49 protein-coding genes, 4 tRNA genes and 1 pseudogene (1 of these 54 only partly in view) are annotated in these 53,734 nt (G+C 68.1%); 22 read left to right on the forward strand and 32 right to left on the reverse strand.

The window, feature by feature from the left end; translation table 11 throughout:
- On the reverse strand, positions 1 to 639 hold the 5' portion of the coding sequence (locus BU204_RS01385; protein WP_198942723.1) for a metallophosphoesterase. 1,116 nt of this gene lie to the left of the window's left edge; 639 of the gene's 1,755 nt are visible here — the first part of the coding sequence; the start codon lies at positions 637 to 639; its stop codon lies beyond the left edge, outside the window.
- Positions 640 to 669: 30 nt separating this feature from the next.
- On the opposite strand from BU204_RS01385, the gene BU204_RS01390 reads away from it, so the two are divergent.
- Complete coding sequence (locus BU204_RS01390; protein WP_233159004.1) at positions 670 to 1,113, forward strand: cupin domain-containing protein; 444 nt, start codon at positions 670 to 672, stop codon at positions 1,111 to 1,113.
- Positions 1,114 to 1,135: 22 nt separating this feature from the next.
- On the opposite strand, the gene BU204_RS01395 is transcribed toward BU204_RS01390, so the two are convergent.
- The 6 genes from BU204_RS01395 to BU204_RS01420 are packed head-to-tail and all read right to left on the reverse strand — an operon-like array spanning position 1,136 to position 4,754.
- Positions 1,136 to 1,651 (reverse strand): DUF4262 domain-containing protein, encoded by a 516-nt coding sequence (locus BU204_RS01395; RefSeq protein ID WP_075123631.1) that lies wholly within the window; start codon positions 1,649 to 1,651, stop codon positions 1,136 to 1,138.
- Positions 1,648 to 2,220 (reverse strand): hypothetical protein, encoded by a 573-nt coding sequence (locus tag BU204_RS01400; protein ID WP_075123632.1) that lies wholly within the window; start codon positions 2,218 to 2,220, stop codon positions 1,648 to 1,650. Before BU204_RS01400 ends, BU204_RS01395 begins: the two co-directional genes overlap by 4 nt.
- An 18-nt stretch (positions 2,221 to 2,238) precedes the next feature.
- Positions 2,239 to 2,991 (reverse strand): YebC/PmpR family DNA-binding transcriptional regulator, encoded by a 753-nt coding sequence (locus tag BU204_RS01405; protein WP_075123633.1) that lies wholly within the window; start codon positions 2,989 to 2,991, stop codon positions 2,239 to 2,241.
- Positions 2,988 to 3,620, reverse strand: a complete 633-nt coding sequence (pdxT, locus tag BU204_RS01410; protein WP_075123634.1) for a pyridoxal 5'-phosphate synthase glutaminase subunit PdxT — start codon at positions 3,618 to 3,620, stop codon at positions 2,988 to 2,990. Before pdxT ends, BU204_RS01405 begins: the two co-directional genes overlap by 4 nt.
- A 28-nt stretch (positions 3,621 to 3,648) precedes the next feature.
- Positions 3,649 to 4,065 (reverse strand): AzlD domain-containing protein, encoded by a 417-nt coding sequence (locus BU204_RS01415; protein WP_143229232.1) that lies wholly within the window; start codon positions 4,063 to 4,065, stop codon positions 3,649 to 3,651.
- Positions 4,062 to 4,754 (reverse strand): AzlC family ABC transporter permease, encoded by a 693-nt coding sequence (locus tag BU204_RS01420; RefSeq protein WP_075123635.1) that lies wholly within the window; start codon positions 4,752 to 4,754, stop codon positions 4,062 to 4,064. The genes BU204_RS01415 and BU204_RS01420 overlap by 4 nt, the downstream gene beginning before the upstream one ends.
- A 78-nt stretch (positions 4,755 to 4,832) precedes the next feature.
- On the opposite strand from BU204_RS01420, the gene BU204_RS01425 reads away from it, so the two are divergent.
- The gene (locus BU204_RS01425; protein ID WP_075123636.1) at positions 4,833 to 5,384 is read left to right on the forward strand and encodes a helix-turn-helix domain-containing protein; all 552 of its coding nucleotides are present in this window, start codon (positions 4,833 to 4,835) and stop codon (positions 5,382 to 5,384) included.
- A gap of 4 nt (positions 5,385 to 5,388) precedes the next feature.
- Here the strand turns inward: BU204_RS01425 and pdxS are convergent, their stop codons facing one another.
- Positions 5,389 to 6,294, reverse strand: coding sequence for a pyridoxal 5'-phosphate synthase lyase subunit PdxS (gene pdxS, locus BU204_RS01430; RefSeq protein WP_075123637.1), 906 nt, complete (start codon positions 6,292 to 6,294; stop codon positions 5,389 to 5,391).
- A gap of 234 nt (positions 6,295 to 6,528) precedes the next feature.
- Between pdxS and BU204_RS01435 the strand changes: the two genes are divergently transcribed.
- Positions 6,529 to 8,652 carry an elongation factor G-like protein EF-G2 gene (locus BU204_RS01435; RefSeq protein ID WP_075123638.1) on the forward strand — a complete coding sequence of 708 codons (2,124 nt, stop codon included), beginning with the start codon at positions 6,529 to 6,531 and terminating at the stop codon, positions 8,650 to 8,652.
- Positions 8,653 to 8,658: 6 nt separating this feature from the next.
- On the opposite strand, the gene BU204_RS01440 is transcribed toward BU204_RS01435, so the two are convergent.
- From BU204_RS01440 to BU204_RS01460, 5 genes are read right to left on the reverse strand one after another with little or no spacing between them, the layout of a single operon-like run.
- The gene (locus BU204_RS01440) at positions 8,659 to 9,732 is read right to left on the reverse strand and encodes an NUDIX hydrolase (protein WP_233159005.1); all 1,074 of its coding nucleotides are present in this window, start codon (positions 9,730 to 9,732) and stop codon (positions 8,659 to 8,661) included.
- On the reverse strand, positions 9,729 to 10,868 hold the full coding sequence (locus BU204_RS01445) for a glycosyltransferase family 4 protein (RefSeq protein WP_075123639.1): 1,140 nt from the start codon (positions 10,866 to 10,868) through the stop codon (positions 9,729 to 9,731). Before BU204_RS01445 ends, BU204_RS01440 begins: the two co-directional genes overlap by 4 nt.
- Positions 10,865 to 11,800, reverse strand: coding sequence for a phosphatidylinositol mannoside acyltransferase (locus BU204_RS01450; protein ID WP_075123640.1), 936 nt, complete (start codon positions 11,798 to 11,800; stop codon positions 10,865 to 10,867). Before BU204_RS01450 ends, BU204_RS01445 begins: the two co-directional genes overlap by 4 nt.
- The gene (pgsA, locus tag BU204_RS01455) at positions 11,797 to 12,423 is read right to left on the reverse strand and encodes a phosphatidylinositol phosphate synthase (protein WP_075123641.1); all 627 of its coding nucleotides are present in this window, start codon (positions 12,421 to 12,423) and stop codon (positions 11,797 to 11,799) included. Before pgsA ends, BU204_RS01450 begins: the two co-directional genes overlap by 4 nt.
- Positions 12,424 to 12,467: 44 nt before the next feature.
- Positions 12,468 to 12,962 carry a MarR family winged helix-turn-helix transcriptional regulator gene (locus tag BU204_RS01460; RefSeq protein WP_075123642.1) on the reverse strand — a complete coding sequence of 165 codons (495 nt, stop codon included), beginning with the start codon at positions 12,960 to 12,962 and terminating at the stop codon, positions 12,468 to 12,470.
- A 100-nt stretch (positions 12,963 to 13,062) separates the two neighbouring features.
- Here BU204_RS01460 and BU204_RS01465 point away from each other — a divergent pair, with 100 nt between their 5' ends.
- On the forward strand, positions 13,063 to 13,632 hold the full coding sequence (locus BU204_RS01465; protein WP_075123643.1) for a YceI family protein: 570 nt from the start codon (positions 13,063 to 13,065) through the stop codon (positions 13,630 to 13,632).
- A gap of 51 nt (positions 13,633 to 13,683) precedes the next feature.
- Here BU204_RS01465 and BU204_RS01470 read toward each other — a convergent pair whose 3' ends face one another.
- From BU204_RS01470 to BU204_RS01480, 3 genes are all read right to left on the reverse strand, one after another.
- The gene (locus BU204_RS01470; protein ID WP_075123644.1) at positions 13,684 to 14,241 is read right to left on the reverse strand and encodes an HIT family protein; all 558 of its coding nucleotides are present in this window, start codon (positions 14,239 to 14,241) and stop codon (positions 13,684 to 13,686) included.
- Positions 14,242 to 14,251: 10 nt separating this feature from the next.
- Positions 14,252 to 16,282, reverse strand: a complete 2,031-nt coding sequence (gene thrS, locus BU204_RS01475) for a threonine--tRNA ligase (RefSeq protein WP_075123645.1) — start codon at positions 16,280 to 16,282, stop codon at positions 14,252 to 14,254.
- A 75-nt stretch (positions 16,283 to 16,357) separates the two neighbouring features.
- Complete coding sequence (locus BU204_RS01480; RefSeq protein ID WP_198942724.1) at positions 16,358 to 17,017, reverse strand: DUF305 domain-containing protein; 660 nt, start codon at positions 17,015 to 17,017, stop codon at positions 16,358 to 16,360.
- Positions 17,018 to 17,130: 113 nt separating this feature from the next.
- Here BU204_RS01480 and BU204_RS01485 point away from each other — a divergent pair, with 113 nt between their 5' ends.
- From BU204_RS01485 to BU204_RS01510, 6 genes are all read left to right on the forward strand, one after another.
- The gene (locus tag BU204_RS01485; protein WP_143229233.1) at positions 17,131 to 18,588 is read left to right on the forward strand and encodes an LVIVD repeat-containing protein; all 1,458 of its coding nucleotides are present in this window, start codon (positions 17,131 to 17,133) and stop codon (positions 18,586 to 18,588) included.
- Between the two features lie 122 nt (positions 18,589 to 18,710).
- Positions 18,711 to 18,782 (forward strand) — tRNA-Val (locus BU204_RS01490).
- 500 nt (positions 18,783 to 19,282) lie between these two features.
- On the forward strand, positions 19,283 to 19,708 hold the full coding sequence (locus BU204_RS01495) for an SsgA family sporulation/cell division regulator (protein WP_075123646.1): 426 nt from the start codon (positions 19,283 to 19,285) through the stop codon (positions 19,706 to 19,708).
- A gap of 102 nt (positions 19,709 to 19,810) precedes the next feature.
- Positions 19,811 to 19,883 (forward strand) — tRNA-Gly (locus BU204_RS01500).
- Between the two features lie 82 nt (positions 19,884 to 19,965).
- Positions 19,966 to 20,037, forward strand: a tRNA-Cys gene (locus BU204_RS01505).
- 1 nt (position 20,038) lies between these two features.
- Positions 20,039 to 20,113, forward strand: a tRNA-Val gene (locus BU204_RS01510).
- A gap of 302 nt (positions 20,114 to 20,415) precedes the next feature.
- Here BU204_RS01510 and BU204_RS01515 read toward each other — a convergent pair.
- Complete coding sequence (locus BU204_RS01515; protein WP_143229234.1) at positions 20,416 to 20,760, reverse strand: site-specific integrase; 345 nt, start codon at positions 20,758 to 20,760, stop codon at positions 20,416 to 20,418.
- Between the two features lie 278 nt (positions 20,761 to 21,038).
- Here BU204_RS01515 and BU204_RS01525 point away from each other — a divergent pair, with 278 nt between their 5' ends.
- The gene (locus tag BU204_RS01525) at positions 21,039 to 22,082 is read left to right on the forward strand and encodes an ImmA/IrrE family metallo-endopeptidase (protein ID WP_143229235.1); all 1,044 of its coding nucleotides are present in this window, start codon (positions 21,039 to 21,041) and stop codon (positions 22,080 to 22,082) included.
- A gap of 279 nt (positions 22,083 to 22,361) precedes the next feature.
- On the opposite strand, the gene BU204_RS01535 is transcribed toward BU204_RS01525, so the two are convergent.
- The gene (locus BU204_RS01535; protein WP_233159014.1) at positions 22,362 to 22,637 is read right to left on the reverse strand and encodes a hypothetical protein; all 276 of its coding nucleotides are present in this window, start codon (positions 22,635 to 22,637) and stop codon (positions 22,362 to 22,364) included.
- Positions 22,607 to 23,092 (reverse strand): hypothetical protein, encoded by a 486-nt coding sequence (locus tag BU204_RS42135; protein WP_332888562.1) that lies wholly within the window; start codon positions 23,090 to 23,092, stop codon positions 22,607 to 22,609. Before BU204_RS42135 ends, BU204_RS01535 begins: the two co-directional genes overlap by 31 nt.
- Before the next feature lie 499 nt (positions 23,093 to 23,591).
- Between BU204_RS42135 and asnB the strand changes: the two genes are divergently transcribed.
- The 4 genes from asnB to BU204_RS01560 all read left to right on the forward strand — a co-directional run bounded on the left by asnB (position 23,592) and on the right by BU204_RS01560 (position 29,360).
- Positions 23,592 to 25,772, forward strand: coding sequence for an asparagine synthase (glutamine-hydrolyzing) (gene asnB / locus BU204_RS01545; RefSeq protein WP_075123651.1), 2,181 nt, complete (start codon positions 23,592 to 23,594; stop codon positions 25,770 to 25,772).
- A gap of 10 nt (positions 25,773 to 25,782) precedes the next feature.
- Positions 25,783 to 26,829 carry a diiron oxygenase gene (locus tag BU204_RS01550; protein ID WP_158073379.1) on the forward strand — a complete coding sequence of 349 codons (1,047 nt, stop codon included), beginning with the start codon at positions 25,783 to 25,785 and terminating at the stop codon, positions 26,827 to 26,829.
- Positions 26,826 to 28,109 carry an MFS transporter gene (locus tag BU204_RS01555; protein WP_198942725.1) on the forward strand — a complete coding sequence of 428 codons (1,284 nt, stop codon included), beginning with the start codon at positions 26,826 to 26,828 and terminating at the stop codon, positions 28,107 to 28,109. The genes BU204_RS01550 and BU204_RS01555 overlap by 4 nt, the downstream gene beginning before the upstream one ends.
- 198 nt (positions 28,110 to 28,307) lie before the next feature.
- Positions 28,308 to 29,360 (forward strand): pyruvate kinase, encoded by a 1,053-nt coding sequence (locus tag BU204_RS01560; RefSeq protein WP_075123654.1) that lies wholly within the window; start codon positions 28,308 to 28,310, stop codon positions 29,358 to 29,360.
- A gap of 10 nt (positions 29,361 to 29,370) precedes the next feature.
- Here the strand turns inward: BU204_RS01560 and BU204_RS01565 are convergent, their stop codons facing one another.
- From BU204_RS01565 to BU204_RS01595, 7 genes are all read right to left on the reverse strand, one after another.
- On the reverse strand, positions 29,371 to 29,931 hold the full coding sequence (locus BU204_RS01565; RefSeq protein ID WP_083660904.1) for a GNAT family N-acetyltransferase: 561 nt from the start codon (positions 29,929 to 29,931) through the stop codon (positions 29,371 to 29,373).
- A 1-nt stretch (position 29,932) separates the two neighbouring features.
- Complete coding sequence (locus tag BU204_RS01570; protein ID WP_075123655.1) at positions 29,933 to 30,847, reverse strand: ArsR/SmtB family transcription factor; 915 nt, start codon at positions 30,845 to 30,847, stop codon at positions 29,933 to 29,935.
- Complete coding sequence (locus BU204_RS01575) at positions 30,844 to 31,131, reverse strand: PqqD family protein (RefSeq protein ID WP_075123656.1); 288 nt, start codon at positions 31,129 to 31,131, stop codon at positions 30,844 to 30,846. Before BU204_RS01575 ends, BU204_RS01570 begins: the two co-directional genes overlap by 4 nt.
- Entirely contained in the window at positions 31,128 to 31,946 is an 819-nt protein-coding gene (locus tag BU204_RS01580; RefSeq protein WP_075123657.1) for a nucleotidyltransferase domain-containing protein, read from the reverse strand. The genes BU204_RS01575 and BU204_RS01580 overlap by 4 nt, the downstream gene beginning before the upstream one ends.
- An 85-nt stretch (positions 31,947 to 32,031) precedes the next feature.
- Positions 32,032 to 32,799, reverse strand: coding sequence for a hypothetical protein (locus BU204_RS01585; protein ID WP_075123658.1), 768 nt, complete (start codon positions 32,797 to 32,799; stop codon positions 32,032 to 32,034).
- The gene (locus BU204_RS01590) at positions 32,796 to 33,854 is read right to left on the reverse strand and encodes a pyruvate kinase (RefSeq protein ID WP_075123659.1); all 1,059 of its coding nucleotides are present in this window, start codon (positions 33,852 to 33,854) and stop codon (positions 32,796 to 32,798) included. The genes BU204_RS01585 and BU204_RS01590 overlap by 4 nt, the downstream gene beginning before the upstream one ends.
- Before the next feature lie 12 nt (positions 33,855 to 33,866).
- Positions 33,867 to 35,024 (reverse strand): phosphotransferase family protein, encoded by a 1,158-nt coding sequence (locus tag BU204_RS01595; protein ID WP_083660905.1) that lies wholly within the window; start codon positions 35,022 to 35,024, stop codon positions 33,867 to 33,869.
- Between the two features lie 86 nt (positions 35,025 to 35,110).
- Here BU204_RS01595 and BU204_RS01600 point away from each other — a divergent pair, with 86 nt between their 5' ends.
- Genes BU204_RS01600 through fabD form a run of 5 tightly spaced genes read left to right on the forward strand, consistent with a single transcriptional unit; the run spans position 35,111 to position 47,792 of the window.
- A complete protein-coding gene (locus BU204_RS01600) occupies positions 35,111 to 39,673 on the forward strand; it encodes a beta-ketoacyl synthase N-terminal-like domain-containing protein (protein WP_075123661.1) in 4,563 nt (1,520 codons plus the stop codon).
- Entirely contained in the window at positions 39,670 to 40,755 is a 1,086-nt protein-coding gene (locus tag BU204_RS01605; protein ID WP_083660906.1) for an acyl carrier protein, read from the forward strand. The genes BU204_RS01600 and BU204_RS01605 overlap by 4 nt, the downstream gene beginning before the upstream one ends.
- Positions 40,752 to 45,278 (forward strand): beta-ketoacyl synthase N-terminal-like domain-containing protein, encoded by a 4,527-nt coding sequence (locus BU204_RS01610; RefSeq protein WP_143229237.1) that lies wholly within the window; start codon positions 40,752 to 40,754, stop codon positions 45,276 to 45,278. The genes BU204_RS01605 and BU204_RS01610 overlap by 4 nt, the downstream gene beginning before the upstream one ends.
- Positions 45,275 to 46,924 carry an FAD-dependent monooxygenase gene (locus BU204_RS01615; RefSeq protein WP_075123664.1) on the forward strand — a complete coding sequence of 550 codons (1,650 nt, stop codon included), beginning with the start codon at positions 45,275 to 45,277 and terminating at the stop codon, positions 46,922 to 46,924. Before BU204_RS01610 ends, BU204_RS01615 begins: the two co-directional genes overlap by 4 nt.
- A 31-nt stretch (positions 46,925 to 46,955) precedes the next feature.
- Complete coding sequence (fabD, locus tag BU204_RS01620) at positions 46,956 to 47,792, forward strand: ACP S-malonyltransferase (RefSeq protein ID WP_158073380.1); 837 nt, start codon at positions 46,956 to 46,958, stop codon at positions 47,790 to 47,792.
- Here the strand turns inward: fabD and BU204_RS01625 are convergent.
- Complete coding sequence (locus BU204_RS01625) at positions 47,755 to 48,759, reverse strand: LysR family transcriptional regulator (protein ID WP_075123666.1); 1,005 nt, start codon at positions 48,757 to 48,759, stop codon at positions 47,755 to 47,757. The two genes, fabD and BU204_RS01625, sit on opposite strands and share 38 nt — an antisense overlap.
- A 291-nt stretch (positions 48,760 to 49,050) precedes the next feature.
- Here BU204_RS01625 and BU204_RS42375 point away from each other — a divergent pair.
- Together BU204_RS42375 and BU204_RS38795 are read left to right on the forward strand one after the other, a co-directional pair.
- Positions 49,051 to 49,292 (forward strand): annotated as a pseudogene (locus BU204_RS42375) (transposase); the annotation flags it as partial.
- Between the two features lie 98 nt (positions 49,293 to 49,390).
- Entirely contained in the window at positions 49,391 to 49,681 is a 291-nt protein-coding gene (locus BU204_RS38795) for a hypothetical protein (protein ID WP_143229239.1), read from the forward strand.
- 72 nt (positions 49,682 to 49,753) lie between these two features.
- Here BU204_RS38795 and BU204_RS01635 read toward each other — a convergent pair whose 3' ends face one another.
- The 5 genes from BU204_RS01635 to BU204_RS01655 form a co-directional block, all read right to left on the reverse strand.
- Entirely contained in the window at positions 49,754 to 50,590 is an 837-nt protein-coding gene (locus tag BU204_RS01635) for an aldo/keto reductase (protein ID WP_198942727.1), read from the reverse strand.
- 37 nt (positions 50,591 to 50,627) lie between these two features.
- Complete coding sequence (locus BU204_RS01640) at positions 50,628 to 51,647, reverse strand: hypothetical protein (protein WP_075123668.1); 1,020 nt, start codon at positions 51,645 to 51,647, stop codon at positions 50,628 to 50,630.
- A gap of 124 nt (positions 51,648 to 51,771) precedes the next feature.
- The gene (locus BU204_RS42210) at positions 51,772 to 51,996 is read right to left on the reverse strand and encodes a hypothetical protein (RefSeq protein ID WP_408607975.1); all 225 of its coding nucleotides are present in this window, start codon (positions 51,994 to 51,996) and stop codon (positions 51,772 to 51,774) included.
- A complete protein-coding gene (locus tag BU204_RS42215; RefSeq protein WP_408607976.1) occupies positions 51,990 to 52,115 on the reverse strand; it encodes a hypothetical protein in 126 nt (41 codons plus the stop codon). Before BU204_RS42215 ends, BU204_RS42210 begins: the two co-directional genes overlap by 7 nt.
- Positions 52,115 to 53,293 carry an AI-2E family transporter gene (locus tag BU204_RS01655; RefSeq protein ID WP_075123669.1) on the reverse strand — a complete coding sequence of 393 codons (1,179 nt, stop codon included), beginning with the start codon at positions 53,291 to 53,293 and terminating at the stop codon, positions 52,115 to 52,117. Before BU204_RS01655 ends, BU204_RS42215 begins: the two co-directional genes overlap by 1 nt.
- Between the last annotated feature and the right edge of the window lie 441 nt (positions 53,294 to 53,734).

Here is a 53,734-nt window from a genome sequence, read left to right on the forward strand (position 1 = left end):
CTGCGGGGCGTCGACGTAGTCGTCGAACTGGGTGTCGACGGCGAACAGCCACCAGCGCGCCGGCAGCTCGATCGCGAAGTAGCTGCGGGTCTGCTCGGTGGCCCAGCCGCCGATCGACCGACCCTGGGCGAAGACCCGCAGGAACGAGGTGAGCCCGTCGTACCAGTCGTGGTTGCCGGGCAGGGCGAACAGCCGCGGCGCCTCCGGTGGAGCCACCGGCAGCGCCGCGCGGTACAGGCCCTTGCTGCGGTCCTCGTAGGCCTCGGTCGTGGCAGCGGGGTAGACCTGGTCGCCGCCCATGACCAGCAGCCGTCCCCGCGGCAGGGTCTGGCCGACGTCGAGCCGGGGCGCGGCGATCAGCGAGGCGACCGAGTAGGTGGCGTCGAACCCGTCCCCGAGGTCGGCCACGTAGTCGAACCAGAGCTCGTCACCGGGGATCGTGTGGGTGGTCGCCGGCAGGGTGCCCTGCAGCTCGCGCTTGTCGGCGTAGGCCCCGAACACACCGGCCATCAGCGAGCGGGCGCCGGTGGACACCAGCACCCCCGGGTCGAGCCAGCGGACGGCGCGCTGCGGCCGGAAGCCCAGCTCCTCCTCGGACATGGCTTCTGGCCGGGGACGACCCTGTGGCGGCTGAGGCATGGGGGAAAGCCTGGTGCATGATGTCCCACCGTGTCGACCGACCTGACCCCCTCGCGGATCATCGAGCTGCTCGGGTTGGAGCCGCTGCCGATCGAGGGTGGGCTGTTCACCCAGAGCTGGCGGGACGAGCGGTGCTCGGCGATCTACTACCTGCTGGCCGCGCCGGAGTTCTCGGCGTTCCATCGGCTGGACCGCGTGGAGATCTTCGCGTACCACGCGGGGGCGCCGGTGCGGATGCTGCTGCTGGAGGACGGGCGGATCGTGGAGCGGGTGCTGGGGCCGGATCTGGCCGCCGGGCAGCGGCCGCAGGTGGTGGTGCCGGGCGGGGTGTGGCAGGCGGCGGAGACGCTGGGGGCGTGGTCGCTGCTGGGGACGGTCGTGGTTCCGGCCTATACCGACTCGTGCGTCGAGTTCGCGGTCGCGGATGAGCTGGTGGGTGAGTACGGGGAGCGGGTTCGGGGGTTGTGTCGTTGAGGTGCGGTTGGGGAGGCGGTGCTCAGGGGCCGTTGACGCCTGGGGTCCAGCTTTCGGGGCGGCCGCTCACGGTCAGTACCGGTTGCCAGGTGGCGAAGCCGGGTGGCGCCTCTGGTTGCCAGGGCCAGACCACCTCGGGGGTGGGGACGATGAGTTGGACGGCTCGGAAGTCGCCGGTGGGGTAGAGCAGGAAGGCGCTGCCGAAGTAGGGGTAGTAGTGGCCCTTGGCGACGCGCTCGAAGGTGATCGGCACCCGGTCGAAGAAGTCGTGGTAGCGGACGCCGGGGATGAAGCGCTTGCCGGCCGCGGCGCGCTGCACGTAGGTGTCGATGAGGCGGGCGCCAACGCCGGGTGGAAGGCCTACCGCGATGGCCTCGGGGATCTTGAAGCGGCGCCAGGCGCCGACGGAGATCGTGAACGGGGCCTCGCCGGACTGGCCGGCGGCGACCTCGACGATGGCGTTGCCGCGGGTGTCGGACTCGGCGATGAAGCGGTCGCGGAGCTCGCGTTCGTCGTCGGTGAGGTTCTCCAGGGTCATCCGGCCTCCGCGACCGCTCGGGTGCGGACCGGGCGCACGATGCCGTAGAGGAGGTAGCCGGCCGCGACCACGGCGACCAGGAACAGGGCGACCGTGGTCGCGAAGTCAGGGGACTGGGGGTCGAGGAAGCCTCGGTAGAGGCCTACGTCGGCGACCAGGAAGTAGATCAGGTAGAGCAGGGGTGGCAGCACCCAGCTCAGCGGGTACCACCAGCGCACGACGACCGCCGCGCGGCCGACGAGGACCCAGTCGGCCAGTGCGGCCAGCGGGGTGAGCAGGTGCTCGAACAGCGAGCTGACCGAGTACAGGTCGCCCTCGATGACCGTGAGGTAGGTGAGGCAGACCAGCAGGAGCAGCACGGTCGTCGCGCCCCGCAGCCAGCCGGAGACCCGCGCGGCCCTGGCGCCGGCCAGCGCCAGGGCCAGGTAGACCACCCCGGCGAACAGGCTGGCCTGCTGGCTCAGGGCGGGCCACGGGTCGTTCAGGGTGGCGACGGCGAAGCCAAGCCCGACGAACGCGCAGACGGCGACGACGAGCCGGCTCGCCACCGCGACCGGGACGCCATCCATCACCCGTCGACCTTCGACCTACGCATCGACCTCGGCCATGATGTCGTCGGAGACGTCGAAGTTCGCGAAGACGTTCTGCACGTCGTCGCTGTCCTCCAGGGCGTCGATCAAGCGGAACACCTTGCGCGCGCCCTCGGCGTCCAGCGGCACGCTCACCGAGGGCAGGAAGCTCGCCTCCGCCGACTCGTAGTCGTAGCCGGCCTCCTGCAGCGCGGAGCGCACGGCCACCAGGTCGGTCGCCTCGCTCACCACCTCGAAGCTCTCGCCGAGGTCGTTGACCTCCTCGGCACCCGCCTCGAGCACGGCCATCAGCACGTCGTCCTCGGACAGCCCGTTCTTGGGCAGGAGCACGACCCCCTTGCGGTTGAACAGGTACGCCACCGAGCCGGGGTCGGCCATCGAGCCGCCGTTGCGGGTCATCGCGGTGCGGACCTCGCTCGCGGCGCGGTTGCGGTTGTCGGTCAGGCACTCGATCAGGACCGCGACGCCGTTGGGCCCGTAGCCCTCGTACATGATCGTCTGCCAGTCGGCGCCGCCGGCCTCCTCGCCGCCGCCGCGCTTGCGGGCGCGCTCGATGTTGTCCTGCGGCACGGAGTTCTTCTTGGCCTTCTGGATGGCGTCGAACAGCGTGGGGTTGCCGTCGGGGTCACCGCCGCCGGTGCGCGCGGCGACCTCGATGTTCTTGATCAGCTTGGCGAACAGCTTGCCCCGCTTGGCATCCAGTGCGGCCTTCTTGTGCTTCGTAGTCGCCCACTTTGAGTGGCCGCTCATCGCTCCTCCGTCACCATTTCCACGAACAGTCTGTGTACGCGCGTGTCCCCCGTGAGCTCCGGGTGGAACGCCGTGGCCAGCACGCGCCCCTGCCGGACGGCGACGATCCTACCGGCGGCCTCGTCCCCACCTGGGACGTCCGGGGTGCCCGGGACCCTGGCGAGCACCTCGACCTCCGGCGACGCGGACTCGACCCACGGCGCGCGGATGAACACGGCGTGCACGGGACCGCCGTCCACCCCCGCGACGGGCAGGTCCTCCTCGAAGGAGTCGACCTGCCGACCGAAGGCGTTGCGCCGCACGATCACGTCGAGCCCGCCGAGCTGGTGCTGGTCCTCGCGCCCGTCGAGCACCTTGCTGGCCAGCAGGATCATCCCGGCGCAGGACCCGTAGGCCGGCATGCCGCCGGCGATCCGCTCGCGCAGCGGCTCGAGCAGCCCGAACATCGCCAGCAGCCGGGAGATCGTGGTCGACTCGCCCCCGGGCACCACCAACCCGTCGACCTCGGCCAGCTCGCTCTCCCGGCGCACCGGTTCGGCTCGCGCGCCGGAGGTCCGCAATGCCGACAGGTGCTCGCGCACGTCCCCCTGCAGCGCGAGCACCCCGATCAGCGGTTCCCCGCCAGACACCTGTTGACCTCCTCGAATCCGATTCAGCCTACGGCACGCCCAGCGCCCGCAGGCCCGCCGTCACCACGGCCGCGGCCACGACGACGACAACGAACGGCGCCTTGCGCCAGGCCAGCACGCCGCCGGTGACCACGCCTGCCGGCAGCGCCACGCCGGCGAACGAGGGACCGTCGGTGAGGGCGGCCGTGGCGATCAACGCGACCAGCAACACGGTCGCCGCGGTCGACATCGCCTCGGTCACCCGGGGCGGCAGACCCACCTCCGCGTCTTCCGCTGCGACTCCGCCGCCGACCTCCGGCTCCCCGCCCCGCGCGACGGGCGAGCGAGCCTCCGGGCGAGCGGCACGGCGGGCGGCCGCCCGAGCCATGCGGGCGCGCAGCAGCGGTCCGGCGATCCGGAACGCGTAGGTCCCCACCGCGAGCACGAGGATGGCGGTGACCGTCATGCCGTCGCCTCCGCGCGCCCCCTGGGCGCCGGCACCAGCACGACCAGCCCCACCAGCGCCAGCAGGACCGGCACCCCCGCCGGCAGCAGCGGCGTCGCGGCCAGCGCGACGACCGCCCCGAGCAGCGCCGCGTTGCGCGTCCTGGCCTCGCGCAGCGAGGGCAGGACCAGGGCGAGCAGTGCCGCCGGGAACGCCGCGTCCAGGCCCAGGGCGTCCGGGTCGCCGAGCACCTGCCCGGCCAGCGCACCGGCCAGCGTGCCGACGTTCCACGTCACGAACAGCAGGGCCCCGGTCGCCCAGAACACAGCCCTGGCCGCCCGCGGGTCCCGCTGCGCCATCGCGAACGCCACCGACTCGTCGATCATCAGATGGCTCCCGACCAGCCGCGCGGGCAGCGAGGTCCCCATGATCGGACCGATCGCCAGACCGAACGGCAGGTGCCGGGCGTTGAGTACCAGCGCCCCGAGCACGGCCGCGAGCAGCCCGCCGCCCGCGGCGACCACCCCGACGACCATGAACTGCGCGCCGCCCGCGAAGACCAGCACCGACAGCATCGAGGGCATCCATAAGGGCAGCCCGGCGGCCACGGCGATGGCGCCGAAGGACATCCCCACGACGGCGGCGGCGGGCGCCAGCGCGAGGAGGTCCCGGCGCTGCCCGGGAGCGACGGTTCGCCATATCGAACGCATGGTCCTATATGATGAACATAGATCTGCGGTTCGTCAAGACGAACGACCGGTCGGTATAACGAACAAAAGGAGTTGCGCATGGCCGGCGCGCCCTTGGAGGTCATCGCGCACTCGCTGCGCCGCGAACGGGAACGGGTGGGCCTGTCCCTGTCCGAGCTCGCCAAGCGCGCCGGCATCGCGAAGTCCACGCTCTCCCAGCTCGAGAGCGCCAGCGGCAACCCCAGCGTCGAGACGCTGTGGGCGCTGTCGGTCGCCCTGGACGTGCCGTTCAGCCGGCTGGTCGAGCCGGCCCGGCCGCGGGTGCAGATCATCCGCGCCGGGGACGGCCCGACCGTCGCCTCCGAGCGCGCGCACTGGGTGGCCACCCTGCTCGCCTCCTGCCCGCCCAGTGCCCGGCGGGACCTCTACCTGATCAGCGCCGAGCCCGGGCGGGCCAAGCAGTCCGAGCCGCACATGCCCGGGGTGATCGAGCACGTCGTGGTCTGCTCGGGCCGGGCCCGGGTCGGCCTGACCGAGGAGCCGGTCGAGGTCGGCCCGGGTGACTACGTCGCCTACCCCGGGGACGTCGAGCACGTCTTCGAGGCCCTCGAGCCCGGCACCGTCGCGGTGATGGTGTCCGAGCACTGGTGAGGGCTCACCAGCCGCGTTCGGCCAACCGGTGCGGCTCGGGGATCTCGTCGACGTTGATGCCGACCATGGCCTCGCCCAGCCCGCGGGACACCTTCGCCACCATGTCCGGGTCGTCGTGGAAGGTGGTCGCCTTGACGATGGCGTCGGCGCGCCGGGCCGGGTCGCCGGACTTGAAGATGCCGGACCCGACGAACACGCCCTCGGCGCCCAGCTGCATCATCATCGCCGCGTCCGCCGGCGTCGCGATGCCGCCCGCGGTGAACAGCACGACCGGCAGCTTGCCCAGCGTGGCGACCTCGCGCACCAGCTCGTAGGGCGCCTGCAGCTCCTTGGCCGCGACGTACAGCTCGTCCTCGGGCAGGGTGGTGAGCCGCTTGATCTCCGCCCGGATGCGTCGCATGTGGGTCGTCGCGTTGGACACGTCGCCGGTGCCGGCCTCACCCTTGGAGCGGATCATGGCCGCGCCCTCGGTGATCCGCCGCAGCGCCTCGCCGAGGTTGGTGGCCCCACACACGAACGGCACGGTGAACTGCCACTTGTCGATGTGGTTGGCGTAGTCGGCCGGGGTCAGCACCTCGGACTCGTCGATGTAGTCCACGCCGAGCGCCTGCAGGACCTGGGCCTCGACGAAGTGCCCGATCCTGGCCTTGGCCATGACCGGGATCGACACGGCCTCGATGATCCCGTCGATCAGGTCCGGGTCGCTCATCCTCGCCACGCCGCCCTGCGAGCGGATGTCGGCCGGCACCCGCTCGAGGGCCATGACCGCGACCGCACCCGCGTCCTCGGCGATCTTGGCCTGCTCGGCGGTGACCACGTCCATGATCACGCCGCCCTTGAGCATCTCCGCCATACCCCGCTTGACGCGGGCGGTACCGGTCTCCGGCTGAGTGGTCGAAACGTCGGTCACCGATCTTCCCTTTCCGCTGTTGGTCGTCCCCGAAAGCCAGTGTAGGAGGCACGTGGCACTCTCCCAGGTGCCAATTTCGCGGTATCTCGCCAGGCCACTTTCCGACTGGTGACGGTTCTGTCACCCAGCGCTCACGGCCCCATCGACGACAGGTTGTCGATGCTGGTAAACAGGTGTGAGATCGGACACGTTCACTCCCGCGGACAGCGCAGTCGCATGGAAAGGGTGAGTGGCATGGGGAGCAAGCACACGGACAACGGTGACGGCGGAGCCGCGGTCGCTGTGGACGACCCCGCCAGGGTGCGGAACATCGTTCTGGTCGGACCGTCCGGCTCGGGGAAGACCACGCTCACCGAGGCGCTCCTCGCCGCCGCGGGAGTGATCAGCAGGGCCGGCACGGTCACCGAGGGCACCACCGTCTGCGACCACGACCCCGCCGCGCAGCGCCAACAGCGCTCGGTCGGCCTGTCGGTGGCGCCGCTGGTGCACAACGACGTCAAGATCAACCTCATCGACACCCCGGGCTACGCCGACTTCGTCGGCGAGGTGCGCGCCGGGCTGCGAGCCGCCGACGCGGCGCTGTTCGTGGTGTGCGCCGCCGAGGGCGTCGATCCCGCGACGACCGCGCTCTGGGCGGAGTGCGCCGCGGTCCGCATGCCCCGAGCCGTCGTCATCGCCCGGCTCGACCACCAGCGAGCCGACCCGGCGGCGGAGATGACCGCCTGCCAGGAGGCGTTCGGCTCCGGCGTGCTGCCGCTCTACCTGCCCTCCGCCGGCCGGCCGGGCCTGCTCGGCCTGCTCAGCCGCCGGTTCTTCGACTACTCCGAGGGCTACCCACCCAGGGTCGGCGAGCCGACCGAGGAGGACCTCGACCTCATCGACGACGCCCGCAACGAGCTCATCGAGGGCATCATCGCCGAGAGCGAGGACGAGACCCTCATGGACCGCTACCTCGAGGGCGAGGAGATCGACCAGGCCACGCTGATCAACGACCTGGAGACCGCGGTCGCCCGCGGCTCCTTCCACCCGGTCATCCCGGTCTGCGCCAGCACCGGGGTCGGTCTCGCCGAGCTGCTCGAGGCACTCACCCGTGCGTTCCCCTCCCCGCTCGAGCACGCCGTGCCGGACGTGACCGACGTGCACGGCAGCGGGTCGAAGTCGCTGACCGCGGACCCCAGCGGACCGCTGGTCGCCGAGGTGGTCCGCACGGCCATCGACTCCTACGTCGGCCGGGTGTCCCTCATCCGGGTGTTCTCCGGGACGTTGCGGCCGGAGCGACCGGTGCACATCTCCGGCCACGGCATGTCCGACCGCGGCCACGAGGACCACGACGTCGACGAGCGGGTGGCCCACATCTACTCCCCGCTCGGGTCCAACCTGCGGGAGGTGCCGCACTGCGTGGCTGGCGACATCTGCGCGCTGACCAAGCTGGGCTCGGCCGAGACCGGCGACACGGTCTCCAGCCCGGACAAACCGCTGCTGATGCGCCCGTGGACGATGCCGGAGCCGCTGCTCCCGGTCGCGGTCGTGGCCAAGACCCGCAGCGACGAGGACGCCCTGTCGCGCAACCTCGCCCGCCTCGTCGCCGGCGACCCGACGCTGCGCCTCGAGCGCAACGCCGAGACCCACCAGCTGGTGCTCTGGTGCATGGGTGAGGCGCACGCCGACGTGGTGCTGGCCCGGCTGCGGGCCGGCGGCGCCGACGTCGACACCGAGCCCGTGAAGCTCGCGCTGCGTGAGACCTTCGCCGGGCGGGCGCGAGGCAAGGGCCGGCACGTCAAGCAGTCCGGCGGCCATGGCCAGTACGCCGTGTGCGACATCGACGTCGAGCCGCTGCCGGTCGGCTCGGGCTTCGAGTTCGTCGACAAGGTCGTCGGGGGCGCGGTGCCCTCGCAGTTCATCGGCTCGGTCGAGAAGGGCGTGCGCGCCCAGCTGGAGAAGGGGCTTTCCGCCGGCTACCCCGTCGTCGACATCCGGGTGACGCTGTTCGACGGCAAGGCGCACAGCGTCGACTCCTCGGACGCCGCGTTCCAGACCGCCGGCGCGCTCGCGTTGAAGGACGCCGCGGCCAACGGCCGGATCTCCCTGCTCGAGCCGGTCGACACGGTGACCGTGCGGCTGCCCGACGAGCACCTCGGCACCGTCCTGGGCGACCTGTCCGGTCGGCGTGGGCGCGTACTGGGCACGGAAGCCGACGACGTGCCCGGCTACAGCCTCGTCCACGCCGAGGTGCCGGCCACCGCCCTGCTCCGCTACGCGATCGACCTGCGTTCGATGACCTCGGGCTCGGCCACGTTCACCCGGAGCTTCAGCCGCTACGACCCGCTGCCCGAGGCGCTCGCCGCCCAGGTCACCTGACCCGGCTCAGCGGACGGAGCGCACCGTGCCGTCCCAGGTCGAGCGGATCACCTCGGGAAGGAGCGTGGGGAGCTGCACCGGGTACACCGTCTCCTCGGTGTGCCGCAGCTCCTCCGCGCTCCACCAGCGGTGCCCGTCGACCGTGTTGTTCTCGGTGTCGGTGAACCCGGAGGTGTCGATCCGGATCTCGATCTCCCCGTTCCCGTTCCCGTCCCCGTCCCCGTCTGCGTCACCGTCACCGTCACCGGTCCCGCCGTCCCGGCCGGACAGATCGGCGAGGAAGAACCACTCCTCGCCGTCGTAGGTGCGCCCGTCGAAGCTGAACACCACCCGCCGCCGCCACATCGGTCCGACCAGGTCCTCCTCCGCCAGCCGGATTCCGGTCTCCTCGGCCAGCTCGCGCAGCGCGGCCGACCGCAGGTCCTCGCCCTGCTCGACGCCGCCGCCGACGGTGAACCACCACCGGGAGTCGGGGCGGCCGGGGTCGTGCCCGTTGAACAGCAGCACCCGCCGCTCCTTGTCCAGCAGCAGCACCCTGGCCGAGGGCCGGGGCAGCGGAGCGGCACCGGGGTCGCCGGCCAGCGACGGCTCGACGATCTCGAAGTACTCCGGCTGCGGGGCCGTGCCGGCGAGCTTGAGCCAGCGGACCGGCCGGCGGCGGCGCTGCCCGAGGGTGTCCCGCACGGCGTCGTTGTGCACGCGCCGGGCGATCACCACGCGCTGCTCGGCGTCGAGCAGCTCGGCCGCGAGGGCCAGCGGCAGCCGGCCCCGGTCGACCGCGGCGAGCTCCAGCGACAGCGCGTTCTCCACCTCCTCGCGGTCGGCCCGCGGGGCGGCCTCGGCCCGCTCGGCCACCGCACGCAGCTTGTCGGCGCCGACGTCGTTCGGCGTGGTGGCCGCGGCCACCGCGCGTGCCACCACCGCCCGCCTGGCCAGCGCGGCGTCCAGCGCGGCCCAGGCAGCGTCGGTCCGCACGTGCAACCGGTCGAGCCGGTTGGCGGTGGCGGCCAACCACAGCCCCAGTACCAGGGCCAGCACGACGCCGACCACCAGCAACGTGATCAGGAGACCAGTGCTCACGATGCCTCACCAGATTCGACAACGTGCCGCGGGTCCGCGGCGATCGCCTGTTCGTACACCCGAAGGACCTGGCCGGCCACCACCGGCCAGTCGAACGCCGTGACGCGGTGGCGCGCCGCCTCGGCGAGCGCGGCCCGCCGGCGCTCGTCGGTCAGCAGCTCGCGCAGCACCGACGCCAACCCGAGCGGGTCACCCACCGGGAACAGCGCCCCGGCGCGCCCGTCGTCGAGCACCCGCCGGAACGCATCGAGGTCGCTCGCCGCGACCGCCGTACCCGCCGCCATCGCCTCGGTCAGGATCATGCCGAAGCTCTCGCCGCCGGTGTTCGGCGCGCAGTACACGTCGACGCTGCCGAGCATGCTCGCCTTGACCGCGTCGTCGACCTGGCCGAGCAGCTCGAGCCGCTCGGCGAGCTTCGGCCCGGCCTGCCGCAGCAGGTCCTCGCGGTCCCCGCGGCCCACGACCACCAGCCGCAGCTCCGGGAACTCCGGCACCAGCACGCGCAGGGCGTCCAGCAGGACCGGCATCCCCTTGCGCGGCTCGCCGTACCGGCCGACGAAACCGATCGTGCCCCCGTCCCGGGGGTGGCCGGGCAGCGGATCGGCGCCGGCGAAGAAGCCGACGTCCACGCCGTTGGGGATCTCGACCGCATCGCCGCCGAGGTGCTCCACCTGCACGCGGCGGGCCAGCGCGGACACCGCGATCCGGGCAGTGATCTTCTCCAGGAACGGCTGCAGCACCCCCTGGAAGGCACTGAGCGTGCGCGAGCGCGAGGTGGAGGTGTGGAACGTGGCCACGATCGGTCCGTCGGCGACCATCAGCGCCAACATCGACAGGCTCGGTGCGGTGGGCTCGTGCAGGTGCAGTACGTCGAAGTCGTGCCCGTGGATCCACCGGCGCACCCTGGCGTAGGACACCGGACCGAACGAGAGCCTGGCCACCGACCCGTTGTACGGGATGCCCAGGGCGCGCCCTGCCGGCCGGACGAAGTCGGGCAGCGGGGTGTCCTCGTCGGCCGGCGCGAGCACGTCCACCTCGTGGCCGAGCCGGCGCAGCGCCCTGGCCAGGGCGACGACATGCCCCTGCACCCCTCCGGGAACATCGAAGGAGTAGGGGCACACCACACCGATCCTCACCGGCTCTCCGACGCCTCCTCCGGCTCGCCCAGCGAGGCCCGGCGCTGCTCGGACAGGTCCTCGAGCCACAGCTTCTGCATCATGTGCCAGTCCACCGGGTTGGCCGCGATGTCGGCGGCGAACGCGTCGGCCATCCGCTGCGTCGCGGAGGCGGCCTCGTCCCGGCCGTGCACCAGCATCGGGGTGTGCAGGCGCAGCCCCCAGCCGTCCTCGGTGAAGGAGTTGTCGGCGATCAGCAGCTCGGCCCCGGTGGCCGCGGCGAGCCGGGCCGGGCCGGCGGGCATCCGGGTGGCGGCGCCGAAGAACTTCACCGGGACGCCGCGCCGGGACAGGTCCCGGTCGGCCGGCAGGCACACCGCCCGGTTCTCCCGCAGGCGCTCCATCAGCACGCGGTAGGGCGCGCGGTCGCCGCCGGTGGACGGCAGGATCTCGAAGCCGAGCGACTCGCGATAGGCGAGGAACCGGCGGTAGAGCGACTCCGGCCGCAACCGCTCGGCCACTGTCGTGAACGAGCCGAGGTGGCCGACCATCCAGATCCCGGAGACGTCGAAGTTGCCGGTGTGCGGCAGCGCGAAGACCACACCCTTGCCCCGCTCCAACGCCGCGTCGACCAGCGACCGTCCGACGACGACCTCGTCCACCCGGCGGTAGATCTCCCGGTGGTCCATCCCGGGAAGTCGAAAGGTCTCCATCCAGTACCTGGCGTAGGACCGGACCCCGTCCCGGACGAGCTCGTCGAGCTCCTCCGGACCGGCCTGCGGCACGACCCGGGCGTAGTTGCGGCGCAGCTGCCGCACCCCGGGCCCACCCCGGCGGACCGCGAGGTCGGCGGCCGTCCGGAACGACCCGCGGGCGACGGACACGGGCAGCCTGCGCACCAGACTCCACCCCGCCGCGAAGCCGAGGTCGACCATCCGGTGACCGATGCTCATTCGCCTGCCTCCGTGGTAGGAACCGCGGTGGCAGAGCGTCGCACCGCCACGACCCGCTGCACAACCGTGATGACCGAACCGACCACGAGCAGCCACAGTGCGACGTCCACCGCGTAGGGCACCCCGAAGCCGGACAGCCCGGTCCCGACCAGCGCGATGATCAACCGCTCCGCCCGCTCGACCAGCCCGACGTTCGCCGAGAGCCCGGCGGCCTCGGCGCGTGCCTTGATGTAGGAGACGACCTGCCCGAGCACCAGGCAGATGAGCGCGGCCGCGGCCAGCGAGCGGCGCTCGGCGACCTCGAAGGCGTACCAGGCGATCCCGGCCAGCAGCGCACCGTCGGCGATCCGGTCGCAGGTGGAGTCGAGCACCCCGCCGAAGGCCGTGCCCCCGCCCTTGGCCCGCGCCATCGCCCCGTCGAGCAGGTCGAGCATCACCAGGCCCCACACGACGAAGGTCCCGGTCAGCAGGTGACCGGCCGGGAAAAGCCACAGCGAGAAGCCGACCGCCCCCGCGGTACCCACCAGCGTCATCGCGTTGGGGGTCATCCCGAGGCGGACCAGCCACACCCCGATCGGATCGGTGACGCGCGAGACCGAGGCTCTGGCGAAGATGTTCAGCATGGGTGAGGCGGGCCTCGTCGGGTCGGCGGACGGGTCCCCGCAGCCTAACGGCCGGGCTCGCCGGCGGGGCAGCCTGGCGGATCCGGCACGCCGAGCCCGCGCAGGATCGCCTTGCTGATCTCGCCGAGCTGCCCGACCTGCTCGGCGCTGAGCACGTCGAACAGCTTCTCCCGGACCTCGGTGACGTGGCCGGGTGCCGCCGCCTCGAGCGCGGCGAAACCCTCCTCGGTCAGCTGGGCGAACGAGCCGCGCTTGTCGGTCGGGCAGGTGCTCCTGGTGACCCAGCCGGCCTCCTCGAGCCGGGCCACCGCGTGGGAGAGCCGGCTGCGCGATGAGCCCCGGGCCCCCGCGAGCTCGCTCATCCGCAGCGTGCGGTTCGGCGCCTCGGACAGCGCCACGAGGATCTCGTAGTAGGTGTACGGCATGCCGGAGTCGCGCTGGAGCTGACGGGCGAACTGGTCGGTCAGCGCGTCCGCCGCCGTGATGAACGCACGCCAGACCTCCTGCTCGCAGGAGGTCAACCACCGGGTCTCGGACACACTTCCAGTGTACTGGTTGAACTCTCAATAAAGTTGGCGTAGAGTTCTCACTTGAAGGTTCAACAACTGATAGTTCAACTATCGCCCCGGAGGGCCCCTCATGACCAGCACCACCCTCGACATCCCCGGCTACCTGGCCGGGACGTGGGACATCGACCCGGCGCACACCGAGGTCGGCTTCGTCGTCCGCCACCTGGTGGTGACCAAGGTGCGGGGTCGCTTCACGGAGGTCACCGGCTCGATCGTCACCGCGGAGAACCCCCTGGAGTCCTCGGTCGACATCACGATCGGCGTCGACTCGATCAGCACCCACAACGAGACCAGGGACAACCACCTGCGCTCCGCCGACTTCTTCGAGGTCGAGACCCACCCGCAGATGACCTACCGGGCCACCGGCGCGCGCCAGGACGGCGAGAACTTCGTGCTGGACGGTGAGCTCACGCTCAAGGGCGTGACCAAGGTCGTCCCGCTGACCTTCGAGCTCAACGGCTTCAGCGCGGACCCGTGGGGCGGCACCCGCGCCGGGTTCAGCGCCAACGCGCAGATCAACCGCAAGGACTTCAACGTCAACTTCGAGGGCGTGCAGAACGGCCTCGCGGTGGTCGGCGACAAGATCGACATCCACATCGAGGTCGAGGCCGTGCTCCGGCAGCCGGAGCAGCAGGCCTGAGGTTCGCGGCGGCACGGCGCCTCCCGGGTTCCCGGGGGGCGCCGTCGCACGTCAGGCGGCCTCGGACCAGGCGGCCGCGAGCAGCGCGCGGGTCTCCCCCAGCAGCTGGGGCAGGACCTTCGTGTGCCCGATCACCGGCATGAAGTTCGAGTCGCCGCCCCACCGCGGCACCACGTGCTGATGCAGGTGGGCGGCGATGCCGGCGCCGGCGATCACGCCCTGGTTCATGCCGATGTTGAACCCGTGCGGCGAGGAGACCGACCGCGCAACCCGCATCGCACGCTGGGTGAACTCGGCCAGCTCCACCGTCTCCGCCGGCGTGAGGTCGGCGTAGTCGGCGACGTGCCGGAACGGGACGACCATCAGATGGCCCGGGTTGTACGGGTACAGGTTGAGCACCGCGAACACCCAGCTCCCCCGGGCCACGATCAACGCCTCGGCGTCGTCCAGCTCGAGCAACCGGCAGAACGGGCACCCACCCTCGTCGTCCCCGTCCGGCTTGTTCTCGCCCCGGATGTAGGCCATCCGGTGCGGGGTCCACAGCCGCTGGAGGGTGTCGGGCACCCCGACGCCCTCCTGCGACACCAGCTCGGGCGGGTCGGTGGTCATGTGGAGAATCCTAGTGTTCGACCCGGACGCCCTCCGCCGTCGGCGAGGAGTTCTCCCGGCGCTCGATCCAGCCGTTGATCACCTCGACGGCCCGGTCCACCGGCACGCCGTTGATCTGGCCGCCGTCCCGGAAGCGGAACGACACGGCGCCGGCCTCGACGTCCTTGGCGCCCGCGAGCAGCATGAACGGCACCTTCTGGGTCGTGTGGTTGCGGATCTTCTTCTGCATCCGGTCGTCGGAGGTGTCGACCTCGACCCGCACCCCCCGCGCCCGCAGCGCCTTGGCCACCTGCTCCAGGTGGGCGACGTGCTCGTCGGCGATCGGGATGCCGACCACCTGCACCGGCGCCAGCCAGGCCGGGAACGCGCCGGCGTAGTGCTCGGTCAGCACGCCGAAGAACCGCTCGATCGACCCGAACAGCGCCCGGTGCAGCACCACCGGCTGCTGGCGGGAGCCGTCCGGGGCGGTGTAGGACAGCTCGAAGCGCTTCGGGTGGTTGAAGTCCACCTGGATCGTCGACATCTGCCAGGACCGGCCGATCGCGTCCCGCGCCTGCACCGAGATCTTCGGGCCGTAGTAGGCCGCCCCACCCGGGTCGGGCACCAGCTCGAGGCCCGAGTCGAGCGCCGCCTGGCGCAGGGTCTCGGTGGCCTCCTCCCACTCGTGCTCCTCGCCGATGAACTTGCCCGTGTCGCCCCGGGTGGACAGCTCGAGGTAGAAGTCGGACAGGCCGTAGTCGGCGAGCAGGTCGAGCACGAACCGCAGCAGCGACCGCAGCTCGGCCGGCGCCTGCTCGGGTGTGCAGTAGATGTGCGAGTCGTCCATGGTGAGCCCGCGCACCCTGGTCAACCCGTGCACCACACCGGACTTCTCGTACCGGTAGACGGTGCCGAACTCGAACAGCCGCAGCGGCAGCTCCCGGTAGGACCGCCCGCGCGAGCGGAAGATCAGGTGGTGCATCGGGCAGTTCATGGCCTTGAGGTAGTAGTCCTCGCCCTCGAACTGCAGCGGCGGGAACATCGTCTCCGCGTAGTACGGCAGGTGCCCCGAGGTGTAGAACAACCCGCTCTTGGTGATGTGCGGGGTGTTGACGAACTCGTAGCCGGCCTCCTCGTGGCGGCGGCGCGAGTAGTTCTCCAGCTCGCGGCGGATGATCCCACCCTTGGGGTGGAACACCGCCAGGCCGGAGCCGATCTCGTCCGGGAAGGAGAACAGGTCGAGCTCGACACCGAGCCGGCGGTGGTCGCGCCGCTCGGCCTCGGCCAGCCGCTCCAGGTACGCGTCCTGCGCCTCCTGGGACTCCCAGGCCGTGCCGTAGATCCGCTGCAGCTGCGGGTTCTGCTCGCTGCCGCGCCAGTAGGCCGCGGCGACCCGGGTGAGCTTGAACGCCGGGATGTGCTTGGTCGTCGGCACGTGGGGGCCGCGGCACAGGTCGCCCCAGACCCGTTCGCCGCTGCGCGGGTCGAGGTTGTCGTAGATCGTCAGCTCCCCGCCGCCGACCTCCATCACCTCGTCGGTGTCGACACCGCTGTCGCCCTTGACGTCGACCAGCTCGAGCTTGAACGGCTCGCCGGCCAGCTCCTGCTTCGCGGCCTCGGCGGAGTCGAACACCCGCCGGGAGAACCGCTGGGCGGACTTGACGATCTGCTTCATCCGCTTCTCGAGGGCCTGCAGGTCCTCGGGGGTGAACGGGCGGTCGACGTCGAAGTCGTAGTAGAAGCCGTCGCGCACCGGTGGCCCGATGCCGAGCTTGGCCTCGGGGAACTGCTGCTGCACGGCCTGGGCGAGCACGTGGGCCGTCGAGTGCCGGATGACCGCGCGGCCGTCGTCGGTGTTCGCCGCGACCGGCTCCACCTCGGCGTCGGCGTCCGGCGTCCAGGACAGGTCGCGCAGCCGCCCCTCGGCGTCGCGCACCACGACGACGGCGTCGGCGCCCTTGCCGGGCAGGCCGGCCTCGCGGATCGCGGTCCCCGCCGTGGTGCCCGCCGGTACCACCACGCGGGGCGTGGGCTCGGCGGCTGACGGGCGCGGCTGGGACACGGTTACTCCTCGGGCGGGCTTCGGAACGGTCGGCGTCGATGCTATCGAGCCACCCCGGCGCGTGGCCTGGGGGTTTCAGGCGCCGAGCATTCCCCTCATCCGGTGAATCTCGTCGATCTGGGTGACCGCGATGTCGTCGGCGATCTCCTGCACCCGCACGTCGAGCCCGCCGGACCGGACCTCGTCGATCATGGTCAGGGCCCCCTCGTGGTGGGTGGTCATCATCTGCAGGAACAGCGTGTCGAACCGGGCACCGGAGGCGGCTTGCAGCGCGGCCATCTGCTCGGGGCCGGCGAAGCCGGGCATCGAGGTGTGGTCGGCGTGGCCGCCGTGGCCACCCCCGTGGTCGGGCGCCTCGGGGTTGACTGTCGGCTTGTCGTGCTGCTCGAGCCACCGGTTCAGCATGTCCATCTCGGGGCGCTGGCTGTCGGCGATCCGGTCGGCCAGGCCCTTGACGTCCTTGGCCGAGGCGCGGGTCGGGGCGAGCTCGGCCATCTCCACGGCCTGGGCGTGGTGGACGATCATGTCCTGGACGAAGGTGACGTCGGCCTCGTTGGGCGGGTCCTGCTCGAGCGGGGTGGCCTCACCAGGGGCGATCGTGCTGGCCTCCTCCCCCGGCCGCCCCGGGACGATCACCGGTGCGGAGTTGGTCGGGGTGTTCGGCTCCTCCTGGGTGCACGCGACCAGCCCGCCGGCGGCGACCACGACGCCGACGGTGGCGAGCAGGCGCGCCACGGTCCCCCGGAGCGTACCGACCGTCCGGTGTGTCCCATTCACGGTAATCGATTCCCATCTGTTCAGGACCGTAGTCGTATTGAGCTAGTTTATTGCCGACGCTCCTGGTCATAATGTCCTCTCCTGACGTAACCGAGAGGGGACAGCTAGTGGGATCGACCTTGCGGGGATGGCGCCGTCGGGCGTCAGGCGCGCTGATCGGGGCAGCAGCCGTGGCGACGGCCATGGTTGTCGGCGGGCCCGCGGTCTCGGCGCAGGACTTCCCGGCTCCTGACGAGATGGTCAGCAGCCCGAACATCGAGCACCTCAAGAACCTGCCGCCGGAGGCCCCCCTCGTGGGCGGCACCGGCACCGACATCGCGTTCCAGGGCCGGTACGCGTTCGTCGGCAACTACCTCGGCTTCACCATCTACGACATCAAGCGGCCGGAGCGGACCAAGGTCGTGCGGTCCGTGCTCTGCCCAGGCTCGCAGAACGACATCTCGGTGGTCGGGAACCTGCTGTTCCTGTCCACGGACTCCCGGCGCACCGACGACTCGTGCGCGTCGGAGGCCCAGCCAGACGGCACCAAGCCGTACTGGGAGGGCATCAAGATCTTCGACATCAGCGACAAGCGGTCGCCGCGCTACGTCAAGTCGGTGGAGACCGCCTGCGGGTCGCACACCCACACGCTGGTGCCGGACAAGCGGGGCCGCAGCGTCTACCTGTACGTCTCCTCGTACAGCCCGGCGGCCAACATCTCGAAGTGCCAGCCGCCGCACGACAAGATCTCGATCGTCGAGGTCCCGCTTCGCCACCCGACCGCGGCGCGGGTCGCGGCCACGCCGGTGCTGTTCCCGGACGGTGGCAACCCGGGCGAGCCCGAGCTCGAGTACCCGGAGCGCACCTCGGCCACGACTGGTTGCCACGACATCACCGTCTACCCGTCGAAGGACCTGGCGGCCGGCGCGTGCATGGGTGACGGTGTGTTGTTCGACATCTCCAACCGGCTCCAGCCGCGCGAGATCCACCGTGTGCAGGACGACGAGAACTTCGCGTTCTGGCACTCGGCGACGTTCAACAACGCCGGCACCAAGGTCGTCTTCACCGACGAGCTCGGCGGCGGCGGCGAGGCGACCTGCAACGCCGAGATCGGCCAGGAGCGCGGCGCCGACGGCGTCTACGACATCGTGGGCCGCGGCGACCACCGGCGGTTGGTGTTCCGGAGCTACTTCAAGATCGACCGCTTCCAGACCGACGAAGAGAACTGTGTCGCACACAACGGCTCGCTGCTGCCGATCAAGGGCAAGGACATCATGGTCCAGGCCTGGTACATGGGCGGCCTGCAGGTGTGGGACTTCACCGACTCGGCCCGGCCGAAGAAGATCGGCTACTGGGAGCGCGGTCCGGCGGCGGACCCCGCGACCAGTGGCGGTAGCTGGTCGGCGTACTACTACAACGGGTACATCTACTCGTCCGACCTGGGCAAGGGCTTCGACGTGCTGGAGATCAACGATCGCCGCACGGACCCGGCCAAGCGGGTGCGGATGGACCAGCTGAACGTGCAGACCCAGACCGGGTTCGGCCGCTGATCCTGGCGAGATGACCGATCGGGGCCCTGCCGGCTCGGCTTCGCCGGCAGGGCCCCGGTGCGTTCGCCGGACCCCCGTGCGGGGGACGAGAGTGCCATCCGGTACTGTTTCGTCCGTCGCGAGGGCGATTAGCTCAGCGGGAGAGCGTTCCGCTCACACCGGAAAGGTCACTGGTTCGATCCCAGTATCGCCCACGCAGGACCCCCAAGTCCCTGGTCATCCCGGGTACCTGGGGGTCTTTCACATTTCTGTACTGGTGAATTTTCCAAAATCCGCGTCGGACCCGTTGATAGCGGCCTGTCCTGCGGTAGGTTGCCCGAGTGGCAGCAATGGATGGTCGCGTGGGCACGCTGTTGCACGGCCGCCCGCGCGTCTCCGCTGGTCTTCCGTCTCGTCCTCGTGGTGGTTTCGCACCGTTGCCGGTTCGCCACCCTCAGTTCACCTGCTCCCCGGAGAGCCGCGGGAATGAGCAACATTCGAGCTACGAGGCTATGGAGACTCGGCCACCTCTTGCGAGGATGGAAGAAGCCGGGGGTAGCGTCACGGAGCGTCGCTCCCCCGACGCCTGGGAACGACAAGCTGACCCATCTGGGTGAACTGGGGTGTTCCATTGACCGAATGAGCCCCTCCAGCCGTCACACGGAAGGGACTCAGTCGTTCAGAAGGGCTGGGAAGGGAGAGAAGGGTAGCGACGATGCGCAACGACCACGTCACGCTCCGCTCGACGGCGGTGTTCGACCTCCTGGCCCCGCGGACGCCCGCGGTGCCGGTGAAGGTCGAGCTGCGCTACGACACGCGCGATCCGTACGCGGTCGTCGCGGCCTTCCGGACCGGCCGTGCCGGCTGGGTGGAGTGGGTGTTCGCCCGGGACCTGCTGGCGGATGGACTGATCGCCGAGGCGGGTAACGGGGATGTCCGGATCCGACCCGCGGTGGACGACCCCGAGGTCGTGGTGATCGAGCTGAGCTCGCCCTCGGGCCACGCGGTGTTCGAGGCGTCGGCCCAGGAACTGGCCGACTTCCTGGACAGGACGTACGACGTCGTGGTGCCAGGCAACGAGCACCTGTGGGTAGACGTCGACGAGGCACTCACCCACTTGATCTCCACCGACCTGACCTGAGGTTTCGCGGGGGCGGACCCCGGTGCGGGATGGGGATGGGGGATCGGATAGAGTTCGGATCACACCACGGGGGACAGGAACTTCCTGGAACAGCGTGGTTCTGCGGACGTAGCGCAGCTGGTAGCGCATCACCTTGCCAAGGTGAGGGTCGCGGGTTCGAATCCCGTCGTCCGCTCGAAGAGGGGTCGGTCTTCCCAGGACCGAATCCTGGCCCCTTGGTCCGAGCCTGGCACCGCCCGGGATACTCTCGGGCAACCGGCGGAGTGGCCGAGTGGCTTAGGCAAGGGCCTGCAAAGCCCTGTACGCGGGTTCGATTCCCGCCTCCGCCTCGGGCGATTAGCTCAGTGGGAGAGCACTACCTTGACACGGTAGGGGTCACTGGTTCAATCCCAGTATCGCCCACCAGATATCAATGCTGGTCAGAAGGCCTGTTGGTGATTATCACCGGCAGGCCGTTTCTGCGTCGTGGGGCAGATTGGGAGCAACTGATCTTGACCACATTCGCGGGAAGGTAGTGGTCACCCGGAATCGTGCTCCCATGGTGCTCCCAACGCCGTTGCAGTCCGACCAGCATGGCGTCGATCATGGGCTGGGTGACGTGTGAGTAGCGGCCTGGCGTGTCGCGAGCCTTGTGGCCGAGGCGGCTGCGCTGGAGTAGCGCCGGCACACCGTCCTCGATCAACCGCGTCTTGTGCGTATGACATAGGTCATGGAAATGCAGACCCGGCACGATCGGCTCCCACCCTGCGGCCGTGCCGAGCCCCGTCCTCGGCAGCGATGACCAGTACGCCGCCAGCCAGATCAACGCGGGACCACTGCAGGCCCACCAGCTCACCCCACCGCATCCCAGTACAGGCCGCGGTGATGATCATCACGCCGTCCAAGGACGACACCCGAGCTGCCAGCTCCGCCACCTGCCCCGGGTTCGCGATGGGACGCTCGTTGTCCTCGCCGCCCCGCAGCCGGAGCCGCCGACACGGATTCGCCGCGACCAACTCCTCGTCGACCGCCTCGTTGAAGATCGCCGACAACAACGACACCACGTCGATCACCGTCGCCTCCGCCAACGACCGCCGCAACGTCCTGACCCAGCCCTTCACCGCCAATCGACTCACCTCCCCCAATCCCAGCTGACCGAACCGCGGCAGGATGCGGTTCCGCAGATGCGCGTCATACTTTCGCCCACGTCGCCGCACTCACATCCAGCGCACCGGCCCACTGACACACCCACTCACCGAACACCGTCTGCGCCAACCGCGGATCCACGAACCGCCCCGTCCGCTGCTCGGACTCCACATCTGCCGCCCGATCAGCAGCCACCCGATAATCGGTGAACCCGGTCTCCGACGGCACACTCCCATCCGGCAGCCGATACCGGGCCCGAAACCCCGATCCGTGCTTCTCAACCCAAGCCATACACCACCAGGAACCCACGCCGGAGTCTCCCGGCCGTCTGGCCGAGACGCTCAGACTCCCGGTCGAGTTCTTCAAGCAGCCAGAGGTCGAACCGATACCCGCTGACGCCGTGCGCTTCCGGGCCTTGACCAAGACTCCCGCCGTCCGGCGCGAGGCGGTACTCGCCGCCAGCTGGATCGCACGAGAGATCGCTGCCTGGATTTCAGACCGCTACCGCCTGCCAGCCGCTAACGTATCGTCACTGAACCTGCCGACCGATGCGTCCTTACACGATATCGAGACGATAGCTCTCCGCGTTCGCGGTCAATGGGATCTCGACCAGCGACCGATCCCGAACATGGTGCACCTGCTCGAAGCCCACGGAGTCCGCGTCTTCTCCTTGGTACAAGAGATCCGCGATGTCGATGCCTTCTCCCTCTACATCGAGAACCAACCGTTCGTCTTCGTAGACACCGGCAAGACCGAGGAAAGGCAGCGCTTCGACGCGGCTCACGAACTCGGGCATCTCGTCATGCATCAAGGTCGCGAACGAGCCCAAGGGCGGGACGCGGAGCGCCAAGCCGACCGGTTCGCCGCCGCGTTCCTGATGCCCAGGACGGACATCCTGGCACACAACCTCCGTAACGCCAGCCCCGATCAGCTCATCGAAGCAAGCCGCCGCTGGCGGGTATCAGCCATGCCGCTCGCTCACCGCCTCGCCGAGCGGGGACTACTCACCGAGTGGCGATATCGGAGTGCCTGTGTCGAGCTGGCCAAGCGCGGCTACCGCCCATGCTTAAGCACGAAGTATTGCCCCAGACATCACTTCACAACACGAGACGAAGCGCGACAAGTCGTTCGGAACTGGGTCGTCGACTTCTGCAATCGACGACGACGTGACAGTTTCTGTGGCATGCAATCCGCGATCGGCTACGAGACCAGTGCGGCCAACCGAGCCGCATACAGGAGCCCTCCATGATTCGGGGGAAAGCTCAGTGGCCAACTTGTCTACTGATCAAAGTCAGCAAGCCAGGAGCGGAAATCTGCCTCATCATGCAAATATATGCCAGGGCCTTGTTGCAGATCAGCGCCGGCCAGCCGGTCGAGCGCCGTCCAAAGGGTTTCGTGGGACGAGTAGTCCGCCGACTCATCTTTAACGCGTTCCATCGCCCAATTCGCAACTTCTCTTCCCGGCCCACTGATCCGTGTATCAAGCCAGTCAAATAGCTCCTTACCTGCTCGAGTTCGCCCGTCACGCCTACCAGCTCCTCGTGTAGTTGCCGTTGACATCGAACATGTAATGTATCTTGTTCCCGCCGGTGAAACCGACGTCCGGTCGTGGATAGGAGCCGAAGTGGGGAACCTCTCCGCCGCCGCAGTTATGGACCAGCACCGGCGTGTTGTCGGCCATAACATGGTAGGTGTGGATGCCTTCGACGGTGAGATTGTGGACCCGCTGATACCCCTGCTCACGACGACCGGCGACCAGGTCGACGGAGCCCACTAGTGTGCGAAGGTTTGCCTCTGCCTGCAGATCTCCCGCAGATACCCACCGTCCTTCGTCATCGACCCAGAAGGGGTGGTTGCGGTCGCGGTCAGGGTGGCGGTGGTCTCCCCGGCGGAACCGTCGGTGTCGATGGTGAGTTCGACCAGGTCCTTGGTGCCTTGAGTGGTGATGGTCGCCGCGACGGGCCTGGGGCCGGTCTCGCCGGTTTCCGAGTCGGTGGCCTTGGCCGACTTTGGCAGATCAGCGCCTTTCGCGGTGCACGTGACCCTCGGCGTAGGGCTGGTCGGGGTTAACTCCGTCCCAGGCCGGGCGCCAGTACCGTTTTGCCGGAAGTTCGACCGTCGCCACGGCCGGCCCTCCGGGGTGCACAGGACCAAGGGGTGCCGGCGGCTGTCGAGTAACTCCTCGTAGAGCACTGCGATCCCCGCCGGTAGCTCGACGGGCCGGGTGCCGGCGGGGGTCTTGGTCCGGCCCTTCTTCACCTTCGGTCTCCTTCCCGCCGTCCGGGCCGGCCTCATGATCTCGAGGCGGTCGCCCCTTGACCCCGACAAAGGGTCGGGCAAGTCACGGGTGTGGACCGCGCTCGTGCCAGCGCCGGAGCCGACCCGGTCGCCGAGCCACAAGCAAGGCGTCGCGAGGGATTCGGATCATCGCGGGGCCGCAGGTGTTCGTTGGGGACCGAATCCCTGGACCGTTTCCGCCGACGGATGGTCTTCTTGTTTCACCGGACGGGCGCAGGTCACACAGAAAGGCCTGACACCTGAACCGGAAAGCGCAATAACAAGGAGGTGACAGAACATGAAGAAGTACGCCAAGCCGACTGTCAGCACGGTTTCGCAGGCCACGGTGCTCAAGGCCAACGTCTGAGCCGAACGAGTTTCTGGCCTTCGTAGGTAAGGCCGGCTCCGGAGACGTCCGTTTGGTGCGCGCCCTGGTTCGCAGGGCGCGCACCAATGGCTGAACCTGTCGTGAGGAACACCAATGTGCGGAATCGCGGGTATCGCCCGAATCGACGGACAAGATCTCGGTCCCGAGGCCGACGCGCTGCTCGCGCTGCTCGCGGACACACTTCACCATCGCGGACCCGACGATCGGGAATGTCTGCGAACGGGACCGGTGGGGCTCGCCTTCACCCGGCTCTCGTTGGTGGACCCCGAGGACGGCAGCCAGCCACTCATCAGCGACGACGGCAATCTCGTCCTGATCGCCAACGGCGAGGTCTACAATCACCGGGAGCTCGCGGCACAGCTGCCGGCCGGAACGCGCCTCAAGACCGGCTCCGACTGTGAGGTGCTGCTGTATCTCTACCGGCAGCACGGTCTGGAATTCCTACGGAACGTCCGCGGCATGTTCGGTCTCATCCTCTGGGACCGCGCCCGGAACCAGCTGATCCTCGCGCGTGACAGGTTCGGCATCAAGCCGCTCTACTATCACCGGAACGACCAGCGAATCATGCTGTCCTCCGAGATCAAGGGCCTGTTCGCCGACCCTGCGACCCCACGCTCCTTCGACTGGGAGCGATCCCTCTCGAACCCCTTCATGGCTGCCTCCGCCCGCTTGGGTGGCCCCGAGGGGGTCATCACGTGGTTCGAGGGTGTCGACAGCGTTCCCGCGGCCACGATCCTTCGAATCGATCTGAGCGACGGCCACACCCACACTCATCGCTACTGGGAGATGCCCACCGAGGCCGACGAGGGCGTCAGCGCCGAGGAGTTCATCCGTCGCTATGGCGACACCCTGGAGCATTCGGTCCAGGAGTGCGCGACCGCGGACACCGAGCTCGGTCTGTTTCTGTCCGGTGGCATCGATTCCGCTGCCGTGCTGGCGCTGGCGGCGCCCCAGTTGACTGACATCCACACCTTCACGGCGCGGTCCGGCGGCACCCAGGTCAACGGTGATGCGGAGCATGCGAGCTGGCTGGCCCGGTCGCTGGGCGTCCCCAACCACCAGGTGGTGTTCGATCGCGATCACGTTCCGACGCCCGAGGAATGGTGTCGACTCGTGTGGTTGGCGGAGACGCCGATGACTGGGCCCGAGATCTACTACAAGCACGAGTTGCACCGGTTCGCCCGAGCGGAGCGTCCGGGTCTGCGCGGCATGTTGCTCGGTGCCGCCAGCGACGAGTTCAACGGCGGCTACTCCCCCAACATGAGCGGTAACAGCGGCTGGCAGTCCTTTATGGCGGGTCTGCGCTACATGGACCGCGCTACTCGTCTGGACCTCCACCCGGGACTGCGCAGCTGGTGGTCCGAGGGGCATGACTTCTTCTCTGACGATGCCCTGACCCGTTTGACCGGTGACACCACCACGGACTTGTATCGCGCATACCTGGATTCCCAGTACGCGAAGGTCCAGCAGTACAACCTGTGGCATGAGGACCGCACCGCCGCGGGCAGTGGCATCGAGGCCCGGGTTCCCTTCCTCGACCATCGGCTCGTTGAGCTGTCCGCGGTGGTCCCGGCACGACTGCGCCCACAACTTCTGTGGGACAAGCAGATCCTGCGCGAGGCAATGCGCGACCGGTTGCCTTCCCGGATCGCGGAACGTCCCAAGGGGCCGTTCTTCTACGGATCGGGCACCTGGCACGCCTATCAGATGCTTGTCCGGGTGTTGCGCAGGAACGACAGCGAGCTCGTCGATCGAGCCCTGTCCGCACCCGGCGCCGATCTGTACCTCGACGGAGACGCGATCCGGCACAGGCTCGCCGAGTTCGGTGACGGCGTGACGGACACGCCCGCTGTGGAAATGCTGATGCGTGTGGTCAACATGGGCCTGTTGGCCGAGATGGCGGCAACTCCTCCGCGTCTCGCGGAGCTGTCCGCAGGACCCGTTCGTGTCAGCGTTTCGGCGGCCAGCACGCACGATGTCGAGACGGAGACCCAACTGTTCGACGCCGACCAGGACCACTCGTCGGACCGAGTGCTGGCGCTGGCCGAGGAGGTCCAGCTCCTCACCGATGCCCAGGAGTCGTGGTTCCTGCTCAACGCTGGTCAGATCGAGTACGTCCTGGAACAGGACAGCCCCATCCTCCGGGTGTTGAGTCTGATCGACGGCGCCACCCCCTTCGATGAGGTGCTCGCCAAGTCAGACGTCCGTGCTGACGAGGTCCTGTCCGACCTCAACAACCTTCTCGGCGAACGACTTCTGACATTCGGCGAGTGAGGACATGGACATGTACCAGCGGATGGCTCAGGAGCAGTTGCTGCGGGGTGATGCCTCGTCCCGGCCCGCGGTGACCGGGTACGTCAGCCGGTACGAGCGCTGGGAGGACCTGGCGAGCGTCCGGCGCAGGCCTCGACGGGACTTCGTTCCGGACGAAGAGACCTCGGACCTCTTCTTCCCCCCGGAGCTCTACCCGGTCGTCCTGCATCCGTTGGTCGTCGCGAAAGGCGAGGTGGTCGTCAAGGCGCTACTGCTGCAGCGCCTGTACGACTATCTGGACTTCACCACCGAACTGGAGAACCTCGCGGTCATCCCCGTCGCCACCAAGATCAGCCGAGGCCGATCCGGGCTGATCCTGCCCGCGCAGATGAAGGCCGACGCGTACAAGATCGTGACTGACGAGGCATGGCATGCGCAGTTCTCGCACGACTTCGTCCGGCAGATCGAGGCGAGCACCAACATCCCGCACCACGCCACCGAGGACGCCCCGGCTCCGTCGTTCCTCCTGCGGCTCGACGAGCTGCGGGAGAAGTTGCCGCACGACATACGAGGCGTTGAGTCGCTGCTGTTCGCCATCGTCAGTGAGACGCTGATCTCCGGCATCCTGTCGGACATCCCCCGTGACGAACGGCTGCCCTTCAGCGTGCGCGAACTGGTCCGCGACCACGCCGTGGACGAAGGACGGCATCACCAGTACTTTCGAACCGTCCTGAAACACCTCTGGCCCGCGCTCAGTCCTCGCGAACGCCGGGCTGTCGGGCCGCACATCCCCTCCGTGGTCAACGCCTACCTCGAACCGGACTACGAACAGACCTTCCGGCACCTGCGAGGCATCGGTCTGACCGACGACGAGGCCGTTCAGGTCATCACCGAATCGTGGCCGCCGCTCAAGGTTCAGCACACCATCGCCGACGCCGCTCGCCCCGTCGTGCGCTACTTCGCTGAGGCCGGAGCGCTCGACGACGACCGGACCCTGGAGTCCTTCGAGTGGGCAGGGTTGTGGGGTGCACACTCCGCCGGGGACCTCGCGAGGACCGAGGGGATGGTGCTCCAGTGACCCGCCAGGGCAAGGCTGGTGTCGACGTGAAGACCACAGCCGATCCAGCAGGCGGCACTCGCGATGCCGCTCCCTGGATGAGCCCGGCTGTGATCTTTCGCCGGTTCTGGCTCGCGACCACGGTGAGTGGTCTCGGGTCCGCGGTCACGATGGTCGCGCTCCCGCTGGTCGCGCTGATCGTCCTCGACGCCTCCGTCATCGAGGTCACGATGCTCAACGCGGCGGGCCAGGTGGGGTGGCTGGTGCTCGGTCTCCCCGCCGGGGTGATCGTGCAGCGCTACCCGCTGCGTGCACTGCTGGTCACCATGGATCTCGTCCGTCTCGCCGCGATCTGCTCGATACCGTTGACCTGGTGGTTGGGTGCGCTCACGTACGCGCAACTCCTGGTGGCGGCCCTGATCGTCGGCTTCGCGAGAGTCCTGTTCGACATCGGCAGTTTGACCTTCCTGCCGGCGATCGTCGAGAAGAAGGAGCTCAACGCTCGCAACGGCCTCATCACCGGGACGAACGCGGTGAACGAGACGGGCGGCCTGTCCGTCGGCGCATTGATCATCCAGGTCATGGGTCCGGTCGTCGCGTTGCTTATCGACGCCATCAGCTACCTGGTTTCGGCTCTCACACTGCGTACCCTCCCGGAACCCGGCACCAGCGGGAACTCCCACGTCAAGCCAGTCCAACTGATCAAGGAGGGCTGGTCCTTCGTCGTCCGTCACGCTGTGATGGGCCCCTGCCTGTGGTGGGCAACGGCGGCGAACTTCTTCGGCATCGCCCTCATCGCGCTCACCCCGGTCTATCTGGTGCGCGCCGCCGAGACATCCGCCGCCACCGTTGGTTTCGTCCTGGCCATGAACGGCCTCGGCGCGGTGATCGGTTCCGCCGTGGCGACACGGCTCGCCCGACGGCTGGGCACCGCCCGCACGCTGATCGTCACGAGCATGGCCGGCGGCCTGATCGCCCTGATCATCCCCTTCACGACCAGCCTCGACACCATCTACTTCTTCATGATCGGGAACGCCGGGCTGTCAGCCGGCGTGGTGATCGGGAGCATTCTGACCCGGACCTACCGACAGACGGAGAGCCCATCAGAGCTGCTGTCGCGGGTGATGGCCACCACGAGGTTCGTCTCCTGGGGAGCGATGCCCCTCGGAGCCGCGGTCAGCGGCCTGGTCGCGGACTCGATCGGCCTGCACCCTGCCCTGTGGCTGGTGTGCGCGGGATCGCTGCTCGCACCTCTCATCCTGCTGCTCAGCCCGTTGCGTTCGCGCCTCGACTTCGGCTGAACCGGCACGTCGCGCTCGGTCGCCATCGAACACGTTGATGCGGGTCATCGAGAATGGTGCGCGGCAACGCGTTGCCCCATCGCTCCCCCATCGATGACGATGGGTTCAACATCCCGCGGTCGCAGGGCAGGGGAACATGGGCACCGATGGACGCACGGTCAGCACTGTCGAGAACATCGCCGAGATGACCTCGCTCCGATGACGACCATGATCGCGACCGTCGGCCCCGCGACTCGCGCACCGGAGACCATGGCTGCCCTGATCCGCCTCGGTGTCAGCGGGTTCCGGTTCTCTGTCTCCAAGTTCGACGTTGCCGAGATCGTGGCCCAGGCGGCGGACGCCCACGCGGCGGGTCGTGCCGTCGGCCGGCCCGTCGAGCTGCTCCTGGACCTGCCCGGCGCCAAGGTCCGGTTCACGAACGCGGACCCGATCGACCTGGGCGCCACGCCGCGGTTCAGGATCTCGTACGCACAGCAGCTCACCGGCCACAGCGCGGACATGCCCGAGCTCGGACTATCCGATCCGGAGCTGGGCGCCGCCATCGTTCCCGGCGACATCCTGCTCGTCGGCGACGGTGAGATCGCGGCGCGGGTGGTGTCCACCGCCAGGACCCACTGTGTGGCCGAGTCGATCGATGGCGGCGTACTCGCCCCGCGCAAGGGTGTCTGGCTGATGGGAAAGTCACGACGACTCCGGCCACCGGACGCCGAGGCGGACCTTGCCCTGCTCGAGAAGCTGGATGACTCGGCCTTCACCGGGGCGATCGTCTCGTTCGCTGAGGACGCGGCCATGCTGGACCCGGTCCGCGCGCGGTGGGGCGGGCGAAGCGCCAACGCCGTCGTCGCGAAGATAGAGACCCGGGCAGGCGTGGCCAATGTCGCCGAGATCGCGCGGGCGGCGGACAGCGTGCTGGTGGGCCGTGGTGACCTGCTCATGGACAGCGGCGTGCTGGACTTCCACGCCCTGTGCACGACCGCCGTGCGGGAATGCCGGCGATTGTCCGTTCCGGTCGTGATCGGCACCCAGCTGCTGTCAGGTCTCGAGGGCTCGTGGCTGCCGCTTCGTTCCGAGCTCGCCTATCTGTGCGGCATCATCGAGGCGGGTGTCGACGGGCTGTTGCTCGCGACCGAGACCACCCGCGGCAGCGATCCGCTTCGTGCCGCAGGCCTGATGGCAGATCTCATTCGGCGCTACGGCTTCCGCCAACAGGCCGGCCACCACCTGCCGGCCACCACGGCCCACGGCGAGTAGCGGTCGGGAATCAGAGCGTTACCCAGTAACGCCGTATCGGACCGATCACGGTCTCCCGTACGTCCTCCAGCACCCCACCGAACCGCTCGATCACGCGGGCGGAGACGTGGTTGCCGGTCTTGCAGGTCAACAGCACCCTTTCCATGCCCCGCGACCGCGCCCGCTCGAGTGCCGCGTCCACTGCCCAGATCATGAGACCACGCCGCCGGTACCGGGGACAGATGCTGGCACCGATGTGCCCGCCTGCCTCCAACAGGAGCGGAGTGAGTTCGTGCCGAAGCTCGACCGAGCCGAGACAGATGTCGTCGTGAGTGATCCACCAGTACGTCGAGTGTGCCCGGCCAGGCGCCGGTGCCACCGCCGGATCGGCGGAACGGAGCAGTTTGGCGACCCAGGCGGCGAAGCCTTCCTGGCTCGTCGGATCATCGTCGGCACCGAGCCCAGCCCCGTCCTGATGGGACCCGGCGGGCCACTCGGCGTAGGCGGCGAGCCAGGAGGCGTGCAACCGGGTATCGGGCCGGGTCAACGTGGGCCGGAGCTCGTCCGGACCGCCCGCAGGAACCAAACCCATGTCAGTACCCCAATCGCTGTAGGAGGACGGCGCCGCCGTGCTCAAGTTGATAAAACACCCGTCCGCCGAGCCGTAGCTTCCACACCAGGCCGGACGCGGACAGGACCGTCAGGTGCTGTGACACCGTGCTCTTGGCCATTCCCAACGAAGTCGCCACAGCTGTGGTCGTCTGCGGCATCTTCAACGCGCGCATCACCTGTGCTCGCCCGCTGCCGAGCAGAAGCGCCAGGCGATCCTCCGTCGGGGTGGCACGGTCGGTCGCTGTCAGGACCTGGAAGAAGCCGGTGGCCCGAGCCTGGTACGAGACAGCCACCACACCCGGCTCCTGCAGGAACAGCCGCACGCCGCCCGCGAACACGGTCGGCACCAGCAACAGTTGCGAGCTGGTCACCGATACCTCGAGATCGCGGTGGAAAGGTGCGGTCAGGAAGGGCCGGGACCACAGCACCCGTCCGCCCAACTCGTTCAGCATCGCCTCTGGCCCGGACACGACGACGGTCCTGCCGCGGAAAAGAATCTCCTCCTCCAACGAGGTCCGCATCTGGTTCCAGTGCCGGGCGATCGCCCAGTCCCAGTACTGCTCGAGGAACCCGCAAAGCTGATCGGCGGAGTTGCCTTCGCACCGGACCCGCATCTCCATGAGCTCGGCCTCGAGAGTGCTGCGCGCAGGGCTGGGCAGCGGCACGGAACCTTGGGGGAACAGTGGCAGGTCGGCGCGCCGCATCGGCTCCACCAGGCCTTCCACCAGGTGGCGGGGCAATCCGCAGCGAACCGCACGGACCCAGCGGGAGTAGGGCGACGGCGCCTCGCCCGGATAGCGGGCGAGGATCGCCAGGCTGCCGATGGTCTCCCACAGCGGGCTGAACGCGAGCCGCACTCGGCCGAGGCTGTCGTCATCCACCCGCAGACGGATCACCGAAAGGGCTCCTCGACCGCCCATTCGACGACACCGCGGCCCGCGAGGTCATCGAGGAACTCACGCACGTCCACACTCACTTCCGCGGGGTCGGCGTCGTAGGCGGCGGCGACGATGTCGACGATGTCGGCGACGCGGTTGCGCCCGTCCGCCGATTCGTAGATCAACCTCGCCACGTCGGTCAGTTCCAACGCGTCCGTGTCGATGCCGATGACCAGGTCGCCGGAGACCCGGCGGACCCGGACGCCGAGGACTCGACGTGGCACGCGATGGCCCGTGTTCATGCGGTCTCCACACGCATCGCGATGTCCTGGCAGATGGTGAGCACGGATCGGACCCACGATCGCGGGTCGGCCGGGTCGTAGTCCCGCATGGTCTCCAGTACCCAGTAACTCTCGAACGAGAGCAACTCGGGGGCAGCCGCTCTGAACCGGTTGGGTCGCCACTTGGGCATATGGCTGCCGTACTCGCCCGCGCTCTCCAACAGCGAGTCGACGGCGTGGCCGAGTGCCCGGCGGGCCGACAACACCGCGCTTTCCAGATGCCCGGCCTCCAGTTGGCCCAAGGCGTCTTCGGCGGCGTCATCGGCCAGGCCGAGCGACCGGACCACGACGATGGAGCGGAAGGCGGACCGGTTCAGCAGTTCGCATTTGGCCTCGATCCACTCGCTGCCCAGCAACGGGCGGCAGTGGACGAGGCGGGCCAGGGAGGTCTCCTCGCGTGGCGTGAGGATCTCGCCGGCGAAGACCTCACCCGTGTACTTCTCCCAGCTGATCTTGGCGAGCATCTGGTCGAACTGGCGCTCCAGCCAGTAGGTGATCTCCCAGCGACGGTCGTTCTCGAAGAACACCTCGTTCCGCACCCGTGGCGGGTCGAGCGACATCAGGGCGGCGCTGTAGCTCTCTGTTCGCACCTCCTCGGTGGTGACGACGTAGATGTCGAAGTCACTGCGGGCGTTCTCCCAGCCACGCGCGACCGAGCCGACGACGAAGGCGGCGACCGTGTCGTCAGGGAGCAGGTTGCGCTCGCGGAGCGGGTTGAGCCAGTCGGTGGGGTGCTGCATCTCCGTGGGCACCGCGATGCCGGTCCGCTCGCTCATGTGCGGCTCACCAGCGACATGCCGTCGGTGCCAGGAAGCATGACAACCTCGACTCGGGAATCCTTCACGAGGAGTGTGCTGTCCTTCATGAGGCCGTGGCCTTTCGAACGGTGGGGTGGGTGAGGACGCGGCCGGAGGTGGTGGCGTCCCCGGCGGTCCGGCTGTCGTTGTCGAAGAGTTCGAGCACGTGCGCGGCGAGTTCAGGCGCCGTGGAGCGGTCCGAACACAGCACTGTCCACTCGGGATCGTCGACGATCTGCCGGGTGGTCAGCTCGTCGAGTCGCACGATCTCGTCCAGGTGGCGACGGAGGAAGGCGTTGACGGCGTGCTTGGCCGGCCCTTCGCGGGCCGCCATCCGTTCTCGCCGGGCGGCGGGAGCACAGGTCAGGTAGATCTGCACGGTGAAGCGGGGAGCTCGGGCACGGATCCACTCGGGTGCCAGGTAGCACTCACCAGGGGTCAGGAAGGTGTTGAACGACTGCTGTGTCAGCCAGTACCGGTCCTGCACCCTGACCACCTCCTGTTCGGACGGCCGCTGCTGAGCGGCCAGCTCGGCGTCGACGATCAGCTGTGCGGACCGCATGCTGTTGAAGCGGCGCCACAGCCCCAGGTCTCGGAAGGGTCGGTCCGTGGCATCGTCGAAGACCGCCACCGCTTCGCTGAGCATCGCGTCCACGAGTCCGCCCTTGGTCAGCGTGCCGTGGGACTGCGTGACCTCGTGGCCCCGTGCGCGCAGCTCGGCCGTGATCAGCCGCGCAAGGCTGGTCTTGCCGCTGCACTCGTGCCCGTCCAGGAGGATGCCGGAGATGAAGGGACGTTGGGCGATGGTCCCTCGACTTGGGTCAGGGTTCATGGGTGGCTCGGGAAGAGTGGGGTTCTGACGGTGGTAGGTGCGTATCGGTCCCGAAGTCCGGTAAGGAGTGTCACCGCGCGAACCGGGTCGGTGGCCCCCGCTGTCTCCTCAGCGAGCATCAGCCCGGCGACGCCATCAGCCAGCAACTCACTGACGGTGGCAAGCTCCGAGCGGTGCGGCAGCCAACCAACCGCGAGGCTGGTCAGTAGCTGTGTGCCTACGAGCACCGGGCATCCGATCGCGCGCGCCGCGTCCAGCACCCGACAGCACGCCGCGTGGAACTCGACCGGGCCGGTGTCGAGTAACAGGTCGCCGCGACCGAGCAGGATCCCGTCGGCGGACCGGGCGATTTCATCGGCGGCCGCCGCCCCGGCCGCTGTCTCGATCTTCGCGACCACCGAAGGCAGAGGCCCCTCACGGACACTCTCGCGTAGCACCGCGCGGGCTCGTTCGACGAGATCGGCCGACTCGGTGAAGGAGAGCACCACGGCGTCGAACGGTGAACCGGTCATCGCCCGCAACCCAGCGAGGTCGTACGGGGTGAACTCCTGTGCGCCCCCGGCGTCGCGCGCACCGGGGAAGGAGATCCCTCGCCGGATTCCGACCACGCCCGTGGTCAGCGGTACCGCCCTGCACGAGCCGGCTGTCTGCCCAACGATCCGCAACGCGTCCTCCCCGTCGCCGATGACGACAAGGTCGCCGACCTGTGGACACGGGTCCCCGGGACCGAGGCCCGACACCCCGAGGCTCGGCACCGGACCGGTCAGATCGGAGGGGCTGTCGTCGAAGCGCAGTACGAGTTCGGAGACATCGGCCAGGTCCAGGTAGGCCTCATTGGTCAACCGCAGCTTGGCGCCGGGTAGGTCGAGCACCAACTCGACCGGCAGACCGACGTCCCCGGCGAGCCCGCGAACCTCCTCGGCGAGGGATGCGAGTTCGGCCACGGGGGTCTTGGAGGCCGTGAAGCGGAACACGTCCACCCCGGCTTTCAGCAGGTCCCCGAGGACCTCACGGGATGAGCACGCCGGTCCGACCGTGGCGACGATGTGAGTCACGGTGGCCCCCGCTCAGGCCCACGCGCCGGGCAACCCGAGCGTCCCGGCGGCTCGGGTGGCCGGGCCCGCCTCGAGACGAGCCAGACCCGCGTGCGTGAAGGACAGGCTCAGCCGGAAGACGAGCCAACCTACTTCCTCGTTCTCGCGCCTGGCGAAGTCGAAGGGATCTCCGAGCATCTCGGACGTCCACGTGCCCATTCGGTCGTGCAGGTGGTCCGGCACCAGGGACAGCGCGCTCAGGCCGTAGCGCAGCAACACCAGGCAGGCCATCAGCTCCAACCGGGCGGCCTCGCTCGCTTCGACAGGGCGATCGAAGTACGCCTCCAGGAACTTCTCGAGCAGCACGCCCTCGATGCCCAGCGAGAGCATGGCGTTGGCCAGGTCGTACAGCGGATCCCCGAAGCCGAGGTGATCGAAATCTATGAGCCAGGCGCGCATGCCGTCGAACAGGACGTTGCCGCGGTTCAGGTCGTTGTGGCAGAGCCGGTCCTCGACCCCGAGCTGGCCGAGCTCCGCGCGCAGGCTGTCGAACCGTTCGGACGCCTCGCTGTAGATCGCGAGCTCTGGAATCCGGGGGGTGAGTCGCGCCACCCCGGACCGCGCGGAGTTTATCTTGCCCTCATGCAGCCGCGGCTCTCCGTCCATGTCGAGGGTGTGCAGCTCACGCAGGACCCGAGCGAGCGAGAGCGCCTGCCAGTGGACGATCGGTCGGGTGGCGGGGGCGCCCAGGATCTCGTCCATGACCAACACGCCGCTCACAGGATCGGCGTACTCCACCCTCGGGCCGATCCCGTGCTTGCCGAGCACCTGGGCTGCCCTGAACTCCGTTGGTACGACGCCTTCCTCAGCGAACTCCAGGTCGATCAAACGTGCGACCCGACGGATGCCGTCGCCCGCGACGGAATAGGTCGATGCCCATGGCGTGGGGGTGGCCGGGAAGGCGCTCACCGTCGCCGTGTCGCTCAGTCCGAGGATCTCCAGAACACCCGCCAGCCGAGCTTCAGCACACATGGATGACCTCTTTCCGATCAGCGTCGTCGTCGTAGGATCAGACAGCGCACTTCCCTTCGTCAAGGCATCGATCGTCAGATCCGATAAGGGCATTCGCGACCTCCGATGCTGAAACCAGCCGAGACCGGCTAACATATTCATGGCGATTGCAGGTCGCATCGCGGCGCACCGATGGTTGATCGAGTTGCGTCAAGTACGCGCGGTGCGAGTGCAATCAAGTCAACCGGTTGTGAAGGTTGTAAAACATGCGCGAAGAAGTTGCGATCGTCGGCGTTGCCTGCCGATATCCCGGCGCAGCGCATGCGCATGATTTCTGGGAGAATATCGCAAACAAACGATCCGAGATCAGCGAAGTTGGCCCGGACAACTGGGATTCGGACACCTTCTATTCACCTGACGGCGTCGCGTCCGAGCAGGTGAACTCCAAATGGATCGGCGGCGTGAGCGGCTCGCGCAACCTTGATCACGCGTTCTTCAACATCTCGCCACGTGAGGCAGTCGCGATGGATCCGCAGCACAGGATCCTTCTCGAAGAGGCATGGCACTGCCTCGAGGATTCCGGCCTGTCGATCGACCTGCTCCGCGGGTCACGGACGTCGGTGAACATCGCCCTGTCGGTGCACGACTACCTGCTCAAGGCGACTGCCAACAACAAACGGGTGGACGTGTTCGACCCGGTCGGCAACTACCACTGCCTGTCGGCCAACCGCATCTCGAACTTCATGGACCTGCGTGGCCCAAGTCGCGCGGTGGACACTGCCTGCTCATCCTCGCTGGTGGCGCTGAGTCACGGTCGCCAGGACCTGCTGTACGAGGACTGTGACTTCACCTTCGTCGGCGGAGTGAATCTGGTCTTCTCACCATGGCGCTATCTGGCATTCACGCAATCCCGCATGCTCAGCCCTGACGGCCGCTGCTTCACCTTCGATTCCCGGGCAAACGGATACGTGCCTGGTGAAGGTGCCGGCGTGGTGTTGCTGACCACGCTGTCGAACGCCGAGCGGCTCGGGTGTCACGTGTACGGCGTGCTCAAGGGCATTGCCACCAACCACAACGGGCACAATCGAAACGTCACCGCGCCAAGCGTCGCGGCACAGGTCGATGTCATCTCCCGCGCGTTGGCCGACGCTCAGGTGGACCCGGCCCAGGTGAGCTATGTGGAGGCCCACGGCACCGGCACCAGCCTCGGCGATCCGATCGAGATCGAGGCTCTCGGCATCGCCTACGCCGGACGGGTACGGACATCGGCGCTGTCAGTCGGCTCGGTCAAGACCAACATCGGTCACCTCGAGGCCGGCGCGGGCATGGCAGGCTTGATCAAGGTTCTGCTCATGTTCCAGAACAGGACGATCGCACCCACCCTGAACATCGAGCGGGTCAACCCACTCATCGAGAACACCTCAGAGCGAGTCGAGTTCCCCGGCGACGCCGTACCGTGGTCGAGCGAGGAGCCTCGAACGGCGGGGATCAGCTCGTTCGGGTTCGGTGGCGTCAACTGCCACGCCATCGTGGCAGAACATCAGCCGCGTGAGTGTCGGCCGGACTCGGTGCCAGGCCCGGTGTCCGATGGCGGCTTCTCGCCGGTGTTCACCCTGGCGGCGAAGAGTCGTACCGCACTCGAGCGGTCGCTCGGCGAATGGTCCCACCGCGTGCGTTCCGTGCGGCCGGAGGCGTTGGGCGACCTCTGCCGGGCCACGAACCAGCGAGACCTGACCCTCCCGTACCGGTTCGCCTCACGTGCCGGTGATCTCGTCGCTGCCCTGACCCGCGTGGACGGAGAGATCCGGCACAGCCACAAACCCCCGGAACTCGCCGTCCTCCTGCCGGCCGGTCCCGTCGAGTCGATCGGCGACCCGGCCGTCGCAGCGCACAGGCCGACTGTCCTCGCCGAGGCCGTCGTGGACTCGGCGAAACCAGCGCTGGACTCGTTCGCCACCCGATTGGCCTTGCTCCGTGCCCTGGCCGGACGCAATGTCCACGGGGCTGAGTTGGTCGCACTCTGTGGCAATGGTGCCGCCGCTGTGATGGTGCACTCCGGAATGATGTCGGTCGCTGACGCTGCCGACGCACTGGCCGCCGGCAGTGCTCTCGTAGCGACAGCGTCGCCGACCGTCGCGGTGCACATCGGTGCGCGGTGGTTCCTGCCCAATGAGATAACGGCGGAGTACCTGGCCGAACTCGCCCACAACTGTGCCCGATCGGTAGCCGTGGCCACGGGATACGCGGCACAGGCCGCCGGTCTTCTCGGCCACCAGCACACCTTCACTCGGGCGTTCGGCGCGTGGGCGAACCCGACGCGCGCCCACGGCCTGCCGCTGGCCGAGGTGGTACACGACTTCGCCCGGGTCGTGGATTCGTTGACCCCCGAGCACCTCGCGATGACAGCCCTCGCGATCGACGTGGCGCACACAGAAATTGACCACGCCTGGGGTTTGGCACCCGCCGGCTGGCGCGACGCGAGCACCGGCGAACTGGCGAGTCTCGTCCGCAGGAACATCGTCTCGCCCGTGACTGCACTGGACATCCTCGCCGGCACAGCCGATCTGGCGACGGTCGCCGCGCAGGCGCGCGAACATCGCGATGTCCGGTCCTCGGTGCTCACGGACCTGCCGCTGCTCCGGCAGCACACCGACGAGCAACACCGTGGTCTTCGCATCCCTGTGACGGAGGCAGCGGCGGCGTGGGAGTTCCCGGACGATACTCGAGCAGATTGCGCGGCCGTCCTCGGCGGCTGGGACAGCACGGACAGGCTCCGCTCGGTGCGAATCCACGCACCGACAGCGGATGCGTTCGCCACCTGTCTGATCGAGCTCTGGCATGCCGGCTGCGACGTCGACTGGGCCGGTGCGCAAACCAGCTTCGAGCGCATCCCGGGGCTACCCGGTTACTCATTCGACCCGCACGAGCATTGGCACGAGTACGAGGTGTGCAGAACCGACGGCCTGGAACCTGCCACCCCCTCCGTGTCCGAGGAACGGTCGGCGGCCGATACAGCTCCTCCGCACGGGTACACAGCGAGCGACCGGTCAGCAGAAGCGGACCAGTCCTCCTCCGCGACCATGTCGGATGACGAACTGGCAGCGGAACTGCGACAGCTGCTGCGCCAGTTGGTGGCCCGAAGCACCAAGAACCAGCTTGGCGCGGTCGGGGCGGACACCGAGTTCGCGGACCTCGGCCTCGACTCGCTGATCATCCACTCGCTCAACGGGGAACTGGTCCAACGGTTCGGCGAGGTCGCCGCCACCTTGTTCTTCGAATGCCGCGACATCCGATCGCTCGCCGACCGCCTTCTCCGGGACTATCGACCAGCCGTCGCCACCTGTTTCGCCGTCCATGTGAGCGCTCGTCGTACTCCGGAGACCGCGCGGCCGCACTCGGAGACGACAGCCGCACACCACGGGCCGGATGGACCGCGATCGGACCTCTCGCGCCACCCGATGCCACCCCAGCGATCTGTCGTGCTCCCGCCGCGGACGCACACCGAACACGAACGCGCAGCGCCGATCGCGATCATCGGGCTCGATGGCAGGTTCCCCGGGGCGGACTCGCTCGACGAGTTCTGGGCCGGCCTGTGGGCCGGTGCCGACTGGATCACCGAGATCCCGCGCGATCGCTGGGACCACGACCGCTATTTCGATCCTCGCCGCGGCGTGCCGGGCAAGGTGTACGCCAAGTGGGGAGGGTTCCTCTCCGATGTCGACCGTTTCGACGCCGCCGCCTTCGGTATCGCACCGTCCGAGGCTCAGTTCATGGACCCACAGGAGCGGTTGTTCCTCGAGTCCGCGTACGGGTGCCTCGAGGTCGCTGGCTACTCCCGGGAGCGCCTGCGCGCCCAACACGACAACGAGGTCGGCGTCTTCGTCGGGGCCAGTTTCAACAACTACCAGCTGATCCAGTACGAAGCCGCCCTGGCGAGGCATGGCTGGCCGGCGGACGTTCTCAACTCGCAGACCTACGCGATCGCGAACAGGGTGTCGTTCACCTACGACCTGCGTGGCCCCAGCCTCGCCCTGGACACCGCGTGTTCGTCGTCGCTGTACGCCATCCACCTGGCCTGTGAGAGTCTGCGCCGAGGTGAATCAGAGCTGGCGCTCGCCGGTGGGGTGAACCTGTCGCTGCATCCGTCGAAGTACCAGATGATGGCGCGATATCAGTTCCTGTCCTCCGATGGGCGGTGCCGCGCCTTCGGCGACGGTGGCGACGGCTATGTGCCTGCCGAGACCGTCGGCAGCTTTCTGTTGAAACCCCTTGTCACCGCCGAACGCGACGGCGACCGGATCTATGGCGTCATCCGGGGCAGCGCGATCACCCACGGCGGCCGGGCCAACGGGTTTACGGTCCCCAATCCGACCGCCCAGGCTCTGGCGATCGAGCGGGCGCTGCACCAGGCAGCCGTCGATCCGGCCACGATCAGCTACGTCGAGGCGCACGGGACCGGGACCCAGCTGGGCGATCCGATCGAGATCGCCGGTCTCACCACGGCATTCGGCTCCGCGCGCAAGCAGTACTGTGCCATCGGCTCGGTGAAGTCGAACATCGGCCATGGCGAGGCAGCGGCCGGTGTGGCTCAGGTCGCCAAGGTGGTTTTGCAGATGCAGCACCGCACCTTGGTTCCGTCGCTGCTGCACGCCAACCGGACGAATCCGTCGATCGACTTCGCGAACTCGCCGGTGTACGTGCAACAAAGTCTCGGGGACTGGAACCCCGAGCGCACCGGGCGCGGGGACGTTCCGTTGCGCGCCGGCATCACCTCGATCGGTGCGGGTGGCACCAATGTCCATCTGGTCATGGAGGAGTACGGCAGATGAGCACCAGAGCTGCATCGAGTCCTGCCGCTCGCTTCGTCCTGACGATCTCGGGGAGCAGCGCCGAATCGCTCTTTGCCTACGTGCAGAAGCTGTCCGCCGTCCTCTCCGACGATCCACGCTCCGGGCGACACCCGTTCCCCCGCGCCGTGACATTTGCCGGTGTCGCCGCGACGCTGTTGAACTTCCGGCGGTGCGCGCCGCACCGCCTGGCGTTCACCGCGGCCTCCCTGGCCGAGGCAGCTGACAAGCTCCTGTCCTTCACCGAGCACACCTCGAATCCGGAAGCGGCCGCACCACAGGGTCTGTACGTGAACGTCATCCACCGGAGCACTTTCGACGGCGCCGTCGAAACCCAGGACCGTGACTACCTGCGGGCGCTTGCCGCGAGCGCACGCCACGACCAACTCGCGAAGCTGTGGTCCGTGGGGTTCCCGGTCGACTGGCGGCACGTCTATCCCGAACTGATTGCCGAACGTCCAATCTGGCTGCCACCGGCGCCATTGAACCGACGTCGATACTGGCCGGAAGCACCCGGGGCCGCATCCGCGACGACCACGCCAGCGGCGGCGCCGCCGGAAGTCGACCTGGCCGAACAGGATCCGTCAGTCGACGTCGCGCGACCAGGCAACAGGACCTCACAACTCGTCGCCGAACTGAAGGGCCTGCCGACAACCCTCCGCGAACGCCGACTCTGCGACTATCTGCAGGATCGCATCGCCGTAGTGCTCGACTACCCCGAGGGAGAGCGTCCCCGCACCGACCTCGGGTTCTTCGACCTTGGCATGTCGTCCATCCACCTCGGGCAGGTGCGGCAGTCCATCGTCGCCGACACCGCGTTCGAACCGAGCGAGACGTCGGCGTTCGATCACCCGACCATCGTCGAGTTCGCCGCCTATCTTGCGCGCGAGCTGGCAGCCAACGGCGAGCCTGACATCGCGGCAGCGGCTTCCGTGGCACAGGAGGTCGCGACGGCCGCGACGCAGCCCGGTCGAGCCCTCCTGCCGTACACCCTCGGTGAGGACGAAATCGACCGGCTGTCTGCCCACGATCTCGAACGCGCGCTCATCGAGGTGGTTTCGTGACGGGCTACCTCGACACGGACCATGAGATTCGCACACTCAAAGCGCTACTACGCAAGTCGCTCAACACGATTCGCGAACTCAGACAAGGCGCCTCCATGCCCGGGCCCGACGAGCCGATCGCGATCATCGGCATGGCCTGTGAGCTTCCCGGCGGTGTCACCACGCCAGAGGAGTACTGGTCCCTGCTCCGGTCCGGTCGCGAATGTGCGCGCGACGCGCCTGCCAGCGAATGGGTGGCGGATGTCTACGATCGCTACTTCCGCCAGAACCCACGAACGGCCCGCAACACTCGCGCCAACTATCTCGACGGCGACGTCATGCGCTTCGACCCGCGCGCGTTCAACATCTCCCCGAAGGAAGCGCGGGACATGGACCCGACCCAACGGCTCGCGCTCAAACTTACCGCTCAGGCACTCGAGCACGCGGGGTATCAGCCGCGGCGCCTCGACGGACGTGTCGGAGTGTACTTCGGCGTCATCGGTGGCGAGTACGGTGCGCTCGCGCGCCAGTCGACCGAGCCAGGCACGTACGTCGCCACCGGCTCGCTGAACAGTGTGGTGGCGGGCCGGATCAGCCACACCTTCGACTTCGGCGGACCTGCCGTGGCAGTAGACACGGCGTGCTCATCGTCCCTGGTCGCGCTGCACCTGGCCTGTGAGGGCATTCGCGCCGGAGACTGCGATGTCGCTGTGATCGGCGGGGTGAACCTGTTGCTGGATCCATCGATCTTCACCGTGCTGTCAGGGTTCGGCGCGCTCTCCGCTGACGGTCGTTGCCGCCCGTTCGCCGCGGACGGTGAGGGGTACGGCCGTGGCGAGGGCGGCGGCGTGGTGGTGCTGAAGCGCTGGAGCGACGCGGTGCGTGACCGCGACAACATAGCGGCGCTGGTGCGCGCCACGTCGATCAACCACGACGGAACCTGCAGCGGGCTGACCGTGCCCAACGGACGAGCGCAGCGCGCCCTGATCGAGCAGACCCTACGGCGGTCGGGGCTGCGAGCCACCGATGTCGACTACCTCGAGGCCCACGGTACCGGTACTCGGCTGGGGGATCCCATCGAGTTGTCGGCGGCGAGTGCGGTCTACTGCCAGAACCGTTCTGCGGATCAACACCTCGTCGTCGGCTCGGCAAAGGCACAGATCGGGCACCTCGAGGCCGCGTCCGGCATCGCCTCGCTCATCAAGCTCGTTCTGGTGCTGCAGAACCGTTACGCTCCGGCACAACTCGTCGCGGGCGAGCTCAACCGCGACATCGACTTCGAGCGCATGCGCCTGCAACCGGCCGCAACCGAGGCACAGCTGACTTCCCCCCAACCAGTCGGTGCAGTCAGCGCATTCGGCTTCAGCGGCACGAACGGGCACGCCATCCTGTCAGCCGCCCCGCCGGCCAGGACCGAGCGGGCGAAGCAGCGACTGAACACTCAACCGATACTGCTCTCGGCTCGATCGGCCACCGCACTGACCAACCAGCTGCGCCGTCTGGCCGATCATCTGACCGAGGGCGGAGCCGACCTCGAGGACGTCGGATTCACGCTGGCGGTCGGCAGGGACCACGGACCGTTTCGCGCCAGCCTGCTGGCCGAAACCCGCGAACAAGCAGTGCGAACCCTTGAAGCCAGGCTCGCCACACCACAACTCGTCACCTCATCGCGTCTGTTCCGCGCTGGTGCGGCCAAACTCGGTTTCTTTCTGGGAGCGGCGGATCACGGACGGCAGACCCGCCGGTGGTACGGCCTGTTCTCCGCGTTCCGTGCTGGGTTCGACCAAGTCGACGCGGCCTGGTCCGAACTAGGTGAGTCGACGTTGACCCGCTGGATCGAGTCGGACACCCATCCGTCCAGCGCGGTGGAGTCTGCCGCCCTGCAACTCGGACTGCTGTGCGGCACGGTACGGCTGTGGCAGGCGTTCGCCATTCAGCCGGCGATCTGGATGGCTGATGGCATCGGATGCTTCGCGGTTGCTGTCGAAACCAACGCTCGCACAGTACGTGACGTGCTCGCCGAGCTGAGTCAACTGGCCAACGGCGCACAGGTGCGTTCTGCCGCGAGCATCGACCTGGCCCGAGCGACAACTCCCGCGACCGGTCGCGCCGCCACCCACGCCTCGCACTTCGATGCCGCTGTGATCTGCCCACGTGATGGTGGTTTCGTCGGTCCTCACCAACTGGCCGACCCCGCCTACTGGGCTGCGGCCGCCACCGCACGAGCCGACATCCCCGCGGCCGGCCGTCTGTGCGTGGAACATGACGTGCGCATCGTCATGTTGCTCGGCGACAGCGGTGCGACCGCTCGTGTCCGGCAGCTTCTCGATCCGGTTCTCACTCTGGTCGACACCGACGAGAACGTGGACGATCCGCGGCAGGCCGTCATCCAGCGCCTGCTGCGCCTGTACGAGTTGGGCTTCGACCTCGACTGGCGCCCGCTCTACGAGAGTACGGCGGCGCGTCGAACCACCGTGCCCACGAGTTCCCTGGACGAAGCGGTGTACGCCTTCGCACCCACTGCCGGGCGGCTCGGCGACGTGCCCACTCACAACCGCCTCGACGCACTGCAACCGGCGCTGCACCTCTCGCCCGGCGACAAGCTCGAGGTGGATTTCGAGCTGGACCCTACTGCCCTGGCCTTCTCGGACACACACCATGTCGTTCACATCGGATACTTCGTCGAGATGCTGTTGCGCGGGCTGAACACGGTCGCGCCAGACCGCGAGTTCGAGGTAGCCGACATGCGTTTCAGCGCGGCACTGGTCCTGCGTGACGCATTCCGCACCGTCCGGTTGGTGTTCGACGGGTTGCGTGGTCCCGGCGCGAGCTTTGCGTTCCACTCGCTGGCCGATGCCGCGCACAACCAATGGCAGCAGCACGTGCACGGAACACTGAACGAACGACCACCAGTCGCGGAGTCGGTACGTGCTCGTCCGCCCAGCGCGGAACACGTGTGCTCCGGAGACGAGTTCTATGCCGCCGTGGAGACGCGTGGAATGCACCTCGGACCAAGCGTGCGTGCTGCCGGAGAGGTGTTTCGAGACAGTTCCGATGTCTGGGCCACCGTTGCCGCGGAACACCGTGTTGCTCCGGCGCGGGCCGCCGCTCGCGTCGCCCCCGGGATCCTGGACGCCTGCGCGCAGCTCTTCCACGCCGCGCTACCTCCTGGCGAGCAGTCGAGGGCGGCGTTCATGGTGGAACGGTTGCAGGGTCTGATCGTCCACCCCGGGGCGCCAGCCGCAGCCGCCGAACTACATCTCGGAAACGTGCGGGTCGAAGCCGACTGTTCGCTCGCGCACGGTCGTGTCGCGGTCCACGACAGGGACGGCCGGACGGTGTTCCGATGCGCCACCGTCACCGTACGCGTCCTCGAAGGAGGGATCGGACAGGTGCTGGCTGCCGCGGGACCGGTCAGCGACGCCTTGCGCCTCACAGCCGACGAGCTGGCCGCCGCCACCTCCGGAGATCGTGCCGCTGTCGAAGGTATCGTGCGCCGCATGGTGGCCCGGTTGACCGATGCGCCGGAGGACGGCATCGGGCCACATGACTCGACGACCGCGCTTGGCATTGACTCCCTGCAGGCCACTACCCTGCACCAGGCACTGCAACCGATCGACCCGGACAGACTGGTTTCGCTGGCTGACATCGTTGCCGGAACCTCCGTCTCCGATCTGACCTCGCAGTTGCTCGGCAGGCGCAACGGTGTCGCGGTCAATGATGTTTCGGCGATGGCCCCTTCCACCGAACACGCCGGCCGCGGCTATCTGAAGCGATGTGTGGAGTCCGCGCGGATCCGTCTGTTGTGCATTCCCTACGGTGGCGGCAGCACGCTGGCGTTCCAACGTTGGCAGGCGTTGCTCGGTGCGGACGTGGACGTGTGCCCGGTGGCGCTCCCAGGCCGGGGTGAGCGTATGGCCGAACCGCTGGTACCCAATGTGTACGACGTCGTGGACTCCCTCGAACCGGAAGCCGTCGAGGCATGTGACAAACCCGTTGTCATCTACGGACACAGCGCGGGCGCGCTGATCGGGTACCTGCTGGCGCTGCGTCTCCGGCGCCGCGGCATCAACACGATCCGACATCTCGTCGTCGGTGCCTTCAGCAGCCCAGGAGTCACAGAGAACCCCTTCTACCGCGACCGTTTGCGTGCTCTCGCCGCCGTCGGGATTCCGGGCCTGCCGAGCGCCGCCCAGATCCGGGCACTCGACACGGAGGCGCTACGCGAGCTGGCACGGTTGTTGTCGCTCCCGGTCCCGCCGGATGTGGACGCCGAGTTCCTCCGCCTCACGCTGCCGGTGCTGGTCAACGACCTTCGCCTCGTCGGCAGCTACCGGCCCGCCGAAGCGGATGTGCTTGACATACCCATCACCGCGGTGCACGGCGCACAGGACGACCGAGTGGCCGAAGACGAGATGCGCGACTGGCGTCGCCGCACCACCGCGGGCTTCGACATCCACACCCTGGCCGGCGACCACCTGTTCCTCCACATGGACCAGCGGGGACAGGAACTGCTCGACATCCTTCGTGAGGTGCTGAAGTGACGACCGAAGACAAAGCGGAAGTCGAAGTCCTGGTAGTCGGTGCCGGTCCGGTCGGCCTCACCCTCGCCTGCGCGCTCGCCGACAACGACGTTCGGGTACGTATCGTCGACAAACTCGAGCACTGGTCACCGCTGAGCAAGGCCATGACGCTTACACCGCGCACTCTGGAGTGCTTCCACATGCTCGGAGTCGACGCCGAGTGTCTACGAGCCGGCATCATGTCCCGGCGGATCAACCACTACACCCAGCGGGGACGCGTCATCGGCGTGGCGGATCTCGCCGAACTCGAAGGCGACCATCCAGGCCTTCTGCAGCTCAGTCAGGGTAGTACCACCAGCATCCTCGACCGGGCGGTGTCCGACAGGGGCATTGCCGTCGAACGCGGTCGCGCACTCACCGACATCGACATCGACGGAGACAGTCATCGCTGTCACCTGCGAGACACCGATGACCGGACCTCGATAGTCACCGCTCGTTTCGTGGTCGGTGCGGACGGGGGACGCAGTCGGGTTCGGGAGATCGTCGGCGCGGTCTTCGACGGTGCGGAACAGGATGAGACCTTCATCATGGCCGACATCGAGATGAGCGGGTTTCCGTATCACGCGCACGAGCGGCATCAGTTCTGGCTCGACGAGGGCACCTTCCTCGCGGTCCTGCCCATCGACGGCAGCATGTTCCGACTCGTCTCCACCTGCCGGGTCGCCGCCACGGAAGTGGACGAGGAGTTCGTGTTGCGCCGCTTCAGGGAAGTGCTGCGCGCGGTCGGTCTCGACGTGGTGACGCTGGGCGATCCGTACTGGGTCAGTCGGTTCAACCCCCGGCAGTTCATCGCCGACAGCTTCCGCCGTGAGGGCATCTTCCTGGTCGGCGACGCCGCACACGTTCAGAGCCCCATCGGTGCACAGGGACTGAACACCGGCATCCAGGACTCGATCGACCTGGCCTGGAAGCTGGCTCTCGTGCTGCGCGCCAAGGCTGGCGACGCTCTGCTCGACAGCTACCACGGCGAGCGGTTCCCGGTGGCACAAGCCCTGTTCGACTACAACAACATGCTGAGTGAACGCGTGTTCGGGAGAAACCGATGGAGGCGAAAGCGGCTGCGCAGTCAGAACAAGCGCCTGAACCGACGCGCATATCACGCCGCGGAAATAGCGAAGCTCAGTCAGTTCGCGGTGGCTTACCCCGCACCGGCGGGATCTGTTCGACGTTCGCGGGTGATCCCCGGGCGGCGCATGCCGAGCTGTGCGCTGACGACGACATCCGGCCCCTTCGACCTGCTGCGCGAACTGGGCGCGAGGCGGCACGTCATCCTGGCCTTCGCGGGTGCGCACGACACCACCGCGTCGCTCATCGGCACGGCACTGGAAAGGTACCGGGAACTTCTGGGCGAAGACGCGTTCCGCGCCTACACCGTGCACGAAAGGGTTTCCCCGAGCCAGCGCTTCGACATGCCAGCTGGCCCGCACGCTCTGATCGACATCGCCGGACGCTGCCGAACCAAGCTCGGTCTCCAGCTGCGCGACGTCGTGGTGATCCGTCCCGACGGCTACGTCGGCGCCCTCGCGGACGCGAAATCGCTTTCCGCGCTTGACGACTACCTCGACCGCCTGTTCGTTGGACCGCCCAACTCGGTCCCGCGGGGGTGACCGGCCCGAAGGGGACACCGTGCCAGTGATCATGTTCGGCGGCCAGGGTTCGCACTACGCGGGGATGGGGCGCGACCTGTTCGACGAGTTCCCGGAGCACCTGGCGCTGGCGGACGAGGTGCTCGGTTACTCGGTCCGCGATCTGTGCCTCGACGACGAGGACGGACGAATGACGTCCACGAGGTACGCCCAGCCCGCGTTGTACGTCGTGAACGTGTTGACATACCTGCGTGTCCGGCGGTCGTGCCGGATCGAACCGACCGCACTGCTCGGGCACAGCCTTGGTGAGTACTGCGCTGCGCACGTCGCGGGTGTCTTCGACTTCGCCACCGGGCTCGCCCTGGTGGCGCGCCGCGGCGAACTGATGGCGGATGCCGGCGACGGCGCCATGGCCGCGGTCATCGGCCTGGACCTCGACGCGGTGCACGATGCTCTCGTGAGCTGGAGCGGAGACGGCCTTTGGGTGGCCGGCTACAACACGCCGAATCAGACCGTCCTCTCCGGCGTCACTGATCAGGTACGCATGGCCAAGGACCACTTCCTTGACGCCGGTGCGCGAACCTACGTGTCACTGAACGTCAGCGGCGCGTTCCATTCCCCTTTGATGGCGGCAGCCCGGTCGGAGTTCCAACGCGTACTGGCCGGAACCGAACTGCGGGCTCCGCGAATACCGGTGGTGAGCAACAACACCGGCGCAATTCATACCAGCGACCTGATCGCACACAACCTGGGCGAACAGATCTCGGCCCCGGTCCGGTGGACGGAGAGTGTCCAGCTGCTGGCAGGACGCGGCGAAACCTCCTGGATCGAGATCGGCCCCAAGAGGATGCTCACGCCGATGGTCGAGGAGATCCTGGCGAGCCCGTGAGCCTTTTTCCTGGCTGCGGCTGATTTCCGCGGTGGCACGTTCTGCCGGGCGCTCCGGACGATGTGTCGACCAACGACTCGCTGTCCTGGCCCATGGTCTGGGTGACCACGTCGATGAAAAGCCGCATCTCACGGCTGAGTTTCCTGTCCTGCCGCCACACGATCTGGGCGAAGACCTCGAAGGAGGGCTCCCAGTCGAGCACGCTCAACTGTGCCTCCCTCACCGCGCTCGCCACGGCGATCTCGGGCAACACACTGACTCCGATCCCAGTGGCGAGTCCCTGCTTGACCGACTCGATGTTGCCGAACTCGATGAGGGGGACGGGGGTCTCGGCGTTCGCGTTGAGATCCGACTCCATGAGCGCCCGGTAGGAACAATCAATCCCAGGCGCGAGCACGGGGAACCTTCGCAGATCGGCCATCGACACCTGTGAGCCGCGGTTCAACGGATGGCCGGGCGCGACCACGGCCACCAACCGCACGGGCCCGAGCACCATGGTCTCCAGTCCGTGACGCCCGTTCTCGGGTTCGATCAGGAAGCCCAGGTCCTGCACCCCTCTGCGTAAGGAATCATGCGCCTCTCCGCAGGTGACCGACTGTAGATTCAACTGCAGTCGGGGGTAGCGGTGATAGAAGAACTCGAGGATGGCTGGCATGCGGTAGGAGATCAGACTTTCGACCGCCCCGATGGTCAGCGTCCCCGACGGTTCGGTCTCGTCGGTCACGGACTGCCTCGCCTCATCGACAAGTGCGAGGATGCGCTCCACGTAGGGGACGAGCCGTTCGCCGACAGGGGTGAGCCGGATCTTTCCTCCGAGTCGTTCAAAGAGCTCCATGCCCAGAGTAGCCTCAAGACTCTTGATCTGCGCGGTCACGCTGGACTGCGCGTACCGGAGCTCGGTCGCGGCCTTGGTGAAACTCATGTGCGTCATGACCCGATGAAACGTGCTCAGTTGTTTCAGATCCATACCTGACCCCCAGGTGCTGGTGAGGTCTCCGCGGCGTGCGGAGACATTACTGGCGGTCAGGAGAAATCCAGTCTCCAGGGGCTCGTGATTCTGCGATCACTTTGGTTCCTCCCCATGGATCCCCCACGAACGCCAAGTCCTCCAACAACACTTTGACATGTTCAGATGTGTCCGCGCTGGCCGCCGCATCAGGCTCGACTAAGGGAAGATCGGTTCTTGAACCGTGATTGAGCGCCGGGGAAGGCGGTCAGCCGACCACCCACATCCGCATCGGCCAGCCCGAGCGGTCATCAGGGCCTCACGACCGGGGAGACCGGCTCGCACCTGGCCGAAGTGCGCGGCGCCGAGGTCTCGCGACAGACGACCTCCACGATCACCGACGAGGTGCTCAATGGCATGGTCGATAACAGAACCCGGCTTGGACCCTGTGTATCCGGTTGGTGTTCATCGACGCGATCCACGTGAAGATCCGCGACGGGCAGGTCGCCCATGGGCCTGTCTACGTCGCGCTCGCGGTCAGGTGTGAGGGCCGCCCGACCAACAATCGCGGCAGTGCCTGCTCATCGTCGCCGCCACCTGGGCCGGCCGCGGACCCCGCGTCGGCGCACCCGAGGAAAAGCTCCCGTCGCCAGTGGCTAGGCCCACCAGTACCGCCGCCAGCGCCCTGTCCGCGTTCCTCGCCGTCCTCCTCAAGCACCACCTCGACAACCACGACCACTCCCCCGTCTTCCCCGACACCGACGGCGGATTCCTCTGGCGATCGAGCTGGCGCACCCGCACCTTCAACTACACCTTCGACGGCAACCAGCACCTGCCCGACCCACGCGTCCGGACCCGCCCGATCCGCCCCGCGATCACCTTCCACGAAGGACGCACAGCCACAAAATCTGGCTCATCACCACCGGCACACGCTTCTGCCTGACAGAGCTGTATCTGGCCAAGGTCAGCACCAGTGTCTGTGGGCCTCCACGAGAGACACGATTGGTTCGATGGATTATGCGGCGTGTTGTTCGGAAAGTTCGGCCAGGTCGTCACTGGTGAGGCGAAGTCCGGCCGCGGCGATGTTGTCGGTCAGGTGGTCCAGCGAACTGGTGCCGGGGATGGCCAGTGTCACCGGTGACGTCGCGAGTAGCCAGGCCAGGGCAACCTGTGCGGGCGTGGCCTGGTGGCGGGTGGCGACACGTGTGAGAAGGGCCGTGTCGAGCCGGGCTCTGCCGCCGCCGAGTGGAAAGTACGGCACGTAGGCGATGCCGTCCTGTTCGCACCGCGCGAGAACCTCGGCGTCGCTCCGGTCGTGGATGTGGAACTGGTTCTGCACCGCGGCGACCGGGGCGATGGACCGTGCCTCGGCGAGCTGGGTCGCGTCGACATGGCTGACGCCGAGGTGCCGGATCAGCCCCTCGCGGCGCAGGTCCGCGAGGACCGTGAAGCGTTCGCCGAGTGATTCGCCTCCGGCTTTACCCATGCCGCCCACGCGCAGGTAGACCACGTCGAGGTGGTCCAGGCCGAGGCGGCGTAGATCCTGTTCGACCAGACCGCGTAGTTGAGCGGCGGCTGCCTCGCCGGGAGGGCTGACCTTGGTGGCGATCACGAGGTCTGCCGGATACGGCGACAACGCTTGCCGGATCAGTTCGTGCGCATGGAGGTCACCGAACCCGTAGGTGCCGGCGGTGTCGATGTGGTTCACGCCGAGCTCCACGGCACGGCGCAGCACCGCGACCGCTGTCTCCGGATCGCGAATGGAGCCGCCGAGAGCGAGCCGCATCGCGCCGAAGCCGAGCCGGCTGACCCGCAGGTCCTCACCCAGCAGAAAGGTACCGCCCGCGATCATGTTCATGCTCCTTCGTGTCGTGCTGACCGCGGTCTGGTCAGCCGCGGTAGTAGTCGGCCAGCGCGGTGAAAGCGGCCTTGGGTTCCCACGGCATGTCCGGGTAGGTGTCGCCGCCGCGGTCCTCGAGCACCTTGACGACGCCGAGACTGGCCAAGTCGAGGTCGCGGCGAGGGTCGTCGGGGCGGTGCGGGTAGTTGTAGAGCGCGAACAGGTATACAAAGGCGCTGTCCACGCCTGCCGCGTCGAAGATCTCCAGCAGCTCGCGCAGGTAGGCGGCCTGACCGGCCTCGTCGCGGACGTAGTCGCCGGTAACCCGAACCGGGCGACCGGTCTTGTCGTACTCGACGATCTCCATACTCCGCGGCGCCACGTCCCCCGAGCCACGCCAGGTGGCGGTGCCGAAGCCTGTGATCGCCACCGGCTTTCCCTGCGCGACAAGGGTTCGCACGCCTTCCGCGAACTGGTCGGCCACCTCGGCTGACCGGATGAGCTCGACCGACATGATGTCGAAGAGGGACCAGTCGACCCGCTCGAAGGGTATGCAGGCGTAGGTGATCCTGCCCAGAAAGTGTTCGCGGACCGCGGCGACGGCGTCACGGAGGAAGTCGTTGACGCGGGCACTCGCCTCGACGATTCGCTCAGCCCAGCCCTCGGGCCGGCTCAACAGCAGGTCGAGCCGCTGCTCCAGGTCGTCACCGGGGAGGAGGCCCTGGTTCATGATGGAAAGCTCGACGCCGGTGACGAACACGACCTCGGCTCCCGACTTCCGGAGCCGCTCCGCCCGCTGCGCGCAGTCGGCGAACAGCGACAGGATCTCCGCGGTCGTCAGTTCCAGCGGGTAGGGCGAGAACCAGACCTCCAGCCCGAGTTCGGCCCCGCAGCGAGCCGCCTGTTCCAGTCGCTCCGGATCGCCGCCGACGAGGTGCACGGCGTTGCAGTGCAGGTCGTCACGAATGATGGCCAGCTCCCGTTTCACCACGTCCGGATCGAAGCTCTCGCGGGAGATCTCGCCGTTGCGGACAAAGCCGGTGTCGTACGCGATGCCCTTGGCTCGCATGGGTTCGGATCCTTTCCTGCCCGGTGTGGAGCCCCGAGACTAGAACGAAAAATGCGTGCGCGCAACTTTGCGCGCACGCAGGTATGGCTGGGATACTTGAGTCGTGACGACACGACGGACAGGGCTACGCGAGCAGAACAAGCAGGCCACCAGGGCGGCACAGCGCGAGGCGGCCCTGCGGCTGGCGTTGACGCATGGACCGGAGAACCTGCGCGTCGACGACATGACGTCGGACTCCAGCACCTGGTCCTCCTCGACCGTGCCGCAGGCCTCGAAGATTCCGTACGGCCAGCGCGAGCCCGGCCGCCAGGGTCACGACGCCCACCACGATCGCGGTCAGGATCAGCACCTGCGGCAGCGGATGGGAGTACCGATCAGCTTCCTGAGCAGGTCGCCGTGGCTGATCACCATGTAGAGCCCGGTCATCATCAGCGTGAACAACAGCCAGTAGACGTAGTGGGACCCCATCACGGTGTCCAGGTGGCTTTCGTATCCGCCGGATCGCCGGATGAGGGCTGGTCGTCGTCGTGCAAGACGTCGACGTGCTCGGGCTCGACGTGTTCGTCGTGCAGCAGCGACCTGATGCTCGCGTTGAGAACGGCGAGGAGCGGCACCGCCAGTAGCGCGCCGGCGATGCCTGCGGTGATCAGGCCGGCGGCGATGGCGAACACGACGGCGAGCGGGTGCAGCCGCACGGCGCGACCGAGCAGGAACGGCTGGAGGACGTGGCTTTCGAGCTGGTTCACACCGATAACGACGGCGAGCACGAAGAGGGCGGCGATGAACCCCTTGGCGACCATCGCGACCAGCACGGCGACGACCCCCGCGAGGACGGCGCCGATGATGGGCACGAAGGCGGTGAGGAACACCAGCGCGGACAGCGGGATCACCAGCGGTACTCCGATGATCGCCAGCCCGATGCCGATGCCGACCGCGTCCACCAGCGCCACGGCGGCGGTTGCGCGGACGTAGCTGACCAACGCCGTGAACCCGCGCCGGCCGGCCACGTCGACACGGCTCCGGACCCGGGCCGGCACCCCGCGGGTGACGAACCGCCAGATGCCGGGACCGTCGTAGAGGAAGAAGATCAGGATGAACACGGTCAGCAGGAAACCGGTGGCGACCTCACCGATCGTGGTCGCGGTGGTGATCGCGCCCTGCGTGATGGCGGCCTGGTTGTCCTGCAGTGCGGCGATCGCGTCGTCGATGAGCCTCTGGACCTGCTCGACGCGCAGGTGCAGCGGCCCGGTGCTCAGCCAGTCCCGGATCTGGTCGAGGCTCGCCACCACCTGGGACTGAAGCTCGGGCAGACCGTTGACGAAGGTGATGATCACGAAGGTGAGCAGTCCACCGAGCAGCGCGATGCCCGCGACCATCACCATCACTGCGGCAACCCAGCGCGGCACCCCCCACGTCACCAACCGCTCCACCCCGGGCGCCATGAGCGCGGCCAGCAGCAGCGCGATCGCCATCGGCACGAGCAGGTGCGAGAAGAAGCCTGCAAGCCACATGATCGCGTACAACCCGGCGATCACGACGATGAACCGCCACGCCAGTGCCGCGCTCACCCGCAAACCGGTCGGCACCAGCCCTGTCACGTCTCGGCCCGGTACCGGGGCCGCAGGCGTCTCCACGGACTCGCTCATCCGTCCCATCCCCTCGTGCCACTTCCGCCCGACGGTGGGGACTACCCGGACGGTGGTTCCACAATCCCGCAGAATCGCCGCGACGCTCCGCCACGGTCATCCTCCTCGGGAGCCTCAGCACCGGCGCTCGAAGCGGTGTCGCACCGCCGGTCCGCAACACCGCGTAGCCGAGTCCGGCAACCACACGGGGCAGCGTCGTCGTCGATGTCGTAGCGGGGTATCTGCCCTCCCCCTGCCGTTCGGGCTCGAGTCCGCCATCCACCCCACCCGCGCCGGTCCCGACAGCGAACGCGTGCGTCAGGCACAGGTGCTTGCGGCAGCTCGCGCCGACGTAGCGGCGGGCTTCGCGTATAGCCGCGTGATCTGTGTCGTGGGTCACCCATTCGCCGCCGATTGGCGTGCGGGGTGGTGGTGTTCGGGGGCGGTGTGGTTGTAGTTCGG

Origin of the sequence: Actinophytocola xanthii (genome assembly GCF_001921205.1) — a bacterium.
GTDB lineage: Bacteria > Actinomycetota > Actinomycetes > Mycobacteriales > Pseudonocardiaceae > Actinophytocola > Actinophytocola xanthii.

Excerpts from the sequence above, each read along its gene's own strand:
- BU204_RS01395 (WP_075123631.1), bottom strand. The coding sequence starts at position 1,651 with ATGACCCTGGAGAACCTCACCGACGACGAACGCGAGCTCCGCGACCGC.
- BU204_RS01400 (WP_075123632.1), bottom strand. The coding sequence starts at position 2,220 with ATGGATGGCGTCCCGGTCGCGGTGGCGAGCCGGCTCGTCGTCGCCGTC.
- BU204_RS01405 (WP_075123633.1), bottom strand. The coding sequence starts at position 2,991 with ATGAGCGGCCACTCAAAGTGGGCGACTACGAAGCACAAGAAGGCCGCA.
- BU204_RS01415 (WP_143229232.1), bottom strand. The coding sequence starts at position 4,065 with ATGACGGTCACCGCCATCCTCGTGCTCGCGGTGGGGACCTACGCGTTC.
- BU204_RS01420 (WP_075123635.1), bottom strand. The coding sequence starts at position 4,754 with ATGCGTTCGATATGGCGAACCGTCGCTCCCGGGCAGCGCCGGGACCTC.
- BU204_RS01425 (WP_075123636.1), top strand. The coding sequence starts at position 4,833 with ATGGCCGGCGCGCCCTTGGAGGTCATCGCGCACTCGCTGCGCCGCGAA.
- BU204_RS01435 (WP_075123638.1), top strand. The coding sequence starts at position 6,529 with ATGGGGAGCAAGCACACGGACAACGGTGACGGCGGAGCCGCGGTCGCT.
- BU204_RS01450 (WP_075123640.1), bottom strand. The coding sequence starts at position 11,800 with ATGAGCATCGGTCACCGGATGGTCGACCTCGGCTTCGCGGCGGGGTGG.
- pgsA (WP_075123641.1), bottom strand. The coding sequence starts at position 12,423 with ATGCTGAACATCTTCGCCAGAGCCTCGGTCTCGCGCGTCACCGATCCG.
- BU204_RS01465 (WP_075123643.1), top strand. The coding sequence starts at position 13,063 with ATGACCAGCACCACCCTCGACATCCCCGGCTACCTGGCCGGGACGTGG.
- BU204_RS01470 (WP_075123644.1), bottom strand. The coding sequence starts at position 14,241 with ATGACCACCGACCCGCCCGAGCTGGTGTCGCAGGAGGGCGTCGGGGTG.
- BU204_RS01485 (WP_143229233.1), top strand. The coding sequence starts at position 17,131 with ATGTCCTCTCCTGACGTAACCGAGAGGGGACAGCTAGTGGGATCGACC.
- BU204_RS01495 (WP_075123646.1), top strand. The coding sequence starts at position 19,283 with ATGCGCAACGACCACGTCACGCTCCGCTCGACGGCGGTGTTCGACCTC.
- asnB (WP_075123651.1), top strand. The coding sequence starts at position 23,592 with ATGTGCGGAATCGCGGGTATCGCCCGAATCGACGGACAAGATCTCGGT.
- BU204_RS01550 (WP_158073379.1), top strand. The coding sequence starts at position 25,783 with ATGTACCAGCGGATGGCTCAGGAGCAGTTGCTGCGGGGTGATGCCTCG.
- BU204_RS01560 (WP_075123654.1), top strand. The coding sequence starts at position 28,308 with ATGACGACCATGATCGCGACCGTCGGCCCCGCGACTCGCGCACCGGAG.
- BU204_RS01565 (WP_083660904.1), bottom strand. The coding sequence starts at position 29,931 with ATGGGTTTGGTTCCTGCGGGCGGTCCGGACGAGCTCCGGCCCACGTTG.
- BU204_RS01575 (WP_075123656.1), bottom strand. The coding sequence starts at position 31,131 with ATGAACACGGGCCATCGCGTGCCACGTCGAGTCCTCGGCGTCCGGGTC.
- BU204_RS01580 (WP_075123657.1), bottom strand. The coding sequence starts at position 31,946 with ATGAGCGAGCGGACCGGCATCGCGGTGCCCACGGAGATGCAGCACCCC.
- BU204_RS01585 (WP_075123658.1), bottom strand. The coding sequence starts at position 32,799 with ATGAACCCTGACCCAAGTCGAGGGACCATCGCCCAACGTCCCTTCATC.
- BU204_RS01595 (WP_083660905.1), bottom strand. The coding sequence starts at position 35,024 with ATGCGACCTGCAATCGCCATGAATATGTTAGCCGGTCTCGGCTGGTTT.
- BU204_RS01600 (WP_075123661.1), top strand. The coding sequence starts at position 35,111 with ATGCGCGAAGAAGTTGCGATCGTCGGCGTTGCCTGCCGATATCCCGGC.
- BU204_RS01605 (WP_083660906.1), top strand. The coding sequence starts at position 39,670 with ATGAGCACCAGAGCTGCATCGAGTCCTGCCGCTCGCTTCGTCCTGACG.
- fabD (WP_158073380.1), top strand. The coding sequence starts at position 46,956 with ATGTTCGGCGGCCAGGGTTCGCACTACGCGGGGATGGGGCGCGACCTG.
- BU204_RS01625 (WP_075123666.1), bottom strand. The coding sequence starts at position 48,759 with ATGGATCTGAAACAACTGAGCACGTTTCATCGGGTCATGACGCACATG.
- BU204_RS01635 (WP_198942727.1), bottom strand. The coding sequence starts at position 50,590 with ATGATCGCGGGCGGTACCTTTCTGCTGGGTGAGGACCTGCGGGTCAGC.
- BU204_RS01640 (WP_075123668.1), bottom strand. The coding sequence starts at position 51,647 with ATGCGAGCCAAGGGCATCGCGTACGACACCGGCTTTGTCCGCAACGGC.
- BU204_RS42215 (WP_408607976.1), bottom strand. The coding sequence starts at position 52,115 with ATGGGGTCCCACTACGTCTACTGGCTGTTGTTCACGCTGATGATGACC.
- BU204_RS01655 (WP_075123669.1), bottom strand. The coding sequence starts at position 53,293 with ATGAGCGAGTCCGTGGAGACGCCTGCGGCCCCGGTACCGGGCCGAGAC.